The sequence below is a fragment of the Streptomyces sp. NPDC059355 genome (assembly GCF_042752335.1).
Classification (GTDB): Bacteria; Actinomycetota; Actinomycetes; order Streptomycetales; family Streptomycetaceae; genus Streptomyces.
This window is the reverse complement of record NZ_JBHYXN010000007.1, coordinates 55,589-97,519: the sequence shown is the minus strand read 5'-3', so window position 1 is coordinate 97,519 and position 41,931 is coordinate 55,589. Positions and strand designations below refer to the sequence as shown.

Sequence of the window (41,931 nt, the reverse complement as noted above, 5' to 3'; positions counted from 1 at the left end):
GTTGGGGGGGGGGGGGCCGCCCTCGCCCCGGTCCCCGGGTGGCCGCGGGGGCGTCTCGCCCGGAACCACCCCCCCGCCCGACCGCGGATCATGCTTGAGCCGCCCACCACTCCTTGAGGGCGGCGACCGCGGCGTCGCGCTCCATCGGACCGTTCTCCAGCCGCAGCTCCAGCAGGAACCCGTAGGCCTTGCCGATCACCGGCCCGGGACCGACGCCCAGGACCTGCATGATCTCGTTGCCGTCCAGGTCGGGCCTGATGGCGTCGAGCTCCTCCTGCTCCTGAAGCTGCGCGATGCGCTCCTCCAGGCCGTCGTAGGTGCGGGAGAGGGCATTGGCCTTGCGCTTGTTGCGCGTGGTGCAGTCGGACCGGGTGAGCTTGTGCAGGCGGTCCAGGAGCGGGCCGGCGTCGCGGACGTAGCGCCGCACCGCGGAGTCGGTCCACTCGCCGTCCCCGTAGCCGTGGAAGCGCAGGTGCAGCTCCACCAGCCGGGACACGTCCTTGACCATGTCGTTGGAGTACTTCAGCGCGGTCATGCGCTTCTTGGTCATCTTCGCGCCCACCACCTCGTGGTGGTGGAAGGAGACCCGGCCGTCGCTCTCGAACCGGCGGGTGCGCGGCTTGCCGATGTCGTGCAGCAGGGCCGCAAGCCGCAGCACCAGGTCCGGGCCGTCGTGCTCCAGCGCGATGGCCTGCTCCAACACGATCAGCGAGTGGTCGTAGACGTCCTTGTGCCGGTGGTGCTCGTCACTCTCCAGCCGCAGGGCGGGCAGCTCGGGCAGCACGTGGTCGGCCAGCCCGGTGTCGGCGAGCAGGCCCAGACCCTTGCGAGGGTGCGCGGACAGCAGCAGCTTGTTCAGCTCGCCCTGCACCCGCTCCGCCGAGACGATCTCGATCCGGTCCGACATCGCCGTCATCGCCGCCACGACCTCGGGGGCGACCTCGAAGTCGAGCTGCGCGGCGAAGCGCGCCGCGCGCAGCATCCGCAGCGGGTCGTCGGAGAAGGAGTCCTCCGGAGTGCCGGGGGTGCGCAGAACGCCCGCCTGGAGGTCTTCCAGGCCCCCGTGGGGGTCCACGAACTCCTTCTCGGGGAGCGCAACGGCCATCGCGTTCACGGTGAAGTCCCGGCGGACCAGATCCTCCTCGATCGAGTCCCCGTAGGAGACCTCCGGCTTGCGCGAGGTGCGGTCGTACGACTCCGAGCGGTACGTGGTCACCTCGATCTGGAAGCCCTCTTTCTGGGCTCCGACGGTGCCGAAGGCGATGCCGACGTCCCAGACCGAGTCGGCCCACGGCCGGACGATCTTCAGGACGGCCTCGGGGCGGGCGTCGGTGGTGAAGTCGAGGTCGTTGCCGAGACGCCCGAGCAGCGCATCGCGTACGGACCCGCCGACCAGGGCAAGGCGGAAGCCGGCCTCTTGGAACCGGCGGCCGAGCTCGTCGGCGACAGGGGCGACCCGCAGCAGTTCACTGACCGCGCGGCGCTGCACCTGACTCAGGGCACTGGGGTTGTCTTCGTTGGCGTTCGGCACAACAGAAAAGGGTACGTGCCCCGCCCGGCGAGGGCTTCCCTGTTTGTGGGCGCCCCGGCGTGCGGCGCCGCCGGGGCGCCCCCGATCATGTGGAGCAAGGCGCGGCACTCGCGCACAGCGCACCTCGTTACCATTCGTGGACGCACGAACGACGACCACTGACACTTCGAGGGACGGGCTAGCGCGTGGCCGAGGCGGCAGACATCCAGGGGGCACCCCTCGCACCTGCCCGGCGCCGCTGGCTGCGCCGCGCAGTCGTTCTGCTGGCCGGGACCCCCGTGCTCGCCGCTCTGGTCTACTCGCCCGCCCCACAGGCCGCCCAGGCCGCCGAGGCGGGCACCGTCGACGTACAGCTGGACGGTATGGCTCCCGCGGCCCCGGTCAAGGGCGACACGCTCACCATCTCCGGCAGCGTGGTCAACAACGGCCGAGAGACGATCACGGGCGCGCACGTGGGGCTGCGGGTCGGGCCCGCCCTGGGCGACCGGGCCTCGATCGACGAAGCGGCGGAGCGCGCCGGGTTCCGGGCCGGCACGGATCCCGGCGAGATCGACCCGGCCTACGCCGTGAAGATCCCCTCGTTGCCGTCCAAGGTCAAGCAGGACTTCACCCTCACGATCCCGGTGAACAAGCTGGAGCTGGACAAGGACGGCGTCTACCAGCTCGGCGTCTCGCTGTCCGGGGAAACCGAGAGCCGCCAGTACGAGCAGGTGCTCGGCATCAAGAGGACCTTCCTCCCCTGGCAGCCCGAAGCCGCCGCCAAGCGCTCTCAGCTCACGTACCTGTGGCCGCTGATCTCCACCACGCACGTGACGGCGGAGACCGGCTCGGACGAGCTGCAGACCCCCGTCTTCCTCGACGACTCCCTCGCCGATGAGCTCAAGTCCGGCGGGCGCCTCCAGCAGATGGTCACCCTCGGCAAGGACCTGCCCGTCACCTGGGTCATCGACCCCGACCTGCTGTACACGGTCGACGCCATGACCAAGGGCTACCGGTACCGCACGCCGGACGGCCGGATCGTCCAGGGCAAGAACAAGGCCGTCGCCGAGCAGTGGCTGAGCGCCCTGGAGGCCGCGGTCCAGGGCAAGAAGATCGTCGCGCTGCCGTTCGCCGACCCCGACATCGCCTCCCTCGCCCACCAGGGCAAGGACGTCTCGGGCACCCTCGGCCAGCTGCGGCCGGCCACCGACAAGGCGAAGCAGGCCGTGGAGACCGTCCTGCACGTCACCCCGTCCACCGACTTCTCCTGGCCCGTAGACGGGACCATCGACCCGTCCATCGTCAACGTGGCGACCTCGGCGGGCGCCCACAACGTCCTGACGCGCAGCGACAGCCTCCAGGAGACCGGCGCCCTCGGCTACACGCCCTCCGCGGCCCGTCCCATCGGCGCGGGCGCCACGGCCGTCGTCGCCGACGCCGACCTGTCCACCGCCTTCCAGGGCGACATGCTGAACGCCGGGAACGCCACGCTGGCCGTGCAGCGGTTCCTCGCCCAGAGCCTCGCCCTGAACCTGCAGAAGACCGACAACCAGCGCAGCTTCGTCGTCACCCCGCAGCGGATGCCGTCCACCAGCCAGGCGCAGTCGATGGCGGCCGCCGTACGGGGCCTGCAGGCAGGCCGCTGGACCCAGCCGGCGGACCTCGACACCGCGGCCGCGGCCAAGCCCGACCCGGGCGTCAACACCCAGGTCCCGGGCGCCGGCCAGTACCCCGAGACGCTGCGCAAGACGGAGCTCCCGGTCTCCGCCTTCGAGAAGATCCGCACCACCCAGAACACCCTGGACCACTTCAAGGTGATCCTCAGCGCGCCCGACCGCGTGGAGATCCCCTTCGGCAACGCCACCAACCGCGAGATGTCCACCTCCTGGCGCGGCCGCCCCGAGGAGGCGCGGCTCTACCGGGAGCAGGTGCAGGAGTACCTGCTCGGTCTCACCGAGAAGGTCAAGGTCGTCCCCAAGTCCGACGCCACCCTGTCCGGACACAGCGCGACCATCCCGGTCAGCGTCCAGAACAGCCTCGTCCAGGACGTGCACAACCTCGTCCTGCGCGTGAAGTCCGCCAACCCGACCCGCCTGATGTTCGGGGACAGCGGCCAGGCCGAACAGGAAGTGACCGTCACGGGCGGACACAGCCAGACGGTCAAATTCACCGCCAACGCCACCGCGAGCGGCCCCGTCGAGGTCACCGCGCAGCTCTTCACCACGGACGGCGTGCCCTATGGAAAGGCACGCAAGTTCACCGTGGAGGCCACCGAGATCACTCCGACCGTCATGCTCGTCATCGCGGGCGGCGTTCTCCTCCTCGTTCTGGCAGGCATCAAGATGTACGCCAGCCGCAAGCGCGTCGCGGCCCGTGCGGCCGCCGACGAGAGCACGCAGCCGAGTGACGAGACCCCGGACACCGGACCGCAAAGCACCGGGCCGTCCGGCACGGGTGAGACAGTGGACCGTTGAGCGATGCCGTGGCCGGTCGGCCTGGGGACGATGAGGTGGGGTTTCGATGAACGCGCCGTACGACGGTGACCGCGCGCAGGGCACTGGTGGGCCCGCGCCCTACCAGGGCGCTGCCCCGGGCACCCCGGTGGCCGGGCAGGTCCCCGCGCCTGCGCCCGCGCCGGACCGTGACCCGTACGTCCAGGACGCCTACGACCACGACCCGTACCGGTCCCAGGACCTGTCGGCCCAGGATCCCGTGGCCGAGGTCCTCTACGACCGGGCCTCGCACCCTCCGCCGCCGCCCGGCACCTACCAGGAGCCCGGACCGCTCTACGCGGCCCCGCAGGCCCCCGTGCACGCCCCCGACCCGCACGTCTGGGCCCAGACCCCGCCGCCCGAGCCGGACGGGCCCTCCCGGCACCTGCCCTACGGCGACCACGCGACGACCACCCAGTTCGTCGGCGTGGACTCCCTGGTCACCCAGGCGGCGGACGAGAAGCCCGAGCCGGACGCCTTCGCGCACCTCTACCGGGACCAGCAGGGCACGCCCGGCACGCCGGCGGAGGACGTCCCCGTCGCCGCCCCGGCGCCGAGCAAGCCCGCCGGCCGCGCCTCCAGCCTCCTCAAGTCCAGCGCCCTGATGGCCGCCGGCACGATCGTCTCCCGCATCACCGGCTTCCTGCGGACCCTCGTCATCGCCGGTGCCATCGGCGTCGGCACGTTCAACGACACGTACCAGATCGCCAACACCCTGCCGACGATGATCTACGTGCTGGTCGGCGGCGGCGCACTCAACGCGGTCTTCATCCCGCAGCTGGTACGGGCCATGAAGCAGGACGACGACGGGGGCGAGGCCTACGCCAACCGCCTCCTGACGCTCGTCGTCGTGCTGCTGGCCGCCATCACCACGATCTGCGTCCTCGCAGCGCCGGTGTTCATCACGATGATGTCGCCGAAGCTCGCGTCCGACCCCCAGCAGATGGACGTCGCGGTCGCCTTCGCCCGCTACTGCCTGCCGACCATGTTCTTCATGGGCGTGCACGTGGTCCTCGGTCAGATCCTCAACGCGCGCGGCCGGTTCGGCGCGATGATGTGGACCCCCGTCCTCAACAACATCGTCGTCATCGCCACGTTCGGCGCCTTCATCTGGGCCTTCGGCGGCTTCACGACCTCCGGGGTCAGCGCGACCACCGTCACCCCCGAAGGCGTCCGCCTGCTGGGCCTCGGCACCCTCCTGGGCCTCACCGTCCAGGCCCTCGCGATGCTGCCCTACCTGCGCGACGCCGGCTTCAGGCCGCGCCTGCGCTTCGACTGGCGGGGCCACGGCCTCGGCAAGGCCGCCCGCCTGGCCAAGTGGACGTTCTTCTTCGTCCTGGCCAACCAGATCGGCCTCGTCGTCGTGACGCAGCTCGCCACCTGGGCCGGATCCGTGGCGGAGAAGCAGGGCCACCCCGGCACCGGCATCACCGCCTACAACTACGCACTGCTGCTGTGGCAGATGCCGCAGGCCATCATCACCGTCTCCGTCATGACGGCCGTGCTGCCGCGCATCTCCCGCTCGGCCCACGACGGGGACGCCGCCGCCGTCCGCGACGACATCTCGTACGGGCTGCGCACCTCGGCCGTCGCGATCGTGCCCTGCGCCTTCGCGTTCCTCGCCCTCGGCGTCCCCATGGCCACGCTGCTGTACGCCGGTTCCGGATCCGGCGCCCAGAACATCGGCTACGTCCTGATGGCCTTCGGCCTCGGACTCATCCCGTACTCCGTCCAGTACGTCGTCCTGCGCGGGTTCTACGCCTACGAGGACACCCGGACGCCCTTCTACAACACGGTGATCGTCGCCGGCGTCAACGCGACCGTCTCCACCGCCGCGTTCTTCGTGCTCCCCGCGCGCTGGGCCGTCGTCGGCATGGCCGCCGCCTACGGGCTCGGCTACACGGTCGGCGTGGGCGTCGCCTGGCGGCGGCTGCGCACCCGGCTGGGCGGCGACCTCGACGGCGCCCACGTGATGCGCACCTACGCCCGCCTCACCGGCGCCTGCGTCCCCGCGGCAGCCGTGGGCGGCGCCGCCGCCTACGCGGTCACCCAGTGGCTCGGCAGCGGAGTCACCGGCTCCCTCGCCGCGTTGGCCGCCGGCGGTGTCGCACTGGCCGCCGTGTTCCTCGTGGCGGCCAAGCGGATGCGCATCGAAGAGCTCAACGCCATGGTCGGAATGGTCCGCGGCCGCTTGGGTCGCTGATGCGCACAACCGTCGGACCCCTTCGCGTGTCGTGCATAGCGCCGGACTGTGGGCACAATTGGCATGGCTTCGCAGACTGGCCGACAGCGCGTAACGGATGGGGAGGCAGGAACGACGGTGGCGGAACGTAGCACGGCTGCCGTCGACGTGGCCGACAACGGCGGCGACGAGCCGCCGGCCGCAGATGCGGCAAAGGCCACGGCCGACGGGGTGGACACCCAGAACGGACGAGCCGCGGACGGACCCATGCCCGAAAAGGACGGCGAACGCAGGAAAGCGGCTCCTGCTGCCGCCCCCGAACTCCACAGCGGCCACAAGCTCGCCAGGCGCTACCGCCTCGAAGAGTGCGTCACCCGTCTGGACGGATTCAGCAGCTGGCGCGCCATGGACGAGAAGCTGCGCCGTGCCGTGGGCGTCCACCTACTGCCCGCCGACCATCCCCGGGCCCGCGCCGTCCTGGCCGCGGCCCGCTCCTCCGCGCTGCTCGGCGACCCGAGGTTCGTCCACGTCCTCGACGCCGTCGAGGAGAACGACCTCGTCTACGTCGTCCACGAGTGGCTGCCCGACGCCACCGAGCTGACCGCGATCCTCGCCTCGGGCCCCCTGGAGCCCCACGAGGCCTACCAGCTCGTCACCCAGGTCTCCCAGGCGATGGCCGCCGCGCACCGCGAAGGCCTGGCCCACCTGCGGCTGACGCCCAGCGCCATACTGCGGACCTCCACAGGCCAGTACCGCATCCGCGGGCTCGCCGTGAACGCCGCCCTGCGCGGCATCACCAGCGACACCCCGCAGCGCGCGGACACCGAGGCCGTCGGCGCACTCCTGTACGCCGCCCTGACGCAGCGCTGGCCGTACGAGAACGACGCGTACGGCCTGACCGGCCTGCCCAAGGGCGTCGGCCTGATCGCGCCCGACCAGGTCCGTGCCGGAGTGCACCGGGGGCTGGGGGAGCTCGCCATGCGCGCCCTCGCCAACGACGGGGCCACCGCCTCCCGGCAGGAGCCGCCCTGCACCACCCCGGAGGAACTGGCGAAGGCCGTCGCCGCGATGCCGCGCATCCGGCCGCCGGAGCCCGCTTTCACCGCTCCGCCGGAGTACCAGCACACCACCTACCAGCAGGGCAACTACGGCCGCCCACAGCCGCACCCCGGCGGACCGGGCAGCCATACCATGGCCATCCCGCCGCCGCCCCCGCTGCAGAGCCGCACCGGTCGCGTCCTGAAATGGGGTGTGGCCGCCCTGCTCATCGCCGCGCTCGGCCTGGGCAGCTGGCAGCTCGCCGACACGCTCCTGGAACGCGTCAAGGGCGACACCGGCAGCAACGGCTCCAACCAGCAGCCCAAGCCCGACGAGAGCTCCAAGTCGGCCAAGCCGAACAACCCGGGCAAGCCCCTGCAGATCGCCAACGCCACCACCTTCGGCAAGGATCCGATCAAGCCGGAGGACGCGGACAAGGCCACCGACAAGAACGGCGACTCCGCCTGGATCACCAAGGTGTTCTACGGCTACGCCAACTTCGGCAACCTGGACAGCTACGACGACGGCAGCGGCATCGTCGTCGACCTCGGCAGCGTCCAGGAGGTGGCCGGTCTCGACGTCGACATGTACGCGGCCGGGCAGAAGGTCGAGGTTCGGGCCGCCTCTCCGGAGGCCAATCAGCCCCGTTCCCTCTCGGACTTCTCCCACGAGGTCGTCAAGCTGACCACCGCGGGGAAGAACCTCAAGACCACCCTGGAGACCCCGCTGAAGACCCGCTACCTGGTGATCCACATCACCTCGCTGCCCGCCGACTCGAACGGCGGCTACCGGGGTGGCATCAACGAGATCAAGGTGCTCGGCACGGCCGAGTAGGACCGGGCCGCCACGGATACGGGACCGCTGCGCCAACTGGGCAGCGGTCCCTCGTATTCGTCCCGCCCGACCCGTACGCTCCCTTCCGGAGGGGAGGTGTGATGCACTCAGCAACGGGAGACGACCGGAGCGACCAGGAGCTGCTGGCGCTGCACACCGCCGGTGATCCCGATGCCTTCGGGGAACTCGTCCGGCGGCACCGCGATCGGCTGTGGGCCGTGGCCCTGCGCACCCTCGGCGACCGCGAGGAAGCCGCCGACGCCGTGCAGGACGCCCTCGTCTCCGCCTACCGGGCCGCCCACACGTTCCGCGGCGAATCGGCCGTCACCACCTGGCTGCACCGCATCACCGTCAATGCCTGCCTCGACCGGGCCCGCAAAGCCGCCTCCCGCAAGACCTCGCCACTGGACGACACGGAGCGCCTGGAGCGCCTCCTGGAGCCCCACGAGTCCGCCGAGGCACCGGCGGAGCGCCAAGACCTCCATCGGCAGCTCCTGGCCGCTCTCAGCACGCTCCCGGCCGAGCAGCGGGCCGTCCTGGTCCTCGTCGACATGCAGGGATACCCCGTCGCCGAGGCCGCCCGTATCCTCGACGTCCCCACCGGCACCGTGAAGAGCCGGTGTGCGCGCGGCCGGGCGAAGCTCCTCCCGATGCTCACCCATCTGCGCTCGAATGCCGGGGATAACACCGCCGCCGAGCGGGGAAGGAACCGGACGCCGGGGACAGCCGTCCCACCAGCGGCAGACCCCAGTCAGCCAGCCCCAGACGCAGACACGGTGAAGGGCGGAGGTGGACGAACGTGACTCCCACAACCGGCACGATCCGGCACCCTGACGTCTCGGAGATCTCCGACCTGACCGAAGGGCTCCTCTCCCCGGTCAGAGCCGGGGAGGTACGCCGCCATCTGGGCGACTGCCCCCTGTGCGCGGACGTCCTCGCCTCCCTGGAGGAGATCCGGGGACTCCTCGGCACGCTGCCGGGGCCGCCCAGGATGCCCTCCGACATCGCCGGCCGCATCGACGCGGCCCTCGCCGCCGAAGCCCTCCTCGACTCCACCGCGCCCAGGGCGGAGACCGCCCCGGCCTCCGATGTTTCACGTGAAACATCGCCTGCCGCACCTTCGGGTCCGGGTACCGGGCGACCCGCCGGTCACCCGGCCGGAGCAACCGGTCCCGGGCGCCGTCGCGCCCGTCGCCGGATCGCCGTCATCGCCGGCCTGTCCGGAGCGGCCGCCTGCGCCCTCGGCATCTTCCTCGCCGCCAACCTGCTCGGGACCGGCTCCCCGGACACCGCCGCCCGCAGATCCGCGACGAGCACGGCAGCCGCGGCCCCCGCCGACGGGACGTACACCGCGCAGGGCCTCCAAGACAACGTGCGCCGACTCCTGGCCTCCGGACCGGGGGCGAAGACCGCTCCGCAGGAGGAACAGCAGAACAACACCTACGGATTGGAGAAGAGCACCACGCCCCCACCGGACCTGGCCCCGGGCGACGGCAACCGCACGACCGCCTCCTCCGTGCCGGCCTGTGTCCAGCACGCCACCGGTCGCACCGACACCCCGCTCGCGGCCGAACTGGGCAGCTACCAGGGCACCGAGGCTTACCTCCTCGTCCTGCCGCACCCCGGCGACTCAGCCCGTGTGGATGCCTATCTGGTGGGTGCCGAGTGCACGAAGACCCCGTCTGCCGGATCTGACAAACCATTGCTGACCAGTACATATCCTCGAAGCTGACACCTTCGGGACCGCGAGGGAGCGGGTCGGGAATGCATGCGCCGTAGGATCCGTTGGGTGGGGTGAGACAACACACCGGCCCCTCCGGCAGCAGCGTGCAGTCCACAGAGACGAGGAAGAAACCCGTGAGCGACGTACGAAACGTGATCATCATCGGTTCCGGGCCGGCCGGCTACACCGCCGCCCTGTACACCGCACGCGCTTCGCTCAAGCCGCTGGTCTTCGAAGGCGCGGTCACCGCAGGTGGCGCGCTGATGAACACCACCGAGGTCGAGAACTTCCCCGGCTTCCAGGACGGCATCATGGGTCCGGACCTCATGGACAACATGCGCGGCCAGGCCGAGCGCTTCGGCGCCGAGCTCGTCCCCGACGACGTCGTGTCCGTGGACCTCACCGGTGACATCAAGACGGTCACCGACACCGCCGGTACCGTGCACCGCGCCAAGGCCGTGATCGTCACCACCGGCTCCCAGCACCGCAAGCTCGGGCTCCCCAACGAGGACGCCCTGTCGGGCCGCGGTGTCTCCTGGTGCGCCACCTGTGACGGGTTCTTCTTCAAGGACCAGGACATCGCCGTCGTCGGTGGTGGCGACACCGCCATCGAGGAGGCCACCTTCCTCTCGCGCTTCGCCAAGTCCGTCACCATCGTGCACCGCCGTGACAGCCTGCGTGCCTCCAAGGCCATGCAGGACCGCGCCTTCGCCGACCCGAAGATCAAGTTCGCCTGGGACAGCGAGGTCGCGGAGATCCACGGCGAGCAGAAGCTCTCCGGTCTCACCCTGCGCAACACCAAGACCGGTGAGACCTCCGAGCTCCCCGTGACGGGCCTGTTCATCGCTGTTGGCCACGACCCGCGCACCGAGCTGTTCAAGGACCAGCTGGAGCTCGACGGGGAGGGCTACCTCAAGGTCGACGCCCCCTCGACGCGGACCAACCTCACTGGCGTGTTCGGCGCGGGAGACGTCGTGGACCACACGTACCGTCAGGCCATCACCGCCGCGGGCACCGGCTGCTCCGCGGCCCTGGACGCCGAGCGCTTCCTCTCCGCCCTCGCGGACGCCGAGAAGGCGCACGCGACGGTCTGACCTTCGCCCACTTTCACACCCCACACCCCGCAGGAAAGAACTAGGAGGCCGCAGTGGCCCTCAAGAGCGTGACCGACGCCGACTTCGACGCCGCAGTCCTGAGCAGCGACAAGCCCGTCCTGGTGGACTTCTGGGCCGAGTGGTGCGGCCCGTGCCGCCAGATCGCCCCGTCCCTGGAGGCCATCGCGGCCGAGTACGGCGACGAGATCGAGATCGTCAAGCTCAACATCGACCAGAACCCGGACACGGCCGCCAAGTACGGAGTCATGTCCATCCCGACCCTGAACGTCTACAAGGGCGGCGAGGTCGTCAAGACCATCGTCGGCGCCAAGCCGAAGGCCGCCATCCTGCGTGACCTCGACGGCTTCGTGACCATCAAGCCCGTCGCCTGACGGTTGGAACCTCCGCCCGGCGACAGCCGGGGATGTTTCACGTGAAACGGGGCCGCCCCCTCGAAGGGGCGGCCCCGTTCGCACATCACAGCGGCCGCAGCGCGGGCTCCTTGCGTGCCGCGCCGAGCAGCCGGTCCAGCGCGAGCTCCACGTCTTCCTTCCACGAGAGCGTCGAGCGCATCTCCAGCCGCAGTCGCGGATGGACAGGATGCGGCCGCACCGTCTTGAAGCCCACGGCCAGCAGGTGGTCTGCCGGCAACAGGCAGGCCGGGCCCTCCCAGCGTGCGTCCCCGAACGCCTCTATCGCCCGGAACCCGCGCCGCAACAGGTCCTTGGCCACCGTTTGGACCATCACCCGCCCCAAGCCCTGGCCTTGATAGCCCGGCATGATCCACGCCGTGATCAGCTGCACCGCGTCCGGGGACACCGGACTCGTCGGAAACGAAGTGGCCCGCGGTACGTACGCCGGTGGCGCGTACAGCACGAACCCCACCGGGATCTCGTCCACGTAGACCACGCGCCCGCACGAGCCCCACTCCAGCAGGACGGCGGAGATCCACGCCTCCTTCTCCAGCGCCGGCGTCCCCGCCTTCACTGCGGCCTCACCGCTGACGGGATCCAACTCCCAGAACACACAGGACCGGCAACGCCGAGGCAGGTCCTGCAGGTTGTCCAGCGTGAGTGGTACCAACCGACGCCCCATGAGCGCATCGTATCCACAGCCCGAATCGGGCGAAACCGCGACAAGGCAAAGGGGCAGATCGTGCCGGTTCACACCGGCACGATCCGCCCCTCGGCGGCCGGGAACTCACTCCCCGGACAGACCCTGCTCCAGCACCCGGCCCTCGCCCGGCGCCAGCGTCCCCAGAATCCGCTCCAGATCCTCCATCGAGGCGAACTCGACGGTGATCTTGCCCTTCTTCTGACCCAGATCCACCTTCACGCGCGTCTCGAACCGGTCCGACAGCCGAGTCGCCAGCTCACTGAGCGCCGGAGCCACCCGGGTACCGGCCCGCGGCCCCTTCGGCTTCACGGGCCCCTCGGGCTCGGAGCCCATCAGCGAGACGATCTCCTCGACCGCCCGCACCGACAGTCCCTCGGCCACGATCCGGTGCGCCAGCTTGTCCTGTGCTTCGGAATGCTCCACCGACAGCAGGGCCCGCGCATGTCCGGCGGACAGCACGCCCGCGGCCACCCGGCGCTGGACCGGGGGCGAGAGCTTCAGAAGGCGCAGCGTGTTGGACACCTGCGGACGCGAACGCCCGATCCGATCCGCCAGCTGGTCGTGCGTGCAGTTGAAGTCCTGGAGCAGCTGGTCGTACGCGGCCGCCTCCTCCAGGGGGTTCAGCTGCGCCCGATGCAGGTTCTCCAGCAGTGCGTCCAGCAGCAGCTTCTCGTCGTCCGTCGCCCGGATGATCGCCGGAATGCGCTCCAGCCCAGCCTCCCGGCAGGCCCGCCAGCGACGCTCACCCATGATGAGCTCGTAGCGGTCCGGAGCCGACTGCCGCACGACCACCGGCTGAAGCAGACCCACCTCCTGGATGGAGGTGACCAGCTCCGCGAGCGCGTCCTCGTCGAACACCTCACGGGGCTGGCGCGGGTTCGGCGTGATCGAGTCCATCGGGAGCTCGGCGAACGTCGCCCCGGCCACCACATTGGCCTCGGGCTCCACCGTCTCCGGCTCATCCGCGACGGCAACCGCAGTCGTCGCCGCAAGCGATGTTCCTCCCCCAGCTACCGCTGGGGGCGCCCCCAGTGAAACATCGGCCTGCGCCAGCGAAGCCAGCTTCGCCGCCGCGACCCCGCGCTCCGAAGGCAACGTCGGCATCGCCGACGGAGACGTCGAGCCGGCACCGATCACCGGCGGCGTCTTCTCCTGGGGAGCGGCGGGGATCAGCGCGCCGAGCCCCCGCCCCAGACCCCTACGTCGCTCACTCACTGGATCCCCTCCGCCACACTCTGCGTGCTGTTCATGCCCGCGCCCAGATGGGCGTGCTGGGCGTCGTACGAAATTCCGGCCCCCCGCAGCGCGATCTCGCGCGCCGCTTCCAGATAGGAGAGAGAACCACTCGAACCCGGATCGTAGGTGAGCACCGTCTGGCCGTAACTCGGGGCCTCGGAAATGCGCACCGAACGCGGGATGCTCGTGCGCAGCACCTCCTTGCCGAAGTGCGTGCGCACCTCCTCCGCCACCTGCGAAGCCAGCCGGGTCCTGCCGTCGTACATCGTCAGCAGGATCGTCGACACGTGCAGCGACGGGTTCAGGTGAGCCCGCACCAGGTCGACATTGCGCAGCAGCTGCCCCAGACCCTCCAGTGCGTAGTACTCGCACTGGATCGGGATCAGCACCTCGGCGCCGGCCACCAGTGCGTTCACCGTCAGCAGTCCCAGCGAGGGCGGGCAGTCGATCAGGATGTAGTCCAGCGGCTGCTCGTACGCCTGGATGGCCCGCTGGAGCCGGCTCTCGCGAGCCACCAGGGACACCAGCTCGATCTCCGCACCCGCCAGGTCGATCGTGGCCGGAGCACAGAAGAGCCCCTCCACGTCCGCCACCGGCTGGACGACCTCCAGCAGCGGCCGGCTGTCCACGAGCACGTCGTAGATCGAGGGCACATCCGCATGGTGGTCGATACCGAGCGCCGTGGACGCGTTGCCCTGCGGGTCGAGGTCGACCACCAGGACGCGCGCACCGTGCAGGGCCAAGGAAGCCGCCAGGTTCACGGTCGTCGTGGTCTTGCCCACGCCGCCCTTCTGGTTGGCGACCACGATGACCCGGGTCTGCGCCGGGCGCGGCAGCCCCGCGCCGGCACGCCCCAGCGCCTCGACCGCCAGCTGGGCGGCACGGCCGATGGGCGTGTCGTTGTCTACAAGAGGCGACGATGTTTCACGTGAAACATCGTCCCCCGCTGATTCAGAGCGGGGACCGGGGACCGGGTCGGCCATCGGCCCCGCGAGGTTGGCGTCGGACCGCACGGTGTCACTCTCCTCCACATCAGGCTCGCGATGAACAGAGCCTGCCATGACACCCGGGTCGCGAACCAGCGGGGCCCGTACTCCTGTGGATGAATCCACCGTTGTGGACAACTCCGTCCCCCCGTCGCCCTTACGGGAACGGGGGGACGCGGCCGCACGGCCGCGGCTGATGATTCCGTGCAGCAGAGAGCGATGTTTCACGTGAAACACGATGCCCGGACAGTGCCCAGACAGGGTCTTCGGGCCGCTACGACACTCCGAAATCCATACCTATAGGGCTCAATGCCCCGGAATTCAGCGGCGCCGACGGGTCCGGCTGGTGCGCGCGGCCTTAGCCCGCTTGGCCGCGAACCTCACCCCACCGGGGCTTTCCCCGACCTCCACACGGACGACGGTGGACAGGGGATCCACCACACCTTCGCCCACCTGCAGCACCGAGGTCTTCACCACACCGAGCTTCGCCAATGCGGTCTTGGCCGCCACCAGCTCCTCCTCGGCGGTGTCGCCCTTGAGTGCCAGCATCTCCCCGTACGGACGCAGCAGGGGCACGCCCCAGCCCGCCAGCCGGTCCAGCGGAGCCACGGCCCGTGCCGTCACCACGTGCACCGGCTGTACCTTGCCGAGCATCTCCTCGGCGCGGCCGCGCACCACCGTGACGTGGTCCAGGCCCAGCAGCTCCACGACCTCCTGGAGGAAGGTCGTCCGCCGCAGCAGCGGCTCCAGCAACGTGATCTTCAGATCCCGCCGCACCAGAGCCAGCGGAATACCGGGCAGGCCGGCACCCGAGCCGACATCGCAGACGGTGACGCCCTCGGGCACCACCTCCGAGAGCACCGCGCAGTTCAGCAGGTGCCGCTCCCAGAGCCGCGGCACCTCGCGCGGGCCGATCAGGCCGCGCTTGACGCCCGCGTCCGCCAGCAGCTCCGCATACCGCACAGCTTCCGGGAAAAACTCGCCGAACACCGCGCGCGCCTCTTCAGGCGCCGGGGGAAGCTCCGCTGCCTCCGTCACGGGGACCGTCCTTCCGTACCGCATGGATCGTTGAAAACGCACTGCTCGAACTGGCACCGCCGAGACCGGCACTGCCAGGCTGACAAACTTCGGCCCCGTCTGCGACACAGACGGGGCCGAACACTCAGGCTTGCGATCAGGCCGGGAGCACGACGACGAAGCGCTGCGGCTCCTCGCCCTCCGACTCGCTCTTCAGACCGGCGGCCGCCACGGCGTCGTGGACGACCTTGCGCTCGAAGGGGGTCATCGGCGCCAGCTTCAGCGGCTCACCGGATGCCTTCACGTCCGCCGCCGCCTGGGCACCGAGCGCCGCCAGCTCCTCGCGCTTCTTCGCACGGAAGCCCGCGATGTCCAGCATCAGCCGGCTGCGGTCCCCGGTCTCGCGGTGCACGGCGAGGCGGGTCAGCTCCTGCAGAGCCTCCAGGACCTCACCGTCGCGGCCCACGAGCTTCTGGAGATCGCGGCCGGCGGAGTCACTGACGATCGACACCGCGGCCCGGTCGGCCTCGACGTCCATGTCGATGTCCCCGTCCAGGTCGGCGATGTCCAGCAGACCCTCGAGGTAGTCGGCCGCGATCTCACCCTCCTGCTCAAGGCGGGTCAGGGTGTCGCCACTCTCAGCGGCGGCGGTGGTGGTGCCTTCCGTCACGGGAGGGACTCCTTCTTACTTCTTGGAAGAGGGCTTGGGGGGCGTCTGGCGCTGCGACTTCGACTGCCGCTTCGGCTGCTGCCGCTTGGCGGCACCGCCGCTCGCAGCGTCCGAGTCGGCCGTGGCCTCGGCGCTCTTGATCACAGACCCGTCCGCCTGCGCAGCCAGACCCTGCTTCGTGAGAGCCGCGATGAACTTGCGCTCGTTGTCGTTGCGGTCCGGGCCCTTGGCCACGATCGCCGCGACGATCTTCTTCTTGCCCCGGCCCTTGACGTCTCCGTGCGTGGTGACGTGCTTCAGCAGACGGGTCAGGTACTGGTCCTGGGCCTTGCTGCCGGGGGTCGGGTTCTGGTTGATCACGTACATCTGCTGGCCCATGGTCCACACGTTGGTGGTCAGCCAGTAGACGAGGACACCGACGGGGAAGTTGATGCCCATGAAGGCGAAGATCAGCGGGAAGACGTACATCAGCATCTTCTGCTGCTGCATGAACGGCGTCTTCACCGAGAGGTCGACGTTCTTCTGCATCAGCTGACGCTGGGTGTAGAACTGCGACAGCGACATCAGGACGATCATGACCGCGGTCACGATCCGGACGTCGGTCAGAGAGGCGCCGAGCGCGGCGACCTTCTCCTCGCTGTCCGTGAACTTGGCCGCCAGCGGGGCACCGAAGATGTGCGCCTGGCGGGCGCTCTCCAGCAGCGACTCGTTGATCACGCCGATGGTCTTGCCGTTGGCGATGGCCGAGAGCACGTGGTACAGCGCGAAGAAGAACGGCGACTGCGCGATGATCGGAAGGCACGAGGAGAGCGGGTTGGTACCCGTCTCCTTGTACAGCTTCATCATCTCTTCGGACTGGCGCTGCTTGTCGTTCTTGTAGCGCTCCTGGATCGCCTTCATCTTCGGCTGGAGCGCCTGCATGCCCCGCGTCGCTTTGATCTGCTTCACGAAGAGCGGGATCAAGCAGATACGGATCAAGACCACCAGGGACACGATCGACAGGCCCCAGGCCCAACCGCTGTCCGGGCCGAAGATCGCGCCGTACAGACTGTGGAACTGGACGATGACCCACGAGACGGGCGTGGTGATAAAGCTGAACAGACTGGCAATCGTGTCCACTAATCAGGCTCCTTGAGCATTGCGAGATCTACGCAACGCACTGCGCAGCTGCTCGTGCCAACGCGGGCGTTTACGGGGTGGGACATGATCGACACCACCGGCGGACCACGGATTGCACCGCAGGATCCGCCAGCCGGTCAGAACCGTCCCCTTCACCGCACCATGCCGGTCGATGGCCGTGAACCCGTAGTGCGAGCACGAGGGGTAATAACGGCACACCGGCCCGAGCAGCGGACTGATCGTCCACTGGTACAGCTTGATCAATGCGAGCAGCGGGTACTTCATCGAGCCACGCCTCCCAGGAGCCGCATCAGAGCGGCATCCAGGTCCCGGGCCAGTTCGTCGGCACCGGCATCACCCGCGCCGGGCAATGCCCGCACCACCACCAGGCTACCGGCGGGCAGCTGTGAGAGGCGTTCGCGGACAAGATGGCGCAAACGGCGCTTCACCCGGTTACGGACGACGGCGACACCCACGGCCTTGCTGACGACGAAACCCGCACGCGTCGAGGGATCGATCTCCCCCGGCTCGTGCGGGTCCGTTGCACCGCTTGTACGTAGGTGGACGACGAGGAGCGGGCGACCAGCCCGACGACCTCGGCGTACCGCGCTCGCGAAGTCCTCACGCCGCCTCAGCCGATTTTCGGGAGACAGCACGACGTCACGACCTGCGTGTTGTTACGCGGAAAGGGCTGCGCGGCCCTTGCCACGGCGGTTCGCGAGGATCGCGCGACCGGCACGGGTACGCATCCGGAGACGGAAGCCGTGGGTCTTGGCACGACGGCGGTTGTTCGGCTGGAAGGTGCGCTTGCTCACTCGGGGGCTCCAGAGAATGAATCGTTGTGGCGGGACATCGCCTGGCTGTCACCGTGCGCCCACGAGGAAACTCGCGTGTTCGCCCGAGTGGCACCGCTAAACGATCACAAAAGGTGATCTTCGCCCATCGGTAGGCAGGCGGCAGCAGCCATCGACAACTCGACCTCGTTACGGTACGCGCGGCTACGCCATCCGGTCAAACCGAGGCGACGTGCCCTCACACTGTGCACAGGCTGTGGACAACGACTTGAACCGTACCCGTCGGCCTGACTACCGTTGTCTGATCCCGGATTTTTTGTCCCGACCGTCCCAAAGAACCACACATTCGTGGGACCCCTGTGAGAGAGCGTGCTCTGTGGCTGACGTACCTGCCGATCTTGCCGCAGTGTGGCCAAGGGTGCTCGAAAAGCTCCTCGGGGAGGGACAGCAGGCGATCGAGCCCAAGGACAAGCAGTGGGTCGAGCGCTGCCAGCCCCTGGCCCTCGTCGCCGACACCGCGCTGCTCGCCGTCCCCAACGAATACGGCAAGCGCGTCCTCGAGGGCCGGCTCGCCCCGCTGATCAGCGATGCGCTCAGCCGCGAGTGCGGCCGCCCCATCCGCATCGCCATCACCGTGGACGACTCCGCCGGCGAGCCCGCGCCCCTGCCCGCGGCCACCCAGCAGCGCCCCGAGCCGTACGAGCCGTACGGCAACCAGCGCGGCGGCCACAACGGCCCCGGCGGGCCCTCCGACGACCAGCTCCCCACCGCCCGCCCCGCCTACCCGGACTACCAGCAGTCGCGCCCCGAGCCCGGCTCCTGGCCCCGCGGCGGCCAGCAGGACGACTACGGCTGGCAGCAGCCGCGCCTCGGCGGCTTCCCCGAGCGGGATCCGTACGCCTCCCCGCAGCCGGGCTACCTCCAGCAGTCCGACCCCGGCGGGTACGAGCAGGGCTCCTTCGACCAGCAGCAGTACGAGCAGCAGCAGTACGAGCCCCGCCAGCCCCAGCAGTCCCATCAGTACGAGCAGCAGCAGTACGAGCAGCCGGCCCCGCGCCCGGCGCCCGGCCGGCCCGCGCCGCCCCCGTCCTCCTCGGGCGGCTCGACCTCGGGCCCGCTGGAGCCGACCGCCCGGCTCAACCCCAAGTACCTGTTCGACACGTTCGTCATCGGCGCGTCCAACCGCTTCGCGCACGCGGCCGCGGTGGCCGTCGCCGAGGCGCCGGCCAAGGCCTACAACCCCCTCTTCATCTACGGGGAATCGGGCCTGGGCAAAACGCATCTTCTGCACGCCATCGGGCACTACGCGCGGAGCCTGTACCCCGGCACCCGGGTGCGGTACGTGAGCTCCGAGGAGTTCACCAACGAGTTCATCAACTCGATCCGCGACGGCAAGGGCGACGCGTTCCGCAAGCGCTACCGCGAGATGGACATCCTGCTCGTCGACGACATCCAGTTCCTCGCGAGCAAGGAGTCGACGCAGGAGGAGTTCTTCCACACCTTCAATACGCTCCACAACGCCAACAAGCAGATCGTGCTGTCCTCCGACCGGCCGCCCAAGCAGCTCGTCACCCTGGAGGACCGGCTCCGCAACCGCTTCGAGTGGGGCCTGATCACCGACGTCCAGCCGCCCGAGCTGGAGACCCGTATCGCGATCCTGCGCAAGAAGGCCGTACAGGAGCAGCTCAACGCCCCGCCGGAGGTACTGGAGTTCATCGCCTCCCGCATCTCGCGCAACATCCGCGAGCTGGAGGGGGCGCTGATCCGGGTCACGGCCTTCGCGAGCCTGAACCGGCAGCCGGTCGACCTCGGCCTGGCCGAGGACGTCCTCAAGAACCTGATCCCCGGCGGCGAGGACTCCGCCCCAGAGATCACGGCGACGGACATCATGGCGGCCACCGCGGACTACTTCGGCCTCACCGTGGACGACCTGTGCGGCTCCTCGCGCAGCCGTGTGCTGGTCACCGCCCGGCAGATCGCCATGTACCTGTGCCGGGAGCTGACGGACCTCTCCCTGCCCAAGATCGGGGCACAGTTCGGCGGCCGCGACCACACCACGGTCATGCACGCGGACCGCAAGATCCGGGCCCTGATGGCGGAGCGGCGGTCCATCTACAACCAGGTCACCGAGCTCACCAACCGCATCAAGAACGGCTGAGCGAGGGGCCTCTCGGCCCTGCCGGCGGGCCCCGCCGGGCCTCTCCAAACGCTTTCAGAGGGCGCTCCCGGGGTACTTCGGGGGCGCCCTTCTTCGTCCGCGCGCCCCTGGTCTGTTCGAATACGCCCCCTGTGGAGCAACTCATCCACAGATTCCCCGACTTTCTTCCGTCCACAGGGTGGGGACAGGTTCCGTCACCCACAATCTGTCCACAGGGCCGCGGGGTGAGGCCCCATCAGCACTGGTCAGACCCCTGTGGATTTGTGCGCAAGCGCCGTCCACAGCCTGTGGACAGAACTCTCGTCCACAGGCTCGTCCACTCCTCTGTCCACCACCGGCCCACAGGTTCCCGCACTCTGTGCACAGGATCCGGCGAGTTACCCACACCGCTGTCCACTGTTCGGCAACATTGCACCTCCCGTCACCACCCGGAGTGAAAGCCGTCACACGGAAGACGACGTTTGGGCTGTGGAGTACTGGGGGAAACCTGGGGACACACCTGTGGAGTAGTCGGGGTCATCTGGGGATGGCCTGTGCAGAAGTTTTTGTTCTCCACAGACACACGGTGTTGTCCACCGGTGTCACCCACAGGGTCGGTGGATAAAAAACGCGGGCTGACCTGGGACAACGGGCTTATCCACCGTTTCCACAGGCCCTACTACTACCCCCATAGAGAGTTAGCCCGGTTTCGGTTTTCAAGCGGGTCCTGTGCACAACTCGGTGGGGACGCCTCCCCGACACCTCGCTCCCGACTTGACCTCCGGCAGCACCGACTGTCGGCGCCGTACGTCAGACTGGTGCCCGGCACCGAGGCTCCGAGCCATCGAGGGCATCGAGGCATCGGGCCGAGAACGAAGGCCGGCAGACGAGCGAGCAACAGCAGGAGGCGGTTCCGGTGAAGATCCGGGTGGAGCGCGACGTACTCGCGGAGGCGGTGGCCTGGGCTGCCCGTAGCCTCCCGGCCCGGCCGCCGGTGCCCGTTCTCGCGGGCCTGCTGCTGAAGGCCGAGGAGGGCATGCTGTCCCTCTCCGGCTTCGACTACGAGGTCTCGGCCCGCGTCTCCGTCGAGGCCGACGTCGAGGAGGACGGCACCGTCCTCGTCTCCGGCCGGCTGCTCGCCGACATCTGCCGCGCCCTGCCCAACCGCCCGGTGGAGATTTCCACAGACGGTGTACGGGCGACCGTGGTCTGCGGCTCCTCGCGATTCACACTCCACACCCTGCCTGTGGAGGAGTACCCGGCGCTGCCGCAGATGCCGACCGCGACCGGCACCGTGCCCGGTGAGGTCTTCGCCTCCGCCGCCGCCCAGGTCGCCATCGCCGCCGGCCGCGACGACACGCTGCCCGTGCTGACCGGTGTCCGCATCGAGATCGAGGGCGACCGCGTCACCCTGGCCTCCACCGACCGCTACCGCTTCGCGGTCCGCGAGTTCCTGTGGAAGCCGGAGAACCCGGACGCCTCCGCCGTGGCCTTGGTGCCCGCGAAGACGCTCCTGGACACGGCCAAGTCCCTGACCAGCGGTGACACCGTCACCCTGGCGCTGTCGGGCTCCGGCGCGGGCGAGGGCCTCATCGGCTTCGAGGGCGCCGGCCGCCGCACCACCACCCGGCTGCTCGAAGGCGACCTGCCGAAGTACCGCACGCTCTTCCCGACGGAGTTCAACTCCATCGCCGTCATCGAGACCGCCCCGTTCGTCGAGGCCGTCAAGCGCGTGGCCCTGGTCGCCGAGCGCAACACCCCGGTCCGCCTCAGCTTCGAGCAGGGCGTGCTGATCCTGGAGGCGGGCTCCTCCGACGATGCACAGGCTGTGGAACGTGTGGACGCCAAGCTCGAGGGCGACGACATCTCGATCGCCTTCAACCCGACCTTCCTGCTGGACGGCCTGAGCGCGATCGACTCGCCGGCCGCGCAGCTGAGCTTCACCACGTCCACCAAGCCGGCGCTGCTGAGCGGCCGTCCGGCGGTCGACGCCGAGGCGGACGAGGCGTACAAGTACCTGATCATGCCGGTGCGCCTCTCCGGCTGACACACGGCGTACGTCGGGCCCGGTCTCGCAGGCGCGGGGCCGGGCCCGACGCCGTCAGCCCCCGCACGGCCGTCCCTGGAGCGCCCGTGGCGCCCGGCGCCACCGCCCGGCGTAGGCTCGGAGCCTGGGTGCCCCCGGTGATTGCGGGGAACCCGGCACAGACGGCCACAACGCTTAAGGAACCACCTGATGGAGCTTGGTCTCGTCGGTCTCGGCAAGATGGGCGGCAACATGCGCGAGCGCATCCGCCGCGCAGGCCACACCGTCATCGGATACGACCGCAACCCGGACCTTGCCGATGTCCACAGCCTGCGGGAACTTGTGGACAGCCTGCAGGCCCCCCGCGTCGTGTGGGTGATGGTCCCGGCAGGTGCGGCGACGCAGTCCACCGTCGACGAGCTCGCCGAGCTGCTCTCGATCGGCGACATCGTCGTCGACGGCGGCAACTCGCGCTGGACCGACGACGAGAAGCACGCCGCGGAGCTGGCCGCCAAGGGCATCGGCTTCGTCGACTGCGGTGTCTCCGGCGGCGTGTGGGGCCTGGAGAACGGCTACGCGCTCATGTACGGCGGCGAGAAGGACCACGTCGCCCGGGTCAAGCCGGTCTTCGACGCCCTCAAGCCCGAGGGCGAGTTCGGCGCCGTGCACGCCGGCAAGGTCGGCGCGGGCCACTTCGCGAAGATGGTCCACAACGGCATCGAGTACGCCATGATGCAGGCTTACGCCGAGGGCTGGGAGCTGCTGGAGAAGGTGGACTCGGTCACCGACGTCCGCGAGGTCTTCCGCTCCTGGCAGGAAGGCACCGTCATCCGCTCCTGGCTGCTGGACCTGGCCGTCAACGCCCTCGACCAGGACGAGCACCTGGAGCAGCTGCGCGGCTTCGCGCAGGACTCGGGCGAGGGCCGGTGGACGGTGGAGGCGGCGATCGACAACGCCGTTCCGCTGCCCGCGATCACCGCCTCGCTCTTCGCCCGGTTCGCGTCCCGCCAGGACGACTCCCCTCAGATGAAGATGATCGCCGCGCTGCGCAACCAGTTCGGTGGCCACGCGGTCGAGAAGGCTTGATCCACAGCCTGTCCACAACCGCTCCACAGCAGTACAGAGCAGAGCAGCAGGAAGCCGGGGGAGGTCGGCGCCGTATGCATGTTTCGCATCTCTCACTGGCCGACTTCCGCTCGTACGCCCGGGCCGAGGTTCCCCTCGACCCGGGCGTCACGGCTTTCGTGGGTCCCAACGGCCAGGGCAAGACGAACCTGGTCGAGGCCATCGGGTACCTGGCGACGCTCGGCAGCCACCGCGTCTCCTCGGACGCCCCGCTGGTCCGGATGGGCGCGGACCGCGCCGTCGTCCGCGCGGCCGTCATCCACGGCGAGCGCCAGCAGCTGGTCGAGCTGGAGCTGAACCCGGGGCGCGCCAACCGCGCCCGTATCAACCGGTCCTCGCAGGTCAGGCCCCGGGACGTACTGGGGATCGTACGGACGGTGCTGTTCGCGCCGGAGGACCTGGCCCTCGTGAAGGGGGACCCCGGGGAGCGCCGACGGTTCCTCGACGAGCTCGTCACCGCCCGCTCGCCGCGGATGGCGGGAGTCCGCTCGGACTACGAGCGGGTGCTCAAACAGCGCAACACCCTGCTGAAGTCGGCGGCGATGGCCCGCCGGCACGGCGGCCGCTCCATGGACCTCTCCACCCTCGACGTCTGGGACCAGCACCTCGCGCGCACGGGCGCGGAGCTGCTGGCGCACCGCCTCGATCTGATCGCGACGCTGCTGCCGCTCGCGGACAAGGCGTACGAGCAGCTCGCGCCCGGCGGCGGCCCGCTGGGGCTCGCGTACAAGTCCTCGGCCGCCGGCGAGGCCGGCCGGAGCGTGGACGACGGCGGGGTCCGGACCCGCGAAGCCCTGTACGAGGTGCTGCTGTCGGCCCTGGCCGAGGTGCGCAAGCAGGAGATCGAGCGCGGAGTGACCCTCGTCGGCCCGCACCGGGACGACGTACTGCTGCGCCTGGGCGACCTCCCGGCGAAGGGGTACGCGAGCCACGGCGAGTCCTGGTCGTACGCGCTGGCGCTGCGGCTGGCCTCGTACGAGCTGCTGCGCTCGGAGGGCGCCGAGCCGGTGCTGATCCTGGACGACGTGTTCGCCGAGCTGGACGCGCGGCGCCGGGAGCGGCTGGCGGAGCTGGTGGCCGCGGGCGAGCAGGTACTGGTGACCGCGGCGGTGGACGACGACGTTCCGGGGGTGCTGGCGGGGACCCGGTTCGCGGTGTCCGGAGGTGAGGTGACCCGGCTGTGAGCGACGACGAGAAGGAACCCGGTACGACCGGACCCCGGAAGGTCCCCGAGCCCTCGGGCGTGGACCTCGCCCGCCAGGCGCTGGCGGCCGCCCGCGAGCAGGCACGGGCCCGGGGCAACGCGGCCGGCGGGAAGAACAGGCACCGGTCCGGCCTGCGCTCGGGCGCCCGAGCGGACGGCCGTGACCCGATGCCCCTCATGGCGGCGCTGGACCGGCTGCGCACCGAGCGCGGCTGGGAGATGCCGATGGCGGTCGCGGGCGTGATGGAGCGCTGGCCGGAGATCGTCGGGCCGGAGATCGCGGCGCACTGTGAACCGGACCGGTACGAGGACCGTGAACTGGTCGTGCGCTGTGACTCCTCGGCCTGGGCGGCGCAGCTGAAGCTGCTGGCCCCTCAGCTGGTGGCGCGGCTCAACGCGGACCTGGGTCAGGGAACGGTCCGGATGATCAAGGTCCAGGGCCCGGGCGGGCGCCCGAAGCGGTACGGGCCGCTGCGCGCGCCGGGCAGCACGGGCCCGGGGGACACGTACGGATAGCCCCGGATCGCGTGGCGTCCCTCACGGTAGCGGGAGGTTGACAGGCCGAAGCGCTGGACGCCCGCGTGAGCCTCTTTGAGCCCCTTCCCGGATATGGGGAGTCGGAGAGAGGAGGTTCAGGGCGGCACATGCGGACTGAGGTACCGGCAAACCCCCATTCATGTCCGTGGTACCGGTAGACTGAAGCGAATCCCGCCCGCTTGCGGGATCTCGCTGATACACGCTGACAACGCAGATCGACGCAGCCGCTCCTGCTTGCATGCCTGCTGGCCCGGAGTACGGCCTGTGCTGTGCCAGAAAGGGCGCTTCGTGGCCGATTCCGGCAACCCCAACGACAACCAGTCCACAGCCGGCGGGAACGGCGAGGTCACCGCCTCGTACGACGCCAGCGCGATCCAGGTCCTCGAGGGCCTGGACGCGGTCCGCAAGCGGCCGGGTATGTACATCGGCTCGACGGGCGAGCGTGGTCTGCACCACCTCGTCTACGAGGTCGTAGACAACTCGGTCGACGAGGCGCTGGCCGGGCACGCGGACACCATCGACGTCACGATCCTCGCCGACGGCGGGGTGCGCGTGATCGACAACGGCCGCGGCATCCCGGTCGGCATCGTGCCGTCCGAAGGGAAGCCGGCCGTCGAGGTCGTTCTGACGGTCCTGCACGCGGGCGGCAAGTTCGGCGGTGGCGGCTACGCCGTCTCCGGCGGTCTGCACGGCGTCGGCGTCTCCGTCGTGAACGCCCTGTCGACCAAGGTCGCGGTCGAGGTCAAGACGGACGGCCACCGCTGGACCCAGGACTACAAGCTGGGCGTGCCGACGGCCCCGCTGGCCAAGAACGAGCAGACCGACGAGCACGGCACGTCGGTGACGTTCTGGGCCGACGGCGACATCTTCGAGACGACCGAGTACTCCTTCGAGACGCTGTCGCGGCGCTTCCAGGAGATGGCCTTCCTCAACAAGGGCCTGACCCTGAAGCTGACCGACGAGCGCGAGTCGGCGAAGGCGACCGTCGGTGCGGACGACCCCGAGGCGGACACGGCCGCGCCGACCGCGCGCACCGTCACGTACTACTACGAGGGCGGCATCGTCGACTTCGTGAAGTACCTGAACTCGCGCAAGGGCGAGCTCATCCACCCGACCGTCATCGACGTCGAGGCCGAGGACAAGGAGCGCATGCTCTCGGTCGAGATCGCGATGCAGTGGAACTCGCAGTACACGGAGGGGGTCTACTCCTTCGCCAACACGATCCACACGCACGAGGGCGGTACGCACGAGGAGGGCTTCCGGGCCGCGCTGACGGGTCTGGTGAACCGTTACGCGCGCGACAAGAAGCTGCTCCGAGAGAAGGACGACAACCTCGCCGGCGAGGACATCCGCGAGGGTCTGACGGCGATCATCTCGGTGAAGCTGGGCGAGCCGCAGTTCGAGGGCCAGACGAAGACCAAGCTGGGCAACACGGAGGCCAAGACCTTCGTGCAGAAGGTCGTCCACGAGCACCTCAACGACTGGTTCGACCGCAACCCGGTCGAGGCCGCGGACATCATCCGCAAGTCGATCCAGGCGGCCACGGCCCGCGTCGCGGCACGCAAGGCCCGCGACCTCACCCGCCGCAAGGGCCTGCTGGAGAGCGCCTCGCTGCCGGGCAAGCTGTCCGACTGCCAGTCGAACGACCCGACCAAGTGCGAGATCTTCATCGTCGAGGGTGACTCCGCCGGCGGCAGCGCGAAGTCCGGTCGCAACCCGATGTACCAGGCCATCCTGCCGATCCGCGGCAAGATCCTGAACGTCGAGAAGGCCCGTATCGACAAGATCCTTCAGAACACCGAGGTCCAGGCGCTGATCAGCGCCTTCGGCACCGGTGTGCACGAGGACTTCGACATCGAGAAGCTCCGCTATCACAAGATCATCCTGATGGCGGACGCCGACGTCGACGGCCAGCACATCAACACCCTGCTGCTCACCTTCCTCTTCCGCTTCATGCGGCCGCTGGTCGAGGCGGGTCACGTGTACCTGTCCCGCCCGCCGCTGTACAAGATCAAGTGGGGTCGGGACGACTTCGAGTACGCGTACTCGGACCGCGAGCGCGACGCACTCGTCGAACTCGGCAAGCAGAACGGCAAGCGGATCAGGGAAGACTCGATCCAGCGCTTCAAGGGTCTGGGCGAGATGAACGCCGAGGAGCTGCGCGTCACGACCATGGACGTGGACCACCGCGTGCTCGGCCAGGTCACCCTCGACGACGCGGCCCAGGCCGACGACCTGTTCTCGGTGCTCATGGGTGAGGACGTCGAAGCCCGGCGCTCCTTCATCCAGCGCAACGCCAAGGACGTTCGGTTCCTCGACATCTGAGTCGGCCTCCGCTGACCGCCGCCTGAAAGGACTTCTGACCAGCAATGGCCGACGAAACCACCCCCACCGCCGAGAATTCCGCGGAGGAGCAGCCCGTGGTGCGCATCGAGCCCGTCGGGCTCGAGACGGAGATGCAGCGCTCCTACCTCGACTACGCGATGTCCGTCATCGTGTCCCGCGCGCTGCCCGACGTACGGGACGGCCTCAAGCCGGTCCACCGCCGTGTGCTGTACGCGATGTACGACGGCGGCTACCGGCCCGAGAAGGGCTTCTACAAGTGCGCCCGCGTCGTCGGTGACGTCATGGGCACGTACCACCCGCACGGCGACAGCTCCATCTACGACGCCCTGGTGCGTCTGGCCCAGCCGTGGTCGATGCGCATGCCGCTGGTGGACAGCAACGGCAACTTCGGCTCTCCGGGCAACGACCCGGCGGCCGCGATGCGCTACACCGAGTGCAAGCTGATGCCGCTGGCCATGGAGATGCTCCGGGACATCGACGAGGAGACCGTCGACTTCACGGACAACTATGACGGCCGCAACCAGGAGCCGACCGTCCTGCCGGCCCGCTTCCCGAACCTGCTGGTCAACGGCAGCGCCGGTATCGCGGTCGGCATGGCCACCAACATCCCGCCGCACAACCTGCGCGAGGTCGCGGCCGGCGCCCAGTGGGCGCTGGAGCACCCGGACGCCTCGCACGAGGAGCTGCTCGACGCGCTCCTGGAGCGGATCAAGGGACCTGACTTCCCGTCGGGCGCCCTGGTAGTGGGCCGCAAGGGCATCGAGGAGGCGTACCGGACCGGGCGCGGCTCCATCACGATGCGCGCGGTGGTCGAGGTCGAGGAGATCCAGAACCGCCAGTGCCTGGTGGTCACGGAGCTTCCGTACCAGACGAACCCGGACAACCTGGCACAGAAGATTGCCGACCTGGTCAAGGACGGCAAGATCGGCGGCATCGCCGACGTGCGCGACGAGACCTCGTCGCGGACGGGCCAGCGCCTGGTGATCGTGCTCAAGCGCGATGCCGTCGCCAAGGTCGTGCTGAACAACCTGTACAAGCACACCGACCTCCAGACGAACTTCGGCGCGAACATGCTGGCGCTGGTGGACGGCGTGCCGCGCACGCTGTCGGTCGACGCGTTCATCCGCCACTGGGTCACGCACCAGATCGAGGTCATCGTCCGGCGGACGAAGTTCCGTCTGCGCAAGGCGGAGGAGCGGGCGCACATCCTGCGCGGCCTGCTCAAGGCGCTGGACGCCATCGACGAGGTCATCGCCCTGATCCGGCGCAGCAACACCGTCGAGATCGCGCGCGAGGGCCTGATGGGCCTGCTGGAGATCGACGAGATCCAGGCCAACGCGATCCTCGAGATGCAGCTGCGGCGCCTGGCGGCCCTGGAGCGGCAGAAGATCGTCGCCGAGCACGACGAGCTGCAGGCGAAGATCAACGAGTACAACGCGATCCTGGCCTCGCCGGAGAAGCAGCGCTCGATCGTCAGCGAGGAGCTGGCGGCCCTCGTCGAGAAGTTCGGCGACGACCGGCGCTCCAAGCTGGTTCCCTTCGACGGCGACATGTCCATGGAGGACCTGATCGCCGAAGAGGACATCGTCGTCACGATCACGCACGGCGGCTACGTCAAGCGCACCAAGACCGAGGACTACCGCTCGCAGAAGCGCGGCGGCAAGGGCGTGCGCGGCACGAAGCTGAAGCAGGACGACCTGGTCGACCACTTCTTCGTGTCCACCACGCACCACTGGCTGCTGTTCTTCACGAACAAGGGCCGGGTCTACCGCTCCAAGGCGTACGAGCTGCCGGACGCCGGCCGCGACGCCCGCGGGCAGCACGTGGCGAACCTGCTGGCCTTCCAGCCGGACGAGAAGATCGCCCAGATCCTCGCGATCCGCGACTACGAGGCCGCTCCGTACCTGATCCTGGCCACCAAGGGCGGCCTGGTGAAGAAGACGGCGCTCAAGGACTACGACTCGCCCCGCTCCGGCGGCGTCATCGCCATCAACCTCCGGGAGACCGAGGCCGGCGGCGATGACGAGCTGATCGGCGCCGAGCTGGTGTCCGCCGAGGACGACCTGCTGCTGATCAGCAAGAAGGCGCAGTCGATCCGCTTCACGGCGACCGACGACGCGCTGCGCCCGATGGGCCGCGCCACCTCGGGCGTGAAGGGCATGAGTTTCCGTGAAGGTGACGAACTGCTCTCGATGAGCGTTGTGAGGCCGGGTACGTTCGTCTTCACCGCGACCGACGGCGGTTACGCCAAGCGGACGCCGGTCGACGAGTACCGCGTCCAGGGCCGTGGTGGTCTGGGTATCAAGGCCGCCAAGATCGTGGAGGACCGCGGTTCGCTCGTCGGGGCGCTCGTGGTCGACGAGACGGACGAGATTCTCGCCATCACGCTGGGCGGTGGTGTGATTCGTACGCGAGTCAACGAAGTCAGGGAGACCGGCCGTGACACCATGGGCGTCCAGCTGATCAACCTGGGCAAGCGCGATGCCGTGGTCGGTATCGCTCGTAACGCCGAGGCCGGTCAGGAAGCTGACGAGGTCGAGGAGACCGACGCAGCCGAAGGACAGGCCGCCGAGGCCGCCGAGGGCACGCAGCCCTCGGCCGGGGAGCACGAGGAGTAAGTCGTGAGTGGAGCCACGGGCGCCGGACCGGCCAAGACTGGGGAGGACGGTACCCGTGGCCCCGCCGCGGACTCCCCGGACGGGGGCGCCGGGGCCGCCGAGGGCAGGGGGAGAACCGTGACGGACACCCGCAAGCCGAAGTCGAAGTCGAAGCCGGAGCAGACCGCGGCGGCCGGGGCGGGCGCTGCCGCGCCGGCCGCGCCCGCCGCAGCGGCGGCCACCGCCGCGCCCGCCCGGCCGGCGGAGCAGCCGTACCACCCGCCGCAGGCGTACGCGGCGCCTGCGGCCCCGGGCGCGCCCCGGGGTGCCGGGGACGCCGGGGCGCAGCGCAAGGCGCGTACGGGGGCCCGTACGACGCCCAGGACGCGCAAGGCGCGGCTGCGGGTGGCCAAGGCCGACCCGTGGTCGGTGATGAAGGTCAGCTTCCTGCTGTCGATCGCGCTCGGCGTGTGCACGATCGTGGCGGCGGCGGTGCTGTGGATGGTCATGGACGCCATGGGCGTCTTCTCGACCGTCGGCGGCACCATCAGCGAGGCGACCGGATCGAACGAGAGCAACGGCTTCGACCTCCAGTCGTTCCTGTCGCTGCCGCGCGTTCTGATCTTCACGTCGGTGATCGCGGTCATCGACGTGGTGCTGGCGACGGCGCTGGCGACGCTGGGCGCGTTCATCTACAACTTGTCGGCGGGCTTCGTCGGCGGTGTGGAGCTCACGCTCGCCGAGGACGAATGACCGCTGATTGACCTGCGGGGACTGCCCCGGGGAACGGATTTTGGCTCGACCGCGTCTGTGCGCTAATCTTCAGGAGTCAGCGCGCAGCGCGGATGGGGCTATAGCTCAGTTGGTTAGAGCGCATCCCTGATAAGGATGAGGCCACAGGTTCAAATCCTGTTAGCCCCACCAGTGCAAAAGACCCCGGCCGGTATCGGTCGGGGTCTTTTGACATCTACGGCTGACATCAGCCGATCAACGGGTCTTCCAGAAGCTCGGCGAGCAGGGTCACGGCTTCGCGCTCACCGTCACGGCGTGGCCGAGGGATCGGCGGGGGACCTGTTACAGGTTTCTCTACCTCATCAAGCATCCGGCTCCGCTCCGCGCGACGCTCCTGCCTTCGGCCCGCTCCGCCGCCGGGTGAGGAGGAGTGGTCGATCAGCAAGGTCCAAGTCGGCGCCTCGGCAACTCAAGCGGGACAGCGCTACGAGCTGGTCCTTTGGCAGGTCGATCAGGAGTTCGCGGACGTGCTCGGCCACATTCCCAAGGAGCATCGAGTCTTCGACGGCCCACCGGCAGGTGCCTCGGTCGTGAGCCGGCCAACGACCGTCGTTCGCCGCGCCGACACGGATTCCTGTGACTAGCTCCTGTCAAGACCGCATGCGACAGCCGACATCAGTGGCTGACACCCACAGGGGCGGACCGCGCCGATCCCCACCGGACGTCAGCTGCGGGCTGGCCAAGGCAGCAAACGGAACGTGTGAGATCGCGTAGCCCAGGTCATCGACCTGACAAGGATGAGGCCACAGGTTCAAATCCTGTTGGCCCCACAGTGAAGAAGACCCCAAGGCTCCCGGCCTGGGGGTCTTCTTCGCAGGGCCGGTTGAGGGCTTCCCAGGTCACCGAACGGTATCGGTGCGTGTGTATTGTTGGCCGTCAGAAGTCCCCAACGTCAACGAAAGACGAGGTCGCGCGGTGAAGAAGCTGCTCCTGGTCGCACTGGCCGCCATCGGCGGGCTCCTCGTGTACCGCCAGATCCAGGCGGACCGCGCCGAGCAGGACCTGTGGACGGAGGCAACTGACTCCGTGCCTTCTGGTTCCGGTGTGTGAGACCCAAAGCTGATCTCATGAAGCCCCGGCTGCCGCTGCTGCCGGGGCTTTGTGCTGTTCTGTGACGAAAAGTTGCGTTATGCAAAGATTTGGCTTGCGCTAGCAAAATCGAGGTGGCGTGATGGGGCGGGTACGGACGACGGTGCTGGTGGGGGCGGCGGCCCTGGGGCTGGCCGGGGGCCTTCCCGGGGCGGTGCACGCCGCCGCGGCGCCCCCGCAGCCGGTGCCCGCGTACCAGGGAGCCACGGGCGCCAAGAGGATCGAGGGCGCGCCCGGCAGTGCGGACGCCCCGCTCGTGGCCGCCGGGCAGGCCTACGCGGACACGGTCGGCCCGGGTGAGCGCTTCTACCGGCTCAATCTCGACGACGCCTCCAGCGTGTACTTCTCCGCCGTTCTCCAGCCCCCGCAGGGCGCCAAGGTCGCCTACGGCGACGGCCTGGAGGTCGAGATCATGTCCAAGGAGGGCGAGCGCTGCCCGAACAACCCCGGCCGGGCCGGCTTCGGATACGGCCCGGTCCCCCTCGGCGCGGTCGCGGTCCGGCGGCTCGAGGAGGACGCCGAATGCCAGGGAGCCGGCGTCTACTTCGCGAAGGTCACCCGCACCGCCGCCAAGGGCTCCGACCCGGGCGCGTGGCCGGTGGAACTGCTGCTGCAGCGCGAGCCCGGCCTCACCACCGGCAGCGCTCCCACCACCGCGCCCAGCGTCTGGCCCTCGGCCTCGCCGACGCTGCCCGGCAGCGAGCCGGTGGCGCGCAGCGGGGGCACCGGCTTCAACGACGCCCGGGCGCTGGGCAGCGGGGTCTGGCGGGACGACCTGCGGCCCGGGCAGACCCGCTTCTACCGGGTCCCGCTCGACTGGGGACAGCAGTTGGGGCTCAGCGCCGAGCTCGCCGATGCCAGCATGACCAAGTCGTACGGCTCGGCCTCGGGAGGGCTCAGCGTCGCGCTGTACAGCCCGTACCGGGGCCTGGTCGAGGACAAGGACATCTCGTACGGCGGCAAGCAGGCGGGGCTCACCCTGCCGAAGACGGCGCCGGTGGCGTACGAGAACCGCTTCTCGGACGCCGACGCGGTGCGGGGGGCCCGGCTGGCGGGCTGGTACTACGTCGCGGTCACCCTGGGCGGGAAGGTCGCCGAGTTCACGCAGGACGCGAGCCCCGTGCCGCTGACACTGCGCATGGACGTCACCGGCGTCCCGGCCAAGGCGCCGGCGTACAAGGAGAGCCTGACCGCCGCCGGGTTCGGGGTGGGCGCGGACGAGCGGGCCGCGGCCGAGGACGGACTCACCGCCCCGGAGGCGGCGGAGGCCGCCGAGGGGCGCTCGGCGATGCGGGTGGTGGCCGCCGCGGGCTTCGGCACCGGGACCGTGCTGCTGCTCGTACTGGGCGGCTGGACGCTGCTGGGCCGGCGCGGGCGGAGGGCGTAGGGGCACGGCGTAAGGCGCGGGGGCACGGCGCAGGGCCGTTCTAGATCCGGGTCAGGGCCCAGACACCCACCGCGAAGCACAGCAGCGCGGCGCAGAGGAGCCCGGCGGTGACCCTCGCCGACGGCGGGGCGATGCCGCCGGTCCGTACGGGCGCCGGGCGGGGCGCGGCGGCGGCCTCCTGGGCGAGGGCGGTGGCGGTGGCTCCGGTCGTGCCGGGCGCATCGGAGCGCCCCGGCGGCGGGAGGTGGAAGCTGCCCGTCTCCGAGGGTCCGAACACCCCGGCCGGCGGCGGCCCGAAGCCCGCCGGGGCGGCCGGTACGGGGGCTGCCGCGGCCTCGTGGGCCTGCACAGGTACCCCCGCCGCGGTGGGCGACTCGGGGGTCACCGCAGCCGTGCTCTGCGGCCCCCGGGGCCCGAAACCGGGCGGGAGCGGGCCGAGTTGGTCGAACACCTCCACCGGCTCCTCGTCCGGAGCGGGCGGCGGAAGCAGCTCCACGGCCTCGGCAAGGGCCTTGCGGGCCCCTGTGGCGGTCTTGAACCGGCTCCGGGGCTCCGGCTGGAGGAGGTTCGCGATGACGTCCCAGAGCGGCGCCGGAACGCCCTCGGGGGCGGCGGGGGTGCCGTGGGCGAAGAAGTGCTCGACCAGGGCCTGGGAATCGGGCTTGCTGCCCCGCAGGAGGTAGAGGGCGACCAGCCCGACGGCGAAGAGGTCGGCGGGGAAGTCGGGTTCGGAGCCGAGCAGTTGTTCCGGGGCGAAGTAGCCGGGCGTGCCCACCACGTGGTCGGTCTCGGTGAGGCGCGGCTCGCCCTTGCGCATCGAGATGCCGAAGTCGGACAGCCGCAGGTGCGGCCGTCCGGATCCGGTGGCCTCCATCAGGATGTTGGCCGGCTTGATGTCGCGGTGGACGACGCCTTCCGCGTGCACCGCCGCCAGCCCCGACAGGAGCTGGTCGAGCAGCGTGCACACGAAGCGCGGCGGCAGCGGGCCGTAGTCCCCGATCACGTGGGCGAGGGAGCCCCCGGCGACGAGGTCCATCGTGAACAGGACCTTGTCGTCGTCCGCCGCCCAGCTGGCCGGGGCCAGCACGTGCGGGTGGTCGATGCGCAGGGCCTGCTCCCGGACGAACCGGAGCAGGGTGTGGGCGTCGCTCTGCCGGAGGACCTTCGCGGCGACGTACCGGCGGCGCCGGTGGTCCCAGGCCCGCCACACGGCGCCCGCGCCACCGCGCCCGATCGGATCGATCAGCTCGTACCGACCGGCGAAGATCTCACCCATCGCTGCGCCCGTCCCCCGTCTCGTGCGTGCGTCCCGTGCGCGTGGTGTCGCGTCAGTTCTGGTGGGCCTCGTAATGGGTGACCGCGTCGGCGGTGCGGCCCGCGCCGTAGACCCGGAGGAACTCTGCCAGTTCGGGATGGCTGGGGGCGAGGGATTCGGCCGCGTCGATGATGTCGCCGGCCGCGGAGACCGAGCGCAGCAGCGACTGGATCTCGCGGACGACGCGCTTGACGGTGGGCGCGCCCGAACCGGTGGTGGTCTGGCCGCTGTTGCTGAGGACGGATCCTCCCTGGGTCTTCTTGATCTCGTCCATCCGGTCGGTGGCCTCGGCCGCGCTGACGCTTCCGTCCGCCACCTGGCCCGCAAGGTCCTGGAGGGCCTGGACGCGCTGCACCACGGCCGGGTTCCCGATCTTGGCCCGCTGGCCGCTCATCAGCTGGGACAGCATGGGGGCCGACAGTCCGAGGACCGCAGCGAGGCGGGCCTGGTTCAAGCCGAGGTCATCTATGAGCCGGCGGAAGAGAGCGCCCAGGGGCTCCCCGTACCAGCTGCGCTGAAGCTCTCTGGCTCTGGCCGTGGCCTCTTGCTGAACAGCGTCCACTCTTACTACTCCCCTACTTCGCTGGTGCGAACCTCGCGAGCATCTTACGGAGAGTGGTCGCGTGGCGGGAGCCCCCATAATTTTGCGAGATGCGGGGGTACACCCGGTACTCTGTTCTGCGGAACGGCCACACCTTCACGGGAGGCGGTCGCGTCCGTCTTTTCGGGGCTTTAGCTCAGTTGGTAGAGCGCTGCCTTTGCAAGGCAGATGTCAGGAGTTCGAATCTCCTAAGCTCCACAGCACCAGAGGCCACCTGACCAGCGGAAACGCAGGTCAGGTGGCCTCTTTGCGTGGTGCGGTGCGCCCCGTGGCGACCCGGCTAGAGGTCGATCCAGTAGCGGCGCTTGGGGCCTATGAGGGTGTCGCGGACGTCCTCCAGGACGCCGCCGCCCCGCTCGATCGTGCGCACGGAGCCCGTGTTGCCGGGGTCGCACGTCAGGAGTACCCGGTCCATGCCCAGGAGCCGGGCCTCGTACAGGACCGAGCCGAGCGCCCAGCCGGCCAGCCCGCGCCGTCGCGCGGAGGGCCGGACGCTGTATCCGATGTGGCCGCAGGCGTCGAGGAGGAAGCCGTTCAGGTAGTGGCGCAGGTCGATGGCGCCCAGATAGGTGTCTTCCTCGGCGATCCACCAGTACGTGGCGTGCACGCGGCCCTGCTCGACGGGGAGGGTCCGGTCCCCGTACCCGCGCAGCCGCTCCGTCCAGGCGGCGAAGCCCGCGGGGCTGTCCACGTCGTCGTCGGAGCCGAGTCCGGCGCCGTCCATGTGGGCGTCGGGGCCCCATTCCCCGCGGGCTTCGAGCCAGGAGGCGTGCAGCCGGGAGGAGGGGAAGACGAGCTCGGGCATCCGTTGACGGTAACAGCAGGGCGGGCCGTGCCCGGATCCCCCGGTTGGCGCTGTCACAGGGCCGGGCGGCCCCGGCTGTCCGACAGTGGGGGAAGGCACCGAGCCAGGGGGCGACACCACGCCGGAGGCGTACAGACCATGGGACTCTTCGACTTCCTCAAGTCCGACAAGAAGAAGCACGAGGCCGCGGAGAAGGCCGCGGCGGCCGCGTCCGCCGACTACGCGGCGAAGTACAGCGAAGCCGTCTCGGCCACCAAGACCGCCGCCGAGCGCATGGCCGCGGCGGCACCGCCGAAGCCGATGCCGCACACCCCGACGCCCACGTCCGCCGCGCACAAGGCGGTTCCGGCGGCTCCGGCGCCGAAGCCGATGCCGGCGGCCAAGAAGCGTTCGTACACCGTGCGGTCGGGCGACTCGCTCTCCTCGATCGCCCGCCTGGAGCTGGGTAACGAGGCCCGCTGGCGCGAGCTCTACGCCATGAACCGGGGGGTCGTCGGCTCGAACCCCGAACTGCTCCACCCCGGCCAGGTGCTCACCCTCCCCAACTGAGGGCCTGAGGGCCTGAGGGTCTGAGGGCACGGACGAGGGCCCGGATCCACCGGATCCGGGCCCTCTCCCCGTCCGCGGTCGGGAACCGTCCCGCGGTCAGGGGCCGCTCACTCGTCCGCCGAGTCCGAGGAGGACTCGCGCTCCTTCGCCGCCAGCTCGTCGTCGAAGCCGGCCGACTCGCGCTCGCGCGAGAGCTCGGTCGCGGCCGGAGGCTCGACGAGCCAGTCCGGGTTCGACTGCTGGTCCCACCACCGCCACGCCAGGTACGCGCCGCCGGCCAGTACTCCGACCACCGCGACGAACTTGAACGCCCGGCCGGCCCGGCACCGCCGCTCGTGGCGCTTCACCAGCCGCTGGATCTCCTTGGCCGACACCTGGCCGCGCAGCGCCGCAAGCGCGGCGGTCGACCGGGACGCGGCCTCCTCGGCCACCGGCTGGGCCGCGGCCAGGGCGCTCTCCAGCTTCGGCTGCGTGTACTCGGCCGCCTGCCGCGCCGCGCGGCGCGTGTGGTGCACGGCCATCGTCGCCGCCCGGTCCACGTTCGGGGGCACGTGCGTGCGGGCCGCCCTCATCCTCGGGTGGAGATGCTCGTCGTACGCCGTACGGGCCTGCCGGGCCGCCTCGGCGGTCGCGTACGAGACCTTCGGTGCCAGCCGCTCGTTCGCCTCGGCCGCGTAGTGCGCAGCGGCTTCCCTGGCGGCCGCTGCGTACGGCGCCACCGCTTCCGCTGCGTGCCTCGCCGATTCCCTGGCGCTTTCGGCGGCCAGGTGCACGCTGTCCTTGCGGGTCACAGGATCCTCCTCCTCGGTGGCGGACACAGTTCACCTTTCCACCCTTTGTCGGATCATGCCTGCCATACCGTCGGGCGGCATGCGTGACAGGGCATACGGGTGGAGGATTTCTGTGCCGCGCAGCGCTCCGTGGGAGGATCTGGAACCGACAGTGATGACTATGGAAGGCAGATCCGTGGCCGAGAAGCTCTACGCCACCCTGAAGACCAACCACGGCGACATCGAGATCGAGCTCCTGGCGAACTTCGCTCCGAAGACGGTCAAGAACTTCGTGGAGCTGGCCACGGGCGCCCGCGAATGGACCCGTCCCACCGACGGCCAGAAGACCACCGATCCGCTGTACGACGGCACCGTCTTCCACCGCGTCATCAGCGGCTTCATGATCCAGGGCGGCGACCCGCTCGGCAACGGCACCGGCGGCCCCGGCTACCGGTTCGCCGACGAGTTCCACCCCGACCTGGCCTTCACCAAGCCGTACCTGCTCGCCATGGCCAACGCCGGGCCGGGCACCAACGGGTCCCAGTTCTTCATCACCGTCGCGCCCACCGCCTGGCTGACCCGCAAGCACACCATCTTCGGCGAGGTCACCGACAAGGCCAGCCAGAAGGTCGTGGACGACATCGCGGGCCTGAAGACGAACCCGCGCACCGAGCGCCCCCTCGAAGACGTGATCATCCAGTCCGTCGTCGTCGAGAAGCGCTGACCGCCCCGCGCCGCCCCGGGAACCTTTCCGCCCCGCCCGTCCGTCCTGCTTGCGTGGGAACCGATGGGGCCACAGCCGGACGACCGGCGGGGTGCACCGCCCGCCCCGCCGCTGATCGAGGGGACCGATGGACACCGACCGTCTGCCGGGCTGCTACCGCCACCCGGACCGCGACACGGGGATCCGCTGCACGCGCTGCGAGCGCCCCATCTGCCCCGAGTGCATGATCAGCGCCTCGGTCGGCTTCCAGTGCCCCGAATGCGTCCGTGACGGCTCCGGTACGGGGCACGCCCCGGCCGCGAGCGTGCCGCGCACCGTCGCGGGCGGGGTGGTCGCCGCCGATCCGCACCTCGTCACCAAGATCCTCATCGGGATCAACGCCGCGGTGTTCCTGGTGGGCATGCTGGCGCCGGCGGTCGTCGTGCAGCTGGAGCTGCTCGGGCGGTACGTCGAATACTTCGGCGGCCCCGTCGAAGGGGTCTCCACCGGCCAGTACCACCGGCTGCTGAGCTCGGTGTTCCTGCATGTGGAGTGGTGGCACATCGGGGGCAACATGCTGGCCCTGTGGGTGATCGGCGGCCCGCTGGAGGCGGCCCTGGGCCGGGTCCGCTACCTCGCCGTGTACGTGCTGTCGGGCCTGGGCGGAAGCGCCCTCGTCTATCTGCTGACGGCGCCGAACACGCCGACCCTCGGCGCCTCCGGCGCGATCTTCGGCCTGCTCGGCGCGACCGTCGTGCTGGTGCGCCGGCTGCGCTACGAGATGCGGCCGGTGATCACCATGGTCGTGCTCATGCTGGTGCTGACCTTCGTGCCCTTCGGCGGCAGCCTGTCCGTGTCCTGGCAGGCCCACATCGGCGGCCTGGTGACCGGCCTGCTGGTCGGTCTGGGCATGGTCGGGCCGGCCGCCGGCAGGACGCGCACGCTGATCCAGTGGGGGACCTGCGCGGCGGCGTTCCTGCTGGCAGCGGCGGTGGTCCTGCTGCGTACGGCCGAACTCACCTGATCACACCGGCGTCAACACTCCACAGAGTTATCCACAGATCTTCTGTCTTTTCCTCAGGTGTGGATGACGCTGTGGATAACTCATGGGGAGAGCTTGCCGGACCTGGTGCGCCTGTGCTTGCGGCGCCTGATCGGGGGCCGGTCACTTCCACTGCGTGGACACGCCGAATCCCGCCGCGATGAAGCCGAATCCGACCACGATGTTCCAGTTGCCCAGCGCCTCGATCGGCAGCTGGGTCTCGGTCACGTAGAAGACGACGATCCACGCGAGACCGATCAGGAAGAACGCCAGCATGACCGGGGCGACCCAGCTGCGGTTGGTCAGCCTGATCGTCTGCGCCTGCTTCGCCGGCGGCGGCGTGTAGTCGTCCTTCTTGCGGATACGTGACTTCGGCACGAGGGGCTCTCCTGTCGATGCGCTGGGGACCTTGCCTGCCCCGGGCGTCCGTTAGCGTAGTGGACCTGTGGCGTTGAAGGAGAAGGGTACGTTGAGCAATTCCGACGACTCCTCCGCGGGTCCCCGTCGCCGGGCCAGACCGGTCCGGCTGCTGACGGCCGCCGTTTTCGCCCTGGCCGGTCTCATCTTCGTCACCAGCTTCAACACCTCCAAGGGTACGAACATCCGGACGGACGCGTCGCTCCTCAAGCTCTCGGACCTCATCCACGAGCGCAGCCAGAACAACGCGCTGCTCGAACAGAGCACCGCGGCCGTCCGCAGCCGGGTGGACACCCTCGCCGAGCGTGACGACGGCAGCACCAAGGCGGAGGACGCCAAGCTGGCCGCGCTGCGGGCCGCCTCGGGCACCGAGCCGCTGTCCGGCAAGGGGCTCACGGTCACCCTGAACGACGCACCGCCGAACGCCACCGCCCGCATCCCCAACGTGCCCGAGCCGCAGCCCAACGACCTGGTGATCCACCAGCAGGACCTCCAGGCCGTCGTGAACGCCCTGTGGCAGGGCGGCGCAGAAGGCATCCAGGTCATGGACCAGCGGCTGATCTCCACCAGCGCGGTGCGCTGCGTCGGGAACACGCTGATCCTCCAGGGCCGCGTCTACTCGCCCCCGTACAAGGTGAGCGCGGTCGGGGACCCGGCGGCCCTGCGCAAGGCGCTGGCGGCCTCCCCGGCCCTGCAGAACTACCAGCTGTACGTGTCGGCGTACGGGCTGGGCTGGAAAGTGGACGAGCACAAGGAGCTGACACTCCCCGGCTACTCCGGCACAGTGGACCTCCACTATGCGAAGCCGCTGGACGCCGCCTCCGCGAGCAGTACGCCGTGACGTCGCACTGCGCCTGGTGGTGCGGACGTTCAGCGAGGTGTGCCTGACGGCGGGCACGCTGATCGTGCTGTTCGTGGCGTACGTACTGCTGTGGACCGGGGTCAAGGCCGACCGGGCCATGGACGGGGAGATGGCCCGGATGCGCGACCGCTGGGCCGCGGCGCCGGCCGCCGCGCCCGCCGCCCCCACCCCCGCCGCCCCGCAGCAGCCGACGCCGGCCCCGCAGACCGGGCAGCCGGCGCAGGAGCGGTCCGGATACGCGCCCGGCCAGGCCTTCGCCGAGATGTACGTCCCGCGCTTCGGCCCGGACTGGAACAAGCCGGTCCTGGAAGGCACCGCCACCGAGGTGCTGAAGAAGGGCCTCGGCCACTACGAGGGCACCGCCCGCCTCGGCGGCACCGGGAACTTCTCGGTCGCCGGACACCGCAGGACGTACGGCGACCCCTTCAAGGACTTCCCCGAGCTGCGCCCCGGAGACGCCGTGATCCTCAAGGACGCGACGGCCTGGTACACGTACACGGTGCGCAGCGAGCCGCTGCGCACCGTGCCCACCGACACCGGGGTGGTCGACCCGGTGCCGCGCCGGTCCCCCTTCACCGGGCCCGGGCGGTACCTGACGCTCACGACCTGCGATCCGGAGTGGGGCCACAGCCACCGCCTGGTCGTCTGGGCGGAGCTGACGCAGACCCGTACGGTCGCCCAGGGCCGGCCCGAGGGTTTGCCGAGCTGACCCACCCGGCCGGGCCGCTGCCTTTAGTCTGTTCGCGTACCGCCCCCGCGGTGCGGTGGTCGATCGTGGACGGATAGGAAACAGACGGCATGTACGGCTGGATCTGGCGGCATCTGCCGGGCAACGCGTGGGTTCGCGCGGTGATCTCTCTCGTACTGGTCCTCGGAGTGGTCTTCGTGCTCTTCCAGTACGTCTTCCCGTGGGCCGAGCCGCTCCTGCCGTTCAACGACGTAACGGTGGACGAGGGATCGGGAGCCACTCCGTGAGCGCGCGCATTCTGGTTGTCGACAACTACGACAGCTTTGTCTTCAACCTGGTCCAGTACCTGTACCAGCTCGGCGCCGAGTGCGAGGTGCTGCGCAACGACGAGGTCGAACTCGCCCACGCGCAGGACGGCTTCGACGGCGTGCTGCTGTCGCCCGGACCGGGTACTCCGGAGCAGGCGGGCGTCTGCGTCGACATGGTCCGCCACTGCGCCGACACCGGCGTCCCGGTCTTCGGCGTGTGCCTCGGCATGCAGTCCATGGCCGTCGCGTACGGCGGCGTCGTGGACCGGGCGCCCGAGCTGCTGCACGGGAAGACCTCGCCGGTGGTGCACGAGGGCCTCGGCGTCTTCGAGGGGCTGCCGTCGCCGTTCACCGCGACCCGCTACCACTCGCTCGCGGCCGAGCCGGCGACCCTGCCCGACGTGCTGGAGGTCACCGCGCGCACCGAGGACGGGATCATCATGGGGCTGCGGCACCGGGAGCACGACGTCGAGGGCGTGCAGTTCCACCCCGAGTCGGTGCTGACCGAGTGGGGCCACCGGATGCTCGCGAACTGGCTGGTGCGCTGCGGGGACGCGGGGGCCGTCGAGCGCTCGGTGGGGCTGGCCCCGGTGGTGGGCAAGGCCGTCGCGTGACCGCGGTCGCGCCGTCCGCGCCCACGGAGGGCCGGGCCGCGCGGCGCAGGGCAGCTCAGGAGGCCGCGAGGCGCACGCGCAGGCGCAGCGGGGGCCGTCGGCGCAGGCGGCCCGCGTCGGGCGGTCCGGTGATCGTGGCGAGCCGGCTCGCCGGTGAGCTGTTCATCACGCTGGGCCTGGTGATGCTGCTGTTCGTCGCCTACCAG

Annotated in this window: 40 protein-coding genes and 2 tRNA genes (1 of these 42 running past the window's edge); 27 read left to right on the top strand and 15 right to left on the bottom strand. The window is 70.0% G+C overall.

Annotated elements, in window-relative coordinates:
- Positions 1 to 88: 88 nt before the first annotated feature.
- Complete coding sequence (locus ACFXGI_RS09300) at positions 89 to 1,531, bottom strand: CCA tRNA nucleotidyltransferase (RefSeq protein WP_384704826.1); 1,443 nt, start codon at positions 1,529 to 1,531, stop codon at positions 89 to 91.
- Positions 1,532 to 1,716: 185 nt separating this feature from the next.
- On the opposite strand from ACFXGI_RS09300, the gene ACFXGI_RS09295 reads away from it, so the two are divergent.
- From ACFXGI_RS09295 to trxA, 7 genes are all read left to right on the top strand, one after another.
- Complete coding sequence (locus ACFXGI_RS09295) at positions 1,717 to 3,984, top strand: DUF6049 family protein (protein ID WP_384704825.1); 2,268 nt, start codon at positions 1,717 to 1,719, stop codon at positions 3,982 to 3,984.
- A 46-nt stretch (positions 3,985 to 4,030) separates the two neighbouring features.
- Entirely contained in the window at positions 4,031 to 6,205 is a 2,175-nt protein-coding gene (gene murJ / locus ACFXGI_RS09290; RefSeq protein WP_384704824.1) for a murein biosynthesis integral membrane protein MurJ, read from the top strand.
- Between the two features lie 117 nt (positions 6,206 to 6,322).
- Entirely contained in the window at positions 6,323 to 8,056 is a 1,734-nt protein-coding gene (locus ACFXGI_RS09285) for a protein kinase family protein (RefSeq protein WP_384704823.1), read from the top strand.
- 101 nt (positions 8,057 to 8,157) lie between these two features.
- Entirely contained in the window at positions 8,158 to 8,859 is a 702-nt protein-coding gene (sigM, locus tag ACFXGI_RS09280; protein WP_384704822.1) for an RNA polymerase sigma factor SigM, read from the top strand.
- Positions 8,856 to 9,788 carry an anti-sigma factor family protein gene (locus ACFXGI_RS09275; RefSeq protein WP_384704821.1) on the top strand — a complete coding sequence of 311 codons (933 nt, stop codon included), beginning with the start codon at positions 8,856 to 8,858 and terminating at the stop codon, positions 9,786 to 9,788. Before sigM ends, ACFXGI_RS09275 begins: the two co-directional genes overlap by 4 nt.
- A 125-nt stretch (positions 9,789 to 9,913) precedes the next feature.
- Entirely contained in the window at positions 9,914 to 10,873 is a 960-nt protein-coding gene (trxB, locus tag ACFXGI_RS09270; protein ID WP_030857724.1) for a thioredoxin-disulfide reductase, read from the top strand.
- 53 nt (positions 10,874 to 10,926) lie between these two features.
- Positions 10,927 to 11,265 (top strand): thioredoxin, encoded by a 339-nt coding sequence (gene trxA / locus ACFXGI_RS09265; RefSeq protein WP_030857722.1) that lies wholly within the window; start codon positions 10,927 to 10,929, stop codon positions 11,263 to 11,265.
- Positions 11,266 to 11,350: 85 nt separating this feature from the next.
- On the opposite strand, the gene ACFXGI_RS09260 is transcribed toward trxA, so the two are convergent.
- The 9 genes from ACFXGI_RS09260 to rpmH form a co-directional block, all read right to left on the bottom strand.
- Positions 11,351 to 11,968, bottom strand: a complete 618-nt coding sequence (locus ACFXGI_RS09260) for a GNAT family N-acetyltransferase (protein ID WP_384704820.1) — start codon at positions 11,966 to 11,968, stop codon at positions 11,351 to 11,353.
- A gap of 105 nt (positions 11,969 to 12,073) precedes the next feature.
- Complete coding sequence (locus ACFXGI_RS09255; RefSeq protein WP_384704819.1) at positions 12,074 to 13,204, bottom strand: ParB/RepB/Spo0J family partition protein; 1,131 nt, start codon at positions 13,202 to 13,204, stop codon at positions 12,074 to 12,076.
- The gene (locus tag ACFXGI_RS09250) at positions 13,201 to 14,286 is read right to left on the bottom strand and encodes an AAA family ATPase (protein ID WP_384704818.1); all 1,086 of its coding nucleotides are present in this window, start codon (positions 14,284 to 14,286) and stop codon (positions 13,201 to 13,203) included. Before ACFXGI_RS09250 ends, ACFXGI_RS09255 begins: the two co-directional genes overlap by 4 nt.
- Positions 14,287 to 14,532: 246 nt before the next feature.
- The gene (rsmG, locus tag ACFXGI_RS09245) at positions 14,533 to 15,273 is read right to left on the bottom strand and encodes a 16S rRNA (guanine(527)-N(7))-methyltransferase RsmG (protein ID WP_384704817.1); all 741 of its coding nucleotides are present in this window, start codon (positions 15,271 to 15,273) and stop codon (positions 14,533 to 14,535) included.
- Between the two features lie 112 nt (positions 15,274 to 15,385).
- Complete coding sequence (locus ACFXGI_RS09240) at positions 15,386 to 15,898, bottom strand: R3H domain-containing nucleic acid-binding protein (RefSeq protein WP_266786761.1); 513 nt, start codon at positions 15,896 to 15,898, stop codon at positions 15,386 to 15,388.
- 15 nt (positions 15,899 to 15,913) lie between these two features.
- Positions 15,914 to 17,017, bottom strand: a complete 1,104-nt coding sequence (gene yidC / locus ACFXGI_RS09235) for a membrane protein insertase YidC (RefSeq protein WP_384704816.1) — start codon at positions 17,015 to 17,017, stop codon at positions 15,914 to 15,916.
- A 3-nt stretch (positions 17,018 to 17,020) separates the two neighbouring features.
- Positions 17,021 to 17,302, bottom strand: a complete 282-nt coding sequence (yidD, locus tag ACFXGI_RS09230; RefSeq protein ID WP_078613072.1) for a membrane protein insertion efficiency factor YidD — start codon at positions 17,300 to 17,302, stop codon at positions 17,021 to 17,023.
- Positions 17,299 to 17,673, bottom strand: coding sequence for a ribonuclease P protein component (rnpA, locus tag ACFXGI_RS09225; RefSeq protein ID WP_384704815.1), 375 nt, complete (start codon positions 17,671 to 17,673; stop codon positions 17,299 to 17,301). The genes yidD and rnpA overlap by 4 nt, the downstream gene beginning before the upstream one ends.
- A 21-nt stretch (positions 17,674 to 17,694) precedes the next feature.
- The gene (gene rpmH / locus ACFXGI_RS09220) at positions 17,695 to 17,832 is read right to left on the bottom strand and encodes a 50S ribosomal protein L34 (RefSeq protein WP_008741645.1); all 138 of its coding nucleotides are present in this window, start codon (positions 17,830 to 17,832) and stop codon (positions 17,695 to 17,697) included.
- Between the two features lie 211 nt (positions 17,833 to 18,043).
- On the opposite strand from rpmH, the gene dnaA reads away from it, so the two are divergent.
- From dnaA to ACFXGI_RS09165, 11 genes are all read left to right on the top strand, one after another.
- A complete protein-coding gene (gene dnaA, locus ACFXGI_RS09215; protein ID WP_384704814.1) occupies positions 18,044 to 19,969 on the top strand; it encodes a chromosomal replication initiator protein DnaA in 1,926 nt (641 codons plus the stop codon).
- Between the two features lie 895 nt (positions 19,970 to 20,864).
- Positions 20,865 to 21,995, top strand: coding sequence for a DNA polymerase III subunit beta (gene dnaN, locus ACFXGI_RS09210; protein ID WP_359170032.1), 1,131 nt, complete (start codon positions 20,865 to 20,867; stop codon positions 21,993 to 21,995).
- A 189-nt stretch (positions 21,996 to 22,184) separates the two neighbouring features.
- Positions 22,185 to 23,060 (top strand): phosphogluconate dehydrogenase (NAD(+)-dependent, decarboxylating), encoded by an 876-nt coding sequence (gene gnd / locus ACFXGI_RS09205; protein WP_384704813.1) that lies wholly within the window; start codon positions 22,185 to 22,187, stop codon positions 23,058 to 23,060.
- 74 nt (positions 23,061 to 23,134) lie between these two features.
- The gene (gene recF, locus ACFXGI_RS09200; RefSeq protein ID WP_384704812.1) at positions 23,135 to 24,283 is read left to right on the top strand and encodes a DNA replication/repair protein RecF; all 1,149 of its coding nucleotides are present in this window, start codon (positions 23,135 to 23,137) and stop codon (positions 24,281 to 24,283) included.
- On the top strand, positions 24,280 to 24,819 hold the full coding sequence (locus tag ACFXGI_RS09195) for a DUF721 domain-containing protein (RefSeq protein ID WP_384704811.1): 540 nt from the start codon (positions 24,280 to 24,282) through the stop codon (positions 24,817 to 24,819). The genes recF and ACFXGI_RS09195 overlap by 4 nt, the downstream gene beginning before the upstream one ends.
- Positions 24,820 to 25,104: 285 nt before the next feature.
- Positions 25,105 to 27,165 (top strand): DNA topoisomerase (ATP-hydrolyzing) subunit B, encoded by a 2,061-nt coding sequence (gyrB, locus tag ACFXGI_RS09190; protein WP_308284613.1) that lies wholly within the window; start codon positions 25,105 to 25,107, stop codon positions 27,163 to 27,165.
- Between the two features lie 44 nt (positions 27,166 to 27,209).
- Complete coding sequence (gene gyrA / locus ACFXGI_RS09185) at positions 27,210 to 29,804, top strand: DNA gyrase subunit A (RefSeq protein ID WP_384704810.1); 2,595 nt, start codon at positions 27,210 to 27,212, stop codon at positions 29,802 to 29,804.
- 3 nt (positions 29,805 to 29,807) lie between these two features.
- Positions 29,808 to 30,536 (top strand): DUF3566 domain-containing protein, encoded by a 729-nt coding sequence (locus ACFXGI_RS09180; RefSeq protein WP_384704809.1) that lies wholly within the window; start codon positions 29,808 to 29,810, stop codon positions 30,534 to 30,536.
- 94 nt (positions 30,537 to 30,630) lie between these two features.
- A tRNA-Ile gene (locus ACFXGI_RS09175) sits at positions 30,631 to 30,707 on the top strand.
- A gap of 783 nt (positions 30,708 to 31,490) precedes the next feature.
- Complete coding sequence (locus ACFXGI_RS09170) at positions 31,491 to 31,625, top strand: DLW-39 family protein (protein WP_208809277.1); 135 nt, start codon at positions 31,491 to 31,493, stop codon at positions 31,623 to 31,625.
- Between the two features lie 121 nt (positions 31,626 to 31,746).
- Positions 31,747 to 33,051: a hypothetical protein gene (locus ACFXGI_RS09165; protein ID WP_384704808.1), complete on the top strand. Its 1,305-nt coding sequence runs from the start codon at positions 31,747 to 31,749 to the stop codon at positions 33,049 to 33,051.
- 40 nt (positions 33,052 to 33,091) lie between these two features.
- Here ACFXGI_RS09165 and ACFXGI_RS09160 read toward each other — a convergent pair whose 3' ends face one another.
- Complete coding sequence (locus ACFXGI_RS09160) at positions 33,092 to 34,327, bottom strand: serine/threonine-protein kinase (protein ID WP_384704807.1); 1,236 nt, start codon at positions 34,325 to 34,327, stop codon at positions 33,092 to 33,094.
- 52 nt (positions 34,328 to 34,379) lie between these two features.
- Entirely contained in the window at positions 34,380 to 34,928 is a 549-nt protein-coding gene (locus ACFXGI_RS09155) for a helix-turn-helix domain-containing protein (protein ID WP_384704806.1), read from the bottom strand.
- Between the two features lie 164 nt (positions 34,929 to 35,092).
- Here ACFXGI_RS09155 and ACFXGI_RS09150 point away from each other — a divergent pair.
- Positions 35,093 to 35,165: transfer RNA gene (locus ACFXGI_RS09150), tRNA-Ala, on the top strand.
- Between the two features lie 82 nt (positions 35,166 to 35,247).
- Here the strand turns inward: ACFXGI_RS09150 and ACFXGI_RS09145 are convergent.
- Positions 35,248 to 35,772, bottom strand: a complete 525-nt coding sequence (locus ACFXGI_RS09145; protein ID WP_384704805.1) for a GNAT family N-acetyltransferase — start codon at positions 35,770 to 35,772, stop codon at positions 35,248 to 35,250.
- Positions 35,773 to 35,910: 138 nt separating this feature from the next.
- On the opposite strand from ACFXGI_RS09145, the gene ACFXGI_RS09140 reads away from it, so the two are divergent.
- Positions 35,911 to 36,321, top strand: a complete 411-nt coding sequence (locus ACFXGI_RS09140) for a LysM peptidoglycan-binding domain-containing protein (protein ID WP_384704804.1) — start codon at positions 35,911 to 35,913, stop codon at positions 36,319 to 36,321.
- Between the two features lie 107 nt (positions 36,322 to 36,428).
- Here ACFXGI_RS09140 and ACFXGI_RS09135 read toward each other — a convergent pair whose 3' ends face one another.
- Complete coding sequence (locus ACFXGI_RS09135; RefSeq protein WP_384704803.1) at positions 36,429 to 37,112, bottom strand: DUF5324 family protein; 684 nt, start codon at positions 37,110 to 37,112, stop codon at positions 36,429 to 36,431.
- A gap of 175 nt (positions 37,113 to 37,287) precedes the next feature.
- On the opposite strand from ACFXGI_RS09135, the gene ACFXGI_RS09130 reads away from it, so the two are divergent.
- Positions 37,288 to 37,815 carry a peptidylprolyl isomerase gene (locus ACFXGI_RS09130; RefSeq protein WP_384704933.1) on the top strand — a complete coding sequence of 176 codons (528 nt, stop codon included), beginning with the start codon at positions 37,288 to 37,290 and terminating at the stop codon, positions 37,813 to 37,815.
- Between the two features lie 127 nt (positions 37,816 to 37,942).
- Positions 37,943 to 38,818, top strand: coding sequence for a rhomboid family intramembrane serine protease (locus ACFXGI_RS09125; RefSeq protein ID WP_384704802.1), 876 nt, complete (start codon positions 37,943 to 37,945; stop codon positions 38,816 to 38,818).
- 141 nt (positions 38,819 to 38,959) lie between these two features.
- Here ACFXGI_RS09125 and crgA read toward each other — a convergent pair whose 3' ends face one another.
- Positions 38,960 to 39,214 (bottom strand): cell division protein CrgA, encoded by a 255-nt coding sequence (gene crgA, locus ACFXGI_RS09120; protein ID WP_030153143.1) that lies wholly within the window; start codon positions 39,212 to 39,214, stop codon positions 38,960 to 38,962.
- A 91-nt stretch (positions 39,215 to 39,305) separates the two neighbouring features.
- Between crgA and ACFXGI_RS09115 the strand changes: the two genes are divergently transcribed.
- The 5 genes from ACFXGI_RS09115 to ACFXGI_RS09095 form a co-directional block, all read left to right on the top strand.
- Positions 39,306 to 40,094: a DUF881 domain-containing protein gene (locus ACFXGI_RS09115; RefSeq protein WP_384704801.1), complete on the top strand. Its 789-nt coding sequence runs from the start codon at positions 39,306 to 39,308 to the stop codon at positions 40,092 to 40,094.
- The gene (locus ACFXGI_RS09110) at positions 40,051 to 40,824 is read left to right on the top strand and encodes a class E sortase (protein ID WP_384704800.1); all 774 of its coding nucleotides are present in this window, start codon (positions 40,051 to 40,053) and stop codon (positions 40,822 to 40,824) included. Before ACFXGI_RS09115 ends, ACFXGI_RS09110 begins: the two co-directional genes overlap by 44 nt.
- Before the next feature lie 89 nt (positions 40,825 to 40,913).
- Positions 40,914 to 41,090 (top strand): hypothetical protein, encoded by a 177-nt coding sequence (locus ACFXGI_RS09105; protein WP_030857677.1) that lies wholly within the window; start codon positions 40,914 to 40,916, stop codon positions 41,088 to 41,090.
- Complete coding sequence (locus ACFXGI_RS09100) at positions 41,087 to 41,725, top strand: aminodeoxychorismate/anthranilate synthase component II (RefSeq protein WP_053687828.1); 639 nt, start codon at positions 41,087 to 41,089, stop codon at positions 41,723 to 41,725. The genes ACFXGI_RS09105 and ACFXGI_RS09100 overlap by 4 nt, the downstream gene beginning before the upstream one ends.
- Positions 41,726 to 41,853: 128 nt before the next feature.
- On the top strand, positions 41,854 to 41,931 hold the beginning of the coding sequence (locus ACFXGI_RS09095) for a class E sortase (protein ID WP_384704799.1). It continues 603 nt past the right edge of the window; the window shows 78 of its 681 coding nt (coding positions 1–78); its start codon is at positions 41,854 to 41,856; the stop codon falls past the right edge of the window.

Bases quoted from the DNA above. Each gene is read 5' to 3' on its own strand.
- ACFXGI_RS09250 (WP_384704818.1), bottom strand. From the start codon at position 14,286: ATGGCAGGCTCTGTTCATCGCGAGCCTGATGTGGAGGAGAGTGACACC.
- ACFXGI_RS09105 (WP_030857677.1), top strand. From the start codon at position 40,914: ATGTACGGCTGGATCTGGCGGCATCTGCCGGGCAACGCGTGGGTTCGC.
- recF (WP_384704812.1), top strand. From the start codon at position 23,135: ATGCATGTTTCGCATCTCTCACTGGCCGACTTCCGCTCGTACGCCCGG.
- ACFXGI_RS09125 (WP_384704802.1), top strand. From the start codon at position 37,943: ATGGACACCGACCGTCTGCCGGGCTGCTACCGCCACCCGGACCGCGAC.
- sigM (WP_384704822.1), top strand. From the start codon at position 8,158: ATGCACTCAGCAACGGGAGACGACCGGAGCGACCAGGAGCTGCTGGCG.
- ACFXGI_RS09165 (WP_384704808.1), top strand. From the start codon at position 31,747: ATGGGGCGGGTACGGACGACGGTGCTGGTGGGGGCGGCGGCCCTGGGG.
- ACFXGI_RS09145 (WP_384704805.1), bottom strand. From the start codon at position 35,772: ATGCCCGAGCTCGTCTTCCCCTCCTCCCGGCTGCACGCCTCCTGGCTC.
- ACFXGI_RS09110 (WP_384704800.1), top strand. From the start codon at position 40,051: ATGCGAAGCCGCTGGACGCCGCCTCCGCGAGCAGTACGCCGTGACGTC.
- ACFXGI_RS09140 (WP_384704804.1), top strand. From the start codon at position 35,911: ATGGGACTCTTCGACTTCCTCAAGTCCGACAAGAAGAAGCACGAGGCC.
- murJ (WP_384704824.1), top strand. From the start codon at position 4,031: ATGAACGCGCCGTACGACGGTGACCGCGCGCAGGGCACTGGTGGGCCC.
- ACFXGI_RS09160 (WP_384704807.1), bottom strand. From the start codon at position 34,327: ATGGGTGAGATCTTCGCCGGTCGGTACGAGCTGATCGATCCGATCGGG.
- gnd (WP_384704813.1), top strand. From the start codon at position 22,185: ATGGAGCTTGGTCTCGTCGGTCTCGGCAAGATGGGCGGCAACATGCGC.
- rsmG (WP_384704817.1), bottom strand. From the start codon at position 15,273: ATGCGGTACGGAAGGACGGTCCCCGTGACGGAGGCAGCGGAGCTTCCC.
- yidD (WP_078613072.1), bottom strand. From the start codon at position 17,302: ATGAAGTACCCGCTGCTCGCATTGATCAAGCTGTACCAGTGGACGATC.
- ACFXGI_RS09260 (WP_384704820.1), bottom strand. From the start codon at position 11,968: ATGGGGCGTCGGTTGGTACCACTCACGCTGGACAACCTGCAGGACCTG.
- gyrA (WP_384704810.1), top strand. From the start codon at position 27,210: ATGGCCGACGAAACCACCCCCACCGCCGAGAATTCCGCGGAGGAGCAG.